Below are 57,671 nucleotides of genomic sequence, written 5' to 3'. Positions count from 1 at the left end.
TACGGCGTCTGATGTCGGTTATTTACATAGTAAAAAAGGCATAGATATTGTTGAAACGACGTCTATGAATGTCAGTTACTGGGCTTTTAATACCAATGTACCACCATTTGATAACGCCAATGTGCGCAAGGCGCTAAGCTACATTGTTGACCGAGAAGCTATTATCGACGCCGTTTATTTTGATTTAGCTGAACCCGCAAATAGTTTGGTTCCGCCAACGTCGTGGGCCTATGACAATACAAACTACGTCCGTCCTTTTTCACTTGAGAAAGCCAAAGAGTTGTTAGCTCAAGAAGGCTATGAAGATGGTTTTGAAATGGATATTTGGGCTATGCCTGTTCAACGTGTTTACAATCCAAATGCGGGGAAAATGGCAGAAATTCTCCAGCAAAATTTGGCTAAAATTAACATAACAGCAAACATCATCACCTACGACTGGGGGACCTTTCGTAAGCGATTAGCAAAAGGTGAGCATGATTCGGTATTAATTGGTTGGCTAGCTGACAACTCAGATCCGGACAACTTTTATCGTCCGCTGCTAAGTTGTGCATCGGCTTCTTCTGGCTCAAATCGGAGCGGCTGGTGTAATGATGAATTTGACCGCAATATTATAAGTGCGCTGTCGATAACAGACCACGACACACGAAAAGCCTATTACCAAGCCGCGGAAGCTGTGTTATTCGAACATTCGCCATTGGTTCCAATTGCCCATGCCGTGAGACATAAAGTGCACAGAGATTACATTAAACAAGTTAATATTAACCCTTATGGCGGCATTGATTTTTCAAAAGCCGTTAAGAAGGTGAAATAATGTTTAATTACGTTTATCGCAAAGTTTGGCTACTATTTTTTATTACATTCGCAGTTTTTACGTTTGTATTTTCCCTTAATTATATGTTTCCCGGCGATGTACTAAGTAATATGACCGGCATTGGAGAAATCCCCGCCGAAGAATACACCGAACTAGCTCGTATCTATAAACTCGACCAAAACGTTATTGTTCAATACTTCTATTTCTTAATTCGAATGTTTGACGGTAATTGGGGCCAGTCTTTCACCAATGGCACCAGTATATTTGATCAGGTATTTAACGCCCTACCCGCGACCATTGAACTCGCGACCTTTGCATTAATCTATAGCTTTATCGTTGCAATACCTTTAGGTATTTTAGCGTCGTCAGAGACAAAACCGTGGTTAGATAAATCCATCTTGGCTATGTCGATATTTGGGTTTTCCATGCCTATATTTTGGTTAGCTTTGTTAATGATTTTGGTTTTTTCAATTAATTTAGGCTGGTTTCCCATCTCAGGGCGTCTAAGTTTAGTTTATGACATTCCAACCGTAACCGGGTTTATGATCATCGACATATTGCTATCTGATGTGAGTTATAAACGCGAAGCCCTAGGTGACGCGGTTAACCACCTAGCAATCCCTACATTTGTTCTTGCTGCTTACCCAACAACCGTCTTGATACGAACAACACGCCAGTCAATGAAAAACGTGATGAACACCAGTTATGTGAAAGCCGCTAGAGCAAAAGGTTTGTCTCATATACAAGTGTTGCGACGACATGGTTTACGAAATGGTTTGTTGCCCGTTATTCAAATGATGGGGCTGCACTTTGGTACTTTGATCACGCTTGCTATGGTCACCGAAGTTATTTTTTCCTGGCCTGGTGTTGGTTTATGGCTCGTCGATGCAATTCATCAACGTGATTACCCAGCAATACAAGGTGGTATTTTAGCGATGTCAGGGATGGTCTTTGTCGCCACTATCTTATTTGATGTTATTTATATGATTTTTGACCCATTGGCGAGAAGACACGGTTATGGAAAAATTTAGATTTTTTACGAGTCCTAACAACTCGTCGCCAATCCACCAATTATGGCGCTTGTTTAAAAGTAATCACTTTTCTCTCGTTGCAGCTTGGTTATTTTTGTTTTTTATTCTAGTCGCAATATTTGCGCCTATGCTTGCCCCCTACTCACCATTTGCACAGCATCCTGAGTCATTGCTCACCCCACCAGCGTGGCACCCAGATGGGACCATAGCGTTTCCGTTTGGAACCGACGCACTAGGCCGAGATATCTTTACTCGGGTATTGTACGGATTAGGGTTTTCATTCGGATTGGCCATAGTTTCTGTTTTTATGGCGCTAACGTTAGGGGTACTCATTGGTGTATTCGCAGGTTTTAGTAAAGGTATTCGCTCTAGTTTTTTAAACCACATTTTGGACATCGCGCTAACAATGCCTTCGTTACTCATTGCCATAGTTATTGTCGCAATATTAGGTCCCGGGATCGCTAATACGTTTTGGGCCGTTGTACTCGCGATGCTACCGCAGTTTATTCATCACATTCGCACTGAAGTCGCAGAGCTCTTAAATAAAGATTTTATTATTGCCTATAAGCTTGATGGCGCCAAACCTTCACATTTATTTTATTACGCTTTGTTACCAAATTTGGTTGAAAACATCATCATATTTTCAACCATGGCGATTTCTTCGGCCATTCTCGACATAGCCGTTTTAGGCTTTATTGGAATTGGCGCACAATCGCCAGAACCAGAACTTGGCACTATGGTGTCGGATAGCTTAGACGTATTTTATTTGAATCCATGGACAGTCATGTTACCGGGTTTATTGCTATTCCTTTGTATTTTATCCACTAACATCGTTGGTGATGGTTTGAGGCATGCGTTAAAAGAACGCCGGCTTCAATAGGGAACCAAATGCGCTTACTTGATATTAGAAATCTTAACATTGAACTAAAGACCAACGACGAAACAATTAAAGCCGTTGAGTCTGCCAATTTCTCCATGAAAATGGGTGAAGTCAGTGGCCTAATTGGTGAATCTGGCTCGGGCAAAAGTTTAATTGCTAAAGCGCTTGTTGGCGTATTAAACAACCGTTGGAATGTCACCGCTGACCGCCTGCATTTTATGGGCGAAGATTTAAACCGAATGACTGAACAAAAGCGACGAAAGATCATTAGCTCCAACATTGCTATTGTCTATCAAGAACCCCGCAGATGTTTAGACCCAACTGCCGATATCTTTTCACAAATGGAAGAGTCACTGCCGGAATACGAGTTTAAAGGCTGGTTTAACGCTAATAAAGTTCATAGGTTAAAACGGTGCATCAACTTGCTTCATAAAGTAGGCATTAAAGATCATAATGCAGTATTTAATAGCTATCCGCACATGCTATCGGAAGGTGTCTGTCAAAAGATAATGATCGCGATGGCCATTGCCAAAGAACCTAAATTGCTCATTGCAGACGAGCCAACTACCGCGCTGGAAAGCTCAACTTCATTGCAAGTGATTAAGCTGTTAAAAAGCCTTAATCAACTGAAAGACATGGCGATGATTTTTATTACACACAACTTGAGTTCAATCACCAGTTGGGCCGATAGTATTAATGTTATGTACTGTGGCCAATTAATTGAAAGTGGCCCGACAAATAAAGTTTTGTCGTCTCCAAAACATCCCTATACAAAAGCCCTATTTGACAGTGAACCTGATTTTCAGGATCACGAATATAATATTCGCAAAAAATTATATACGCTCAAAGGAACAATTCCTACATTGCAGCATTTACCTATTGGCTGTCGCTTAGGTCCACGTTGCCCCAATGCCCAAAAAGCCTGCGTAACTATGCCAGAACAAGTTAAGTTAAAAGGTCAGTACTTTAGGTGTCACCACCCTTTGATTGGAGACAGCAAATGACGGCTCCGATATTTTCGATTTTGAACATTAGCAAGTGTTACAAAGACAAATCTCACTGGTTGAAAAAGGGTAAAGATAAAACCATTGGGCCGATTAGTTTTCATTTATTCCCTGGTGAAACATTGGCGATTATTGGTGAAGCGGGTTCTGGTAAAAGCACCATAGCTCGATTATTAGCAGGTGCAGAACAACCAGATACTGGGCAATTATTTCACCATGTAGACGTGGTTAAGTGGGATGACTCTAAGTTCTTTTGCCAAAATATTCGGATGATATTTCAGGACGCCCAAAAGTCCCTTAACCCTACGGTTCCTATAGGCAATCAACTTGAACAACCTTTGCTCTTTAATACAACATTAGATAAAGCACAGCGTCGTGAAAAAATATTACAAGCACTTAGAATGGTAGGCTTGTTACCAGAACACGCGGACTATTACCCACACATGTTTTCAGGGGGCCAAGCACAGCGGATTGGCATAGCACGCGCGTTAATTTTAGATCCTAAAGTCGTAATTATAGATGAAGCACTCGCACCGCTCGATCCGTCATTGAGGGCGCAGGTTATAAACTTATTATTAGATTTACAGCAAACTCACAAACTGACCTATGTATTAATATCTCACCAAATCTCTCTGATTAAGTACCTAAGCGATAGAATTATTGTAATGGATGATGGACAGATAATTGAGCAAGGTCACACTGAGGACGTTTTCACAGACCCTCAACATGCAAAAACAAGAAAGCTACTGACGTCGTTAGATATGTAGACGCGGGGCTTGTGCCTTGCAGGCTGTGTCTTTCTTTGCCCTGCGGGCGGCTATTTCGACTGCGTCGACCATACTTTTTGCAACAGCCAAAATCAACAGAAAAAACCGTCATCCCAACTACCAGAAAAACGTCATCCCAAAAGAGCCACAGCGATATTAGGGAGCTCCAACCAAGTGCAGAGGAATGTCATAGTTCGCCTTGCAGGCTGCGCCTTTCTTTGCCTTGCAGGCAGCTATTTCGACTGCGTCGACCATACTTTTTGCAACAGCCCCAAAAGTAGGCAAAAAGGCCGCTTTCGGCCAAATCCCTAATCCTTAGGTAAGATTTATATTATCGTCGAAGACGGAATGTACGTAAATCCCTATACACATTCCTTGCAACGGCGTCCCTGCCGTTCACTTCGAGATATAAATCTCAACTAAGGGGAATTTAGACGAAGGGGGATGTAGCCTGAACTTTAAGTGTTATAGCATGTTGTTTTGAATAAAACCGTCATTCCAAATCAATAGAAAAAACGTCATCCCAAAAGAGCCACAGCGATATTAGGGAGCTCCAACCAAGTGCAGAGGAATGTCATAATTTGCTTTCAATTGGCTCATAATTTCAGAAAAAAACGTCATCCCAAAAGAGCCACGGCGATATTTGGGATCTCCAACCAAGTTCAGAGGAATGCCATAATTTGCTTTCAATTGGCTCATAATTTCAGAAAGAAAAACGTCATTCCAAAAGAGCGGAGCGATATTTGGAACCTCCTACAGAGTGCTGAGGAAGTTCATAATCCATCTTCAATTGGCTGATAGTAATCAGAATAAAAACCGTCATTCCCAAAGCTTGTAATATAAGTCAGCCACAGCGATATTAGGGATCTCCAACCAAATGCAGAGGAAGTTATAAATATCAGCAACTCTGACCCCACTGGTCCTTCTTTTCCAACAGAAACTTACGCGTAGTAACGTTCGACGGCGGTGATCAGTTTTGGTAAGTCTTGTTTTGGTAAAAGATTTATGCCTGCAGCCGCAGCTCGGCCACCGCCGGTTTCGAATGTGGCGCAAATATCACCGGCCCCTGTTTTGTTATTCAGCGGTGCTCGCAGACTAATGAGATAATGAGCGTCATCTACTACCGTTACCACTATGTGGGCCGTATCAGGGCTTTCATTAGCTAAATGATTCCCGTAAGTTCCGCTAATTCTTCTGCTCCATGCAGCATCTTCTAATAATACGGCCTTAGCCAGTTCTGATTCGTGCAATACGTCTGCAGACAGCGCTTGATTAAAATCAGAATCGAATGCATTTTTTAACGTATGAAAGGCTGAACTTGGATCTTTAATGCAGTCGAACGGTGATGAGTATTGAACAAGTTGCTTGAATAAGTCGGCGGGATGAAACGCTAAATCGTCGGTAGTTGCACCATAACCATTATAATTGACCAAGGTGCCCAATTCTTTTAACTGTTCAACTTGCTCGGCCGAATAGCCTTGCTTTTTACAAAGCTCGGTGGCCACTTTTATTAAGTTGTCACCAAACGCTGCCGTGATAGCCCAATCATGAAACTGTCCTGCTAGCAAGTTGTCAACTATCAAAGCAGTGCATGTGTTTGCGTCAAGATCGATATGGGCGTTAAGGTTCACCACATTTGGTATTTCGCCAGACCTATGATGGTCACTATACATTACCGATGCACCGGTTTTTAAAACCGCATGTAACGCGTCTGCGTTTTTTTCCATCGAAATATCTAGGATAGTAACGCTAGAATGCTCATTAATAGCCGCAATCGGAATTTGTTTTACAAGAGCAATATCACGTTTAATTCCAGTGATAAGCTCTGCTTGTTTAGGCGCAGCTAAACGCAATTGAACAAGTGAAATAATCCCGTCGGCGTCACCATTAAATACATCGAAATTGGTCATATTATTTTTCTTATTTTATTCTTTAGCGACTAATCTATTAAGCCAAGTTCAACAAGCTTAGCTACAACTTCGTCCGCGCAGGCTTCGATAGATTTATTTGCCGTTTTCAAATGCACTTCTGGTGATTCAGGTATGTCATACGCAGAGTCGATACCAGTAAAGTTTTTAATTTCACCATTACGTGCTTTTTTGTATAAGCCCTTCGGGTCACGTTGTTCACAGATTTCAATTGGTGTATCGATAAACACTTCAACAAACTTATCCGCTGGCAACTGATCTCTAACCATCTTACGGTCAGATGCAAATGGCGAAATAAAAGCAGTGGAAACCAATAAGCCGGAATCAACAAACAATTTGCTAACTTCGCCTATTCGACGAATATTTTCAACACGGTCTTTGTCACTAAACGTTAAATCACCATTAAGGCCATGGCGGACGTTATCACCGTCTAGCACATAGGTATGGCAGCCTCGTTCGAATAATTTTTGATCAACCGCATTGGCCACTGTCGACTTACCGCTACCACTTAACCCCGTATACCAAAGTACAGCAGATTTGTGACCATTAGCTTCTGAACGTTGTACCGCCGAAATACTTTGTAAGTGCCATACAACATTAGAGGAAACAGCGGCGTCCGCTTTTAAATTTGTCATTGTTTTTGTCCTTAATAAATCCGTCTGTGGCACTTGCCTAATAAATTGTTTGATTAGTCGATGCTAAAGACTAAATGAGAGTTATCTTATTTAATGTGCTTAACTCTTTAACTGGCTCATAACCACGAATAAACAAGATTGTACCTAAACAAATTCCTTTTGCACTTAATTGACGCCTGATATTGCGGCTTTAGAAAGAAAATATTGTGCTTAATTATTCTAAAATAAAAAGTCTAAACAGATTAGATTTATAGACTAAATAAAACGAAGTTAATTACTTGGGGTAACTTCGTTAAACAGCGCGCCGATGGCGGTTCTAGATATCACCGTGGCGTGGCTATTTTTACGGACTTTGGAATGAGGTTATTTCTATATTACTCGTCATCTCAAAATCGCGAAGCGATATTTGAGATCTCCTTCAAAGTACTGAGGATGTTTTGTTGTACTGATTACTTTGAGCCAATTTAAGGCGAATTATGAACTTCCTCTGCACTCGGTTGGAGGTTCCAAATATCGCCTTGGCTAGACTAATTTTACAAGCTAGGGTATGACGTTTTCTGTTCTGAAATTTTGAGCCAATTGAAAGCGAACTATGAACTTCCTCTGCACTCGGTTGGAGATCCTGAATATCGCTTAGGCTCTTTTAGGATGACAGTTTTTCTGGTAGCTGGAATGACGTTTTCTGTTTTGTTCTGAAGGTGGTTTTTGTTTAAAACAACGCGTTATTACACCTAAAGTTCAGGCAACATTTTCCTTCGTTTAAATCCCCCTTAGTTGAGATTTATATCTCGAAGTGAACGGCAGGGACGCCGTTGCAAGGAATGTGCATAGGGATGTGCGTATATTCCGTCTTCGACGATAATATAAATCTTAAATAAGGATTAGGGATTTAGCCGAAAGCGGCCTTTTTGCCTACTTTTGGGGCTGTTGCAAAAAGTATGGTCGACGCAGTCGAAATAGCTGCCTGTAGGGTGAATTATGAGCTTCCTCTGCACTCGGTTGGAGATCCCTAATATCGCCGTGGCTCTTTTGGGATGACGTTTTTTATTCTGATTACTATTAGCCAATTTAAGGCGAACTATGAACTCCCTCTGCACTTGGTTGGAGATCCCTAATATCGCTAGGGCTCTTTTGGGATGACGTTTTTTCTATTGATTTGGAATGACGGTTTTATTCAAAACAACATGCTATAACACTTAAAGTTCAGGCTACATCCCCCTTCGTTTAAATCTCCCTTAGTTGAGATTTATATCTCGAAGTGAACGGCAGGGACGCCGTTGCAAGGAATGTGCATAGGGATGTGCGTACATTCCGTCTTCGACGATAATATAAATCTTAAATAAGGATTAGGGATTTAGCCGAAAGCGGCCTTTTTGCCTACTTTTGGGGCTGTTGCAAAAAGTATGGTCGACGCAGTCGAAACAGCCGCCCGCAGGGTGAATTATGAAATTCCTCTGCACTCGGTTGGAGATCCCTAATATCGCTTTGGCTAGACTAATTTTACAAGCTAGGGGATGACGGTTTTTATTCTGATTACTATTAGCCAATTGAAAGCGAACTATGAACTTCCTCTACACTTGGTTGGAGATCCCTAATATCGCCGTGGCTGATTAACTTTACAAGCTACGGGGATAACGTTTTTCTGTTTAGTTGGATGATGGTTTGTTCAGATTATTTGAGCAAACTGAAAGTGGAAGAAAAACTTCACCACACGAGTTGGTTTAATTTGATAGATGAAAATTTGTCATTTAACTTTAAATTAGAAATGGTACAGTATTGACACGTGAATAATTTTCTTTCGAAGAATTAATTCGACGCAATTATGTTAGGCGCTTTGTAGTGAAGGGGTAGCTTCAGCAGAGCCCAAATGATTGGGTGTTTAACTTTATGTTTCAACTTACCTCACGGAATTGAATACATTTTGTTAGTGACACTACATTCATTAACACATGATTTTAATTAAACATTGAACTAGGACATTTAAGGAACTTCAATGAAAAAAGTAATAAAAGCAATTATCCCAGTAGCAGGTTTAGGTACACGTATGTTGCCTGCGTCTAAAGCGATACCAAAAGAAATGCTCCCTGTAGCAGACAAACCCATTATTCAGTATGTTGTGCAGGAAATTATCGCTGCCGGTATTAAGGAAATAGTACTGGTAACCCACTCTTCAAAGAACAGTATCGAAAATCACTTCGATAAAAGTTTTGAACTTGAGTCTATTTTAGAGAAACGAGTAAAACGTCAGTTACTCGAAGAAGTACAAAAAATCTGTCCAAAAGACGTCACAATCATGCACGTACGCCAAGGTGAAGCAAAAGGTTTAGGTCACGCCATCGCCTGTGCTCGTCCACTCGTTGGCAACAACCCATTTGCAGTTGTTTTACCAGACGTAATGATCAATGACTATGATTCAAATTTGAAAAAAGACAACTTAGCAGAAATGATTAGGTTGTTTGAAGAAACCAAAGCCAGTCAGGTTATGGTTGATGAAGTACCAGAACAAGATGTGAGTAAATACGGCATTGCAGATATCGACGGCCAAGCAATAAAATCTGGCGAGTCAAAAACAATGAGTGCTATGGTCGAAAAACCCGATATAGAAGATGCCCCATCTAACTTAGCAGTTGTTGGCCGTTATGTATTATCAGCTGATATTTGGGATATTTTAGAAAAAACCCCTATCGGCGCCGGCGATGAAATTCAGTTGACCGATGCAATTGCAACGTTAATGGATTGGGAAACGGTTAATGCTTACCTGATGAAAGGCAGCTACCACGACTGCGGTGATAAGCTCGGTTACATGCAAGCCTTTGTTGAGTACAGCATGCGACATAATGTGCTTGGTGAAGACTTTAAGGCTTACTTAAAAACAATTAAATAATACTAAAATTTTCTAACCCCCATACATTGATATAAAAAGCCTTGCTTGATATTTGCAAGGCTTTCTTTTCTGAGAATAAAAACAACTCCACCACAATAATTTATTGAATATTTACTTCAAACAGAGAACGCCCAATAGCTATATACCAGACATTATTAAAGTAGAAACTGGTCCCAAGTGAGCTACTCACTTTATGAATTTCACTCTGGGCGTTACTCAAATAACGTTCATTCCCATAAATAAACATTATGTCACCATTTGAAGCTAGAGTTTCAATATAACTATTTGCACCATATGACGTTCTCTGCGTCAAAGTTCCATTTACGTCTCTTGCCCAAATATTTGTTTGACCTAAGTTGCCTAAATCAGTAAACGCAATCCACCCATTATTTACGCTATAATCACTGTTTAATTGCAAACTTCTTTGATTTAGATCTGACAAATAAGTCTCGTGTATTCCATCAAATAAAACACTCGCATAAAACACACCCGAGCAACATTTCTGCATTTTTTGATAAACAAAATTTTTCCCGTCAGTCAACACATATGTATTCCAATAATCAACATCCGCTACTAACGTTGAATTTAAATTGTCTTCGAACTTGACAATGGAATAATGATTATCATACGACCAATATCCAACAACCCCATTAGCTGCAACAGAATTACGCCAATTTCCAGCAGTGTTACTAACTAACGTATTCTGTTTTGACGTTAAATCTCTTAACCATAAATCACTCCCAACACTCCAAATTGCATATCCACCTGAAACATCGAGAGATTTTGCAGAGTTTGGGTGACCAAGGTCAAATAATTGATTGTTATTCCAATCAAAGATTTTAGAGGACAAAACAGTTTCTCCGATCTCCTGAGAAGTATAAATAGCGCCGGTTTGAGTCAAAAAGCTGTGTGAATGAGAAATCATTAAATTTGGTTCAACCTCAACTAAATAACTTTTTTCAGAATTTACATTAGTTATTTTAAGCGTATCCCCGCTATCTAAACTATTCAAAACCAATACTTTTTGTTCATTAAAATCAATTATCTCACCTTCAAAATCTTTAACACGAACAAGGTTAGTTGAGTAATCTACATAAATAGTTCGTTTTTTTGATGTTTTCTGCTTAGAACTATCTATTGCTTCAATATAAAGTAATAGTTGTTGCCCGTCATAACTATATAAATCGATTGGTTCGTCGAATAAGTTGACTCCCGAGGCCAGAACTTTATTTCCAACTCGTATTATTACTTCACAATCACCGATGTCGTCTTCACAAGAAATATTTGGTGAAACCGAACTATCAAAAACGCTATATTCTATAGGCTCAAAAACATTCAACGTAGGTGGATTGTCTAAATTGATACTATGTTCTTTCGAAACCGAACGTCCTCTAATATCAACAGCTTTAACTACTAATTTATATTCTCCTGCTAAAACACCCTTTAAGCTCATTTCGCCTCTAAACAAACCAGAGGAATGGATCAGATTGGTTGTTAAGCCACTCACAGTGGCAGAGACTTCAGAAATGTCTAATTCAGAAGATAACGAAGCTGTAATTAAAAGTCGCTCACCAATTGTTTGATTTTTATTAGGCGTTATTATTTCTAATTTGAGTGGCACAACTTCTATAGTTACTGTTTCTGAGACATAAATACCTTTTGAGTTTAAAACGGTGAGGGTGTAGTCAATTGTAGAGCTCGGAGATACTTTGATAGTAACGCCTGAGTTAATCGCACCTAGCCCATTATCGATACTTCCAGTACCATTAGAAAACTGAGCTGTTAAATATACACTTTGACCAGATATGATAGTAAATTCGGAAGCTGAAAACCTATTGATGGTGGGCTGAAGTACAACTACTGTTATACTTTGCGTTACTGCGACTCCATCGGAATTTGAAACGGTCAATGTGTAAGTCGTTGTTGAACTAGGTGTTACCTCTTTCGATTCCCCAGCAACAATGTTGCCAACTGCATTATTAATCCCTCCCTCGCCATTAATAAAACTTGCTGAAAGTCTAATTGTTTCACCAGCTACAATAGTCTTACTTGATGCCGTAAAACTTTGAATACTTGGTTCAAGTGGTGGGGAATCCGACACACTGCAGGCGTTTAAAAAGAATAAAAGTGTATAAAAGGTTAAAACTCTAAAAATTTGATTTAACTTCATATTGGTCAACATCCTTATTTGGTTAATTATAACTATAATCAACAAATACATTTTAGCCAAAGTTAAAAGCTTCTGCTATAAACTAGAATTCTACCCCGATATTCAACCAAACCAAATTATCTTTAGCTCCGGTTTCCGAGCCAGGACCGCCAATGTCGGTATTTGTGCGTGCCCAACTAATGTTACTGCGAATTGTATAGGCATCAAGTTTATACCCGTAACCAAATCCAAGACTGTACCCCCAGGCCGTATATTCTCTAGCTTGCCTTTGTGCACCTCCATAAAATGAAACAGAATGTTTATTATCAATAAGATAAAACATATCCAATATTTTGAAGTTGAATAACGCAGGGGTATCGCTATTCACAATATTAGGGGCAAAATTGATCGCTGAACCCACACGCCAATTATCGGCGACTGGACGATAAAGCCCAAGTTGTATGTAAGGCCGGACGTCAAATGTTGTATCGTCTATTCCCTTTACGTTTTTGTTAACCGCTTTAAGGCCTGTTTCAATCACAAAACCATAACCTTGGTCAAAAGTAAGAGAAGGTTTAGTTGCAACTTCTAGATTGTTATTTGAATACGTGTTTGAATCAATTTCATTCGCTGATACAACGCCAAATTGAGTCAGAAGTAAAAAATTAAAAATAAACTTAGTTTTGAACAAGCATAAAACATCAACGTACCCCCGAGCTACCTTTTTTATTACGATAGCGGTAATCGGCATTTTTGAAAAAGCGTGTTTTTTATAAAAAGAACTTAGTATCTCCATGTAGCACCTGTTCTCCAACTCGTGTCGTTATAGACGTCTCGTTTAATGCCTAACATCAATTCCAACTGATTAAACGATTGGGGACTTATAGTGACTTGAATATCGTGCAAGTCCACATAGTCATAATTTAACGCCGTTTGATTGGGTGATTTTTTATTGCGATGAAACAAGTATTCAAATCCTAATTCGTACTCGGGTGTTAATAAGTCAATAAGTAATGTTTGAGAAAGCCCAGAAGCGTCCTCAATACCATCTGTATAATTAGTTCCCCAGTGACCTAAACTTACATTATCAACTCTAAATCCTTGCTGATAGATATGATGTCGATGCCAACCACTTTGGTGCTCGGTAACTTCGTAAGTTAAGGATAAAGGCATTGTGCCATATTTAAGAAAAGGTAAATGAATACCGCCAGACACTGCAATATTCCCCAACATGAAATTAGTATGACTCGCGGTATCCTCCCCTGCGATTTCTCCGTAAACATTTATGCTTCCGAAACGTTGCTCTATCGCTAAGGATGCCCTTTGATTGCCAAACTCACACTCTATAACATTCCCTGATTCGCAAGTTACTAACGCTCCGCTATTGTCGCTACCAACAACATCTGAAAATGCCCCCCACACTTGTTCTAAACTTATCGGTTGGCCTCGTCCACCAAATTGAAACGTTCTGTTCAAAGCTATTGTAGTGCCTTTAAAGGGCTGAATACTTAGCTGAGTTGCCAGTACGTATGGCGTCCCTGAGGTAAGCTTCCCTCCTGAGTATATATTATCGTGACGTTCTAAAGACTTCACAAACACGTTGTATTGTAGGTCCCACCAATTTTTAAACGGTATTGGGTTTTTGAGTCCAACTGAAAGTGTGGTTTTTGCATTATTGCTATACAACATTGAACGGGTTTGAAACGGTGATAACCAATCTTGTTTATAGCCCACATCGAGCTGAATGTTGTCATTACCAAAAGATAAATACGTTTCGTAAAAGTTGATGTCTTCAAAACTATTATTTACTATCCCGCCATAAGTAAACGACATCCAATTTGATACTTGATAACTGCCCGTAAACATTGCATGACCATTGCTACTTTCCAACTCGGCGAGTTGGTTCGGAATCACCGTGTCAAATTCGGTGCTTTGCGCCTGTCGTAATTGCAGTTGTGCAAACCCTACCGGCCGCGTTGTTAACTTAGTCAACTCTCGTTCGACTCTAGCACTCAGCTCAGGATATTGATTTTTAGCATGTTTTAATACGTCCTTCACATGGGAAACGGCATATGGCCGTTGCATCGATTGCGTATTAGTGACAATAAAAAGAGCGTGGATATCTTTATTTAACTGGGTCATTTGCATCGGCACATATTGCGTGGCACCAATACTAGGGAAACTCAAACCGAAACAAAGAAAAAATGCGGAAACCAAATGGTATTTACTACAATTAATTCGGTTCTTACTTTTACTTGGGGAATTGTTGTTTATAAAGTTTAATGAGGCTGAATTAAAGAGCCTAGCAAAATGAGAGGACATTGTTTTTTTAGTCGACAACAAAATAGGTTCCAAATTAAAACTAATTTCAAAAAATATAAAAAAGTGCAAAAGTGCAAAAAGCGGAGCTACGCTTTTGCTATTTTTGACAACACATTCATTCAATTTAGCTAAAGCACAGTAAAGTAGAAAAATTCCCTCTGACTTTACTTTCAGTTTCTAAAACGGAAATACTATGGGCAATAACAACAGGACAACCGCACTGTAGGTTATAGACACAGGTATGCCAAATCGAACAAAATCTTTTAACGTGTAATCCCCCGCATTATAAACCATTAAATTGGTTTGATAACCATAGGGACTAATAAAACTGCCACTAGCGGCGAATGCCACTGCCATAACAAACGGTAAATAGCTCACTTGTAAACCAATGGCTACAGAATATGCGATTGGAAATATTAATGCTGCAGCGGCATTGTTTGTGATTAACTCAGTTAACAGTAACGTTGAAAAATAAACAATGACTAGCGCCAAATAAACATTATTTTGGTCAATACCTTCGGCAACTAACTCTGCAATTAGATCTGAAATCCCGACATTATTCAGTGTTGTTGCCAAAGTTAATGCACTTAATACAATCAACCAAATTTCCAAAGGAAAACGTCTTTTTACTTCGTTAATAGTTAATGCACCACAAGCAAACAAAGCGGCCATATAGAAAATAAAACATTTTAACAAGGCAATATCAAAAAGAACGGATGTAGCGATGGCGCCCGCAAATCCGATGACAACACACTTTTCTTTTACCCCGGACAACATAAATTCGAGTTTTTTACCATTAAGGACAAAGAAGTTTTTACTGATGTTTGAACGCGCCGCAAAATCGTTACCGGTTGCTAAAACCAAAAAATCACCTGACTGAATAACAACATCACCTAGTTTACCTGAGACCTGCTCACCTTCTCGTCTAATTGCGACGACAGCGGCGTCAAATCGCGCTCGGAAACCGGCGGTTTTTAACGTTTTGCCAATAACGGCAGAACCTGGCCTAATAACAACCTCAGTAAGATTATCATTGATTAGTCCAGACTCATGGGCAAAAGATGTTAAGCCATCAAACTGATTTAAAGTACCGACTTTAGTGACATCTCCTGTAAAAATTAGCTTGTCACCGGCGTAGATCATATTCTGAGGCGTAACAGGGGTTATCAACCGTCCTTTGCGCACTATTTCAATTAAAAAGAGTGAGTCCAAATTACGTAAACCATTCGCGCTAACCGTTTTGCCAATAAGCAAGGAATCCGGCTGGACTTCAACCTCAACAAAATATCTTGATGCTAATTCTTGTTTAACAACCTTTCCTTCCAGCACACCGGTGCGAAGGTAGATAACTAATAAACAAGCTAAAGACGCGGCTATGCCGACTAAAAAGAAATCAAAAAAGGCAAATCCTGTTTGTCCTTGTTCCAATAACATAGAGTTTACAATTAAGTTTGTTGAGGTGCCGATAAGGGTTAATGTTCCCCCCAAAATAGCGGCATAGGACACAGGTAAAAGCAGTCGATTAGGTGCTAAATATCGATTATTTTTAATCGGACTTAACAATGTTGCTACAACTGCAGTATTATTTAAAAAGGCGGATGACACTAACGTAGTGAATAACGTTCGAAAATACGTTTGAGGTGTAGATTTAACAAAAAGAATTGCAGACAGTCGACGTAAATAGCTGGTTCTCTCAAGTGCAAAACTGCACATTATCAACAACATTAACGTTAACAACCCTTGGTTGGTTGCATTGGCAAGTAATTGTTCGGTTGTGACTAGGTCAAATGCTAGGCAGCTTAATGCTGACGAAACAAAAACACGTTCGCTCGATTTTTGAAAGCGGATTAAGCCAACTATCGTCGCAAAAAATATTAACAACACTGTCCATTGTTCAATAGTCACTATATTTAATAACCTCTAACCATTAGCACTTTTTAATTTAGGCCGTGATAACTTAAAACAGCCGAGCAATTCCGAAACTAGCTTTTGTGTTTAATGAAGTAACATTGTCGTAAAACGTTCCAACTTTTATGCCAACCTTCAATGCGTTTTTACTTTTTACTTTTTACTTTTTACTTTTTGAAGCAAAAACAAAAATGGTACTCAAAAGAGTACCATTTCCTTCCTACTAGACGACAGTTTACTTAAACAAATCGCTAATATCTTTTGCTTCCCAATGAGGGAAATGTTTACGTACTAACGCATTTAATTCTACTTCAAAAGCAGACACATTAGTTACCGCTTTGCTTTCAGAAGCCTGACCTTTCGCAACAATCATCCCAGCACCAATAGTCACATTGGTTAATCTGTCGATAATAATAAATGCACCGGTTCCTTTCACATCTAAATAGTTGTCAAATGCGATTTGATGATTTAAAGATACTTGGCATCGAGCAATTTCGTTCAATTCTAATCGAACGGCTTCGCCGCGTTCCATTGTATTAACGTCAACGGTAAAGTCGATGTTAGAAATAGAACCAGTCGTTTGCTTAGTCGCAAATTTAAAGTCGTATTGTTTATTCGGAACTAACGCCTGTTCAGCCATCCAGATTAAATTAACTTCAACATCGCTGGTGATCTGTGACAAGTTATTAGAATGCACTATGGTATCACCGCGGCTGCAATCAATTTCGTCTTCTAACGTAATTGTCACTGCCATAGGCACAAAAGCCTCGTCGATATTGCCATCAAATGTGACTATTTCTTTTACTTTAGAAGACTTTCCTGATGGTAACACCGTGACTTCATCGCCAACTCTCACGACACCAGATGCTAAGGTTCCACAGAACCCTCTGAAATCAAGATTTGGACGATTGACGTATTGCACAGGCATACGGAAATCTTCAAAGTTAAATGACTCTACAATAGGGGTTGTTTCCAACATTTCCATTAATGTTTTACCGTGATACCAAGAAGATTTCTCAGAACGGTTAACCACGTTATCGCCGTTTAACGCTGATATCGGTGCAAACTGAATATTTTTAATATTTAGTTTATCGGCCAATTCCATATATTGTTTTTTAATGTCTTCATAAACTTCTTCAGAGAAATCCATTAAGTCCATTTTGTTAATTGCAACGATGACATTAGGCAAGCCTAGTAACGATACAATAAAGCTATGACGACGTGTTTGTGTTTGTACACCATAACGCGCATCAATCAAGATAATGGCAAGGTCAGCCGTTGAGGCACCGGTAGCCATATTACGGGTATATTGCTCATGCCCAGGGGTATCTGCAATAATAAACTTACGTTTATCTGTAGAAAAATAGCGATAAGCAACATCAATTGTAATGCCTTGCTCACGCTCTGACTGTAAGCCATCAACCAATAATGCTAAATCAATTTCACCGTCTGTCGTATTAAAACGTTTAGAGTCATTTTGAATTGCAGCGAGTTGGTCTTCAAAGATCATTTTAGAGTCGTGTAGCAATCGACCAATTAACGTACTCTTACCATCATCCACAGAACCACAGGTAATAAAACGCAATAATTCTTTGTTTTCGTGTTGGTGAAGATACTCTTCTATATTTTGTTCAATTAAATCTGACTGATGTGCCATTAGAAGTAGCCCTCCATCTTTTTCTTTTCCATCGATCCGGCTGAATCATGATCTATCATTCGACCTTGGCGCTCCGATGTTTTCGTTAACAACATCTCTTGAATAATCTCAGGTAACGTCGCTGCTTCTGATTCAACCGCACCTGTTAAAGGATAACAACCCAAAGTACGGAAGCGAACCATCTTCATTTCCGGAGTTTCTCCTTCTTCAAGTGGCAATCTTTCATCGTCGACCATAATGTCTACGCCATCACGATTTACTACCGGGCGTTCAGCCGCATAATATAGTGGCACAATATCGATGTTTTCTAAGTATATGTACTGCCATATATCTAACTCAGTCCAGTTTGATAATGGGAATACACGAATGCTCTCCCCTTTATCAACTTTTGAATTAAAGACATTCCACAACTCAGGACGTTGCTTTTTAGGATCCCATGCATGATTTTTATCACGGAATGAATAAATACGTTCTTTGGCTCGGGATTTTTCTTCATCACGACGCGCGCCGCCAAATGCAGCATCATATCCGCCAGCATTCAACGCTTGCTTTAATCCTTGGGTTTTCATGATGTCTGTATGTTTAGAGCTACCATGTACAAATGGATTAATATCCATTGCCAATCCTTCAGGATTTTTATGAACGATTAAATCGAAATCATATTTTTCCGCCATTTTATCGCGGAATTCAATCATCTCTTTAAACTTCCAATTTGTGTCAACGTGCAACAAAGGAAATGGTAATTTCGCTGGGAAAAACGCTTTACGAGCAAGATGCAACATAACTGCAGAATCTTTACCTACAGAATAAAGCATGACTGGATTGTCGAATTCAGCCGCAACTTCACGAATAATGTGAATCGACTCGGCTTCAAGCCGTTTAAGGTGGGTCAGGTTATAATTCATTAAATTACACTCAAAAAAATACCGCTAAAATTAACTAGCGGTATTTAAACCTATTTAATGAAAATTAGTAAGTTCGAATTTGTTAGAACATAGATACAAAACAAATAATAAAAGTACTTTTAATAGGCATTTTTATCTATAAAGCCCTTGAAAACGGTTCCGACTATTATTTTGATATCAAACCAGAGTGACCAATTGCGAATATATTCAAGGTCATATTCGATTCTTTTTTCCATTTTATCAAGTGTATCTGTTTCACCACGCCAGCCATTAATCTGCGCCCAACCAGTAATTCCTGGTTTAACTTTATGACGTAGCATATAACCTTCAATTAAAGAACGATATTCTTCATTATGTGCTACTGCGTGTGGCCTCGGCCCAACAATTGACATCCTACCTTGCAATACGTTCAAAAACTGTGGAAGTTCATCTAAACTTGTCTTCCGAATGAACTGACCTATTGGAGTAAATCGACTATCATTTTTTTTAGCCTGAGTTACTTTATCTCCATTCTCCATAACCATCATTGACCTAAACTTGTAAACCTTTATTGGTTTTCCATCCATCCCATAACGATGTTGCTTAAATACAATTGGACCTTTTGATGTAAATTTAACTGCAAGTGCAATTAAAACAAGAATTGGAGAAATTAAGGCAATAATCAAAATTGAAAAAACTATATCTTCAAGTCGCTTTATTATTGCATTACTGCCGTCGAGTGGTGAATCATAAATACTGATTGTTGGTATTCCACTAACTACATCACTACGTGAGTGCAAAATATTAAACATGAAAATATCAGGTACTAAAAATACAGACGCTGTCGAGTCTGCTAACTCTTTCATTAGCCATTTAATTCTTGTTTCGGCCCTCATTGGGAGTGCTATATAAACCCTATCAATACCGCCTTCTTTGCAATCTCGAATCATCTGTTCCAAACTTCCTAAAGTAGGTAGTTCAGTTTCTTTGTCATCATAATATCCCTTAAAATGCATACCTAATGAAGGGTTTTCAATCATCCGCTGAGCTAAATGTTTTCCTAAGTCACCTGCTCCGGCTACGACAACATTTCGAGTATTATGTCCCTTTATTCGCAAATATCTCAAAAATAATCGCAATACAATTCTATAGCCGTTTAAGGATGCTAACGAAGCAAAAAACCAAAGCGCCTTGACATTATCTTCAGGGGAATATTCAGGAAAAAAGAAAATTAAATTCAAATAGATCAAAGAAGCAGACACAAACCAATGTATTGTTGCTTTTTTTAACTCTTTCAATAAAGACAAACCACGCCACGAAATGTACAAATTATCTAATTCACCTGTGAAGTGAAATATCATGACAGCAACAACAGCTAATGTCGTATGCTCTACGGTCCAATCTCCAGACACGTAATATACTGCCAAAAATAACGAGCTACATATAACAATAATATCTAAAACTCTTTGAGCGATTGATATTAGTGTTTGATTGCCATGTAAAATACCACTTTGCATTATTTTCATTTTCAACAACTATTAGTTACTAGAACTGAATTTATCTTTCAAAATATAAAAAGCGAACTTAATATTAGTTGAAAAATACCGCCAAAACATTCTTCTAGGCTCTTGAATAACCCTATACAACCATTCTAGGCCATATTTCTGCATCCATAAAGGTGCACGACTAACTTTACCTGCAACCACGTCAAATGTACCACCAACTCCCATTACAAAGTTAACGCCTAATTTATCTTTCCATTTATTTATGAAATTTTCTTTTTTAGGGGAGGTAATTGCAACAAACAACAACTTAGCACCAGAACTTTTAATTGTATTTACGACGGACTCTTCATCATCCCAAAAGTAACCGTGGTGAACTCCCGCTACCTTCAAGTCCGGATATTCCTTCAAAACGTTAATTCTTGTTGTCTGAACAACACTATCTGTAGCCCCTAATAGAAAAATAGGGTATCCCTCTTTCTCAGATAGGGCTAATAACTGATAAAACAGATCGACACCAGCTACACGTTCAGGTATTGCATGTCCACAAAATCTTGCCCCTAACACAACCCCTTGACCGTCTATATTAATCAAATCGCATTCTTGGACAGAGTTAAAAAGCTCTTTATCTTTCTGCATGTTTACAAGTTTGGCAACATTGACTACGACATGTTGGAAAACCCCCCCCTTATTTAAGCTTTCCTCAATAACTGAAACAGTTTCCTCCATCGAAATTGAATGCATTTTAGATTTCAAAAATACGATTTCGTTCATTTACACGCCTCTTCTAAAAGATAAAACACCGAAACTAAAAAGAACAATTGCTTCTCCAAATTTTTCTTTCCTAATTGGTGCTCTTCAAATAGGTAATGAACATACTCTTTATCAAATACCGAACAAAAGCTACTTGAGTTCAACAATATTTCCTTAAATGACGCCTCTCCTTTGTCTTTAAACCACTTCTCTGTTGGCGATTTAAATCCCTTTTTCTTCCTATAAACGATTTCATTTGGTAAAACCGTCTCTGCAAACTTTTTGTGAATATACTTACCTTGATAACCTCTAATTTTAAACTTTAAAGGAAGTGATTCTATATAATCAACAAGATCGTTATCTAATAAAGGTACTCTAGCCTCTACTGAAAAATTCATAGATATCTTGTCTGTATAATTCAATAAATCGTCACTTAAATTTCTACGGCAATCATTAGACATCATATTTTCGACGTCTGAGTAACCTAACTTATCAAGTAAATCAACAAAATATTCAGTTACATTATCAACTTCAACACTCTCTATACTTAACAACTTACCTATTTCTTCTTTACTGAAAAGACTATAAAGTTCATTAAACCTAGAGGTTCTATCATGATTTGCTAACGAAGATATTAACTTTGCTACATTTCTATTGTTTAACGAACTTGCAAACGACGATAAAGGTTTTCCTAAAAAACTTGGTAAAATAGCGGCATACTTTTCACCAAGATATCGTCTATAACCACCTAAAGGCTCGTCAGCACCTTGCCCAGTCAGCACAACGTTAACGTACTTACTTGCCAATTTATTCAGAAAATACATCGGAATTAGTGACGTGGTTGCTAAAGGTTCTTCAACAATTTGAACACAGTGCCTTAAAGAATCTTGAAATTCAGTCTTCGAAACCAAAATTTCAAAATGTTCAGTGCCCAATATTCGTGCCGTCTCAGCTGCTTCTTTCAACTCGTTAGAGTCATCTTCTTCATGAAACCCTACAGTAAAAGTTTTTAGCTTTCCTTTGCTATACTTTTGAGCATAGAATGCAACTAATGCGGAATCAATTCCACCACTTAATAAAACCCCCACTTCAACATCCGACAGCATTTGTCTCTGAATTGCTTGCTCAAATAACAGCCCATACTCTGACACCGCACCAGAAAAGCTAATTCTACGTTTTGCAGGTCTTAAATAATTCATGGGTACAAGCGCACAAGTGTTCTTTTCAATAGACAGCTTCAAAATATGACCAGGTAAAAGTTTAGATACACCATCATAAATAGTACTTGGTGCCGGACTATATCTAAAGAACATTGTTGTTGCCAATTTATCTACATCAAGATTCTTTTCAAAATCTAATCCTCGAAGTTCAGATGAAAAAGAAAAACTCGAGTCGTTTTTTATATAATAAAGAGGCTTTACACCAAATCTATCTCTAACTAAAAATAAGGATCTATTTTTTAAATCAACAAAACAAAATGAAAAAATACCATTAAAATCAATTATACTATCAATACCTTTCAGAGCTAAATAGTTAACGATCGTCTCAGTGTCACTATGCCCGCTCCAACTAATACCATCTAGTTCTTTTCTTAACTCTAGGTGATTATAAATTTCGCCATTAAAAACTATTAAATATTGACCGCATTTAGAATACATAGGTTGAGAACCTGCATCAGATAGATCTTGTATCGACAATCTAGTATGACCCAAATGCAATTTTAATTCGTTACCAAAATCAACAGTCTCTAAACTCGAATTATTTGGTCCCCTATGCTTGATAGAGTCAAGCCTTCCTTCATTAAAGTCACCGCCAAGTTGGCCAATTATACCACACACTTAAACTCTCCTTTTAATCATCTTAGCAGGCACGCCACCAACTATCGTATAGGGTTCTACGTTTCTTGTTACAACGGCACCTGCTCCAACAATACTCCCTCGACCAATAATAACACCCGGCAAAATTATAGCGTTTCTACCTATCCAAACGTCAGATTCAATTATTGACTTCACAGTAGTTTTAGTCCCTTGAGTCGACATTGGTATATCAACTCTAGCTACTTCATGAGTACCAGATAAAACCGATACGTTAGGAGCAATCATGACATGATCACCAATCTCTACTGATTGTAAGAAGACATTTTCATTTATCTGACAGTGGCTACCAACGGAAATTTCACTACCACTTCCTATATAAACATTATCTTCGAAAAAATTATTTCCTGATGCCATTAAATTAAGAATACGTTCCATATACCAGCACCTAATTCTATTGCAAAAAGGTAGGTATCTTGAATTAGGTAATCTACTAATAAAAAGGTAATAAAAAGCCAACTTTAGTTTAAACATTGTAAGTAAGGGCCTGTAAGTAGGGGACTGATGCCCAACGAAGCATATCAGCATTTTTTCTACTTCCAAATATATCAATCGTAGAATATAGGCTTTCGTTTTTATAAAACAATTCAATTCCATTAAGTAATTGTTGAACCAAATCTTCATCCCCCATAAGCTTAGCGAGATAGAGCATTTCTGCATTATCGTAAAGATCGAATTTAATTAAACTTGGCTTATTTTTTATTGAAAAACGCTTAAACAATTTGTAATTATCATCATAAAAATTATCTTTTATATATTTGTATCCGATTTCTACATGTTTAGTAGGCATTATGAATGGAAAGTGTTTTGCAGATTTTATCAAGTTTTTAAGTATAAACGCACTATGAAAACAGTCTATAAATGAGTTGGAATCGAAAGGTCCATAAAGCCAACTTCCATCCTCTCTTTGGACGGATATAATAAAGTTGTACATTTTTTTTATTTTATTTTCGTAAATATTTTTATCTAATTCCAACACTTCAATAAAAAGTGAATACATATATAAAGTATATGACACTGAATTAGTTACGACTCTATCTTTAAAAGGACCATAAGAAGTAGCTAATCGTGTTTCATCACAAAACACATCAACGATTTCCATTTCATAAAATTCAAATACTTTCTGGATAGCAGATTTGTATACTGTATTTTGAGTAATTTCAAATAATTCATAAAACAACTCAACTACATAGGGAATATTTGTTGTAAAAGGAGTATCCCGACTATATGTTAACGTCGGTGAGATCACTATTTCAAAACCTGTTCCCCAACTCCAACCTTTAAAGTTAGTGTTATAGTTTTCCAATAGCCAATCTGCATGCTCAATCGCTTTAGCCAGATATTTATCGCTGGTTTTATCTTTGAATAAATTTATACAACTTAAACCCAATTGTGCTCTTACTATAGGGTAATCTTGTTTCTTATACCCTAAGCGTAAATGATTGTTGATAAAAAGGTCAAACAAAGTCAAAGAAGCAACTGGTAATAATCCAACTATTTTATTTTTGAAATAAAGGCGTTTACTTGCAAGCCCTAATTTCGTTTTCCACAAATCGTAAGGATCATGAGTAAAAAAATCTCCCCTATCAATCAGGTTACTAATACGATTAAAGGCTGTCATAAAGTTTCAACACCCTGCTACTAATTTCTTCATTCGTATAGTTATTTATAGCTTTTATGTAATTATTGTTCCCAATCCTTGTACGTAAACTAAAGTCATAGGCAACAGTCTCCAAAATTTTAGAGAATACAGTTGAAGAAGTACTTTCTGTCAAAAAACCATTTTCCCCCTCTAGCACCTGATCTGGAATTCCTGCATTTCTCCTGCTAATGATCACCGCACCATATAGCATAGCTTCCAAAATAGTTAGCGGTAAGCCTTCCCCGTAATAAGTTGGAAACAGGCAAATATCTTGCTGCTCTAAAAAATCAACTTTTGCTTTGCCACCAAGTACGCCTAAGAACTTTACTTCTTGCAATTCATTCTCTTTTGCAAATTCCTTAGCCTTCATCAAAGCTTCTCCGTCACCTGCAACTTGGAATTCAAATGGGAAATCAGGGTTAGCATTTTTGAATTTTTTAACTGAATCTAAAGCTATTAAAATACCTTTTTCTTCTACAATTCTTGACATAAAACCTATTGTAAGTTTTTTACCTTTTAACTGATTTTTAAATTTAGTCTCAACGTCAAAGTCATTTATAAATTGGTTGTCCGCTACAGTCGTTTCTATTACATAGTTAGACACATCAACCCCTAATCCAATGAGTTTCAATCTAAATGTTTTACCAAGTAAAATATAGAGTTTTGCATTATTAAACGCGAATAGAAATAATTTTTTAGAAAGCACATTTTTTAACAACCGATCTTCAAATTCATCTTCCCAACCGTGAAAGAAGATAACCAACTTCTTTCTAAATAGTTTAGCTACTAATGCGTAAAGTCCATCTCGCAAAATTGACCTGAAATTTAATGATGGATTAATATGTACAACTTCGTAGTTCCGAACAAAAAAAGTAAAAATAAAAAATTGTCTGATAGTCAAAATTAATTTGACCAGAGAATTGCCACTGTTACTACCTTGAACATTAAAATAATCAATATTTTGATGACTATCCAAGCTTAATGAATCAAAATACTTTGAAACTCCTCCAACTGCTTTGAGGTTTGGTGTTGTTATCAATACTCTCACTACATCTCCAACTAAATTTTTATTTCGCTGGCATTATAATTGACAATAACTTTTTAAACTACCTTAAAAAACTCCTATTTTCTTCAAAAAATAGGAGTTCCTCCATCAGAGCCACAAAATTAAGTTAGAAATAAATATTAGAATACTTACAGTTTTTTACGTTAAAAAGCTAAAGAAACTCCCCTTAAAGAAAAAGGAAAAACTCCAAATAGAGGTAAGACAAAGCCATAATCAATTTGCATAAACGACAAGCTATTAACTCCAATGAAAACTAAATTAATCTCGACTCTTAGTAAAAGTATTACACTCCAGTAACTTTTTCCTTTACAGAAAATATATTGAGTTTTTTTGTTTGATAGTAAATTAATATTAATGCGGTCATAAATGAAATAAAAAATGAAATCGATGTCGAAATACTTATTCCAACAATTCCATCTTCAATATATTTGTAGTTTAGGAATATATTTGTAATCGCTGCAATTGAACTACATAAAATCATAAACTTAGTTCTTTTTATATAAAATATTATGATAGCAACATACTTATATATACCGTTAAAAACGAAACCAGCCAATAAATATGGAATTACAGTAGTTGCTTCGGCATAGTCTTCGCCATATAAAAACCATAAAACGTAAGGTGATATTAAATAAACAATAAAACTGCTTACGGCCAAAAAGGTAAAAAAGACAAATAAATAGATTATAAAGTCCTTTTTGGACATTAATTTCGCAGTGAACCTTTGAAAATATATAGGGGTTATTACAGAAATAATAGCATCCTGTAAAATACCGATAACGAGTGCAAAAATATTACCTATGAAGTAAACAGCCGAATACTCTAGTCCTAAATAATAATTAATAAAAAAGATGTCTATAGAAAAAAGAACCCACATTGCTAAAGTATGGGGAACAAGTGGTAAACAATAATTTAGACTTAATTTGGCTATTCTTAGACCATTTCTAATTTTAAGAGAAAAAGTAACTTTCTTAGCAAAAAGAAAAACTAGAACTATCAGTACGTCAGCCAATAAAACACTAAGAACTCTACTTTGCCAACCTACTTGAGAATTCAATAGAATGTAGAGACAAAAAACAATTGCTAAACTTCTGACCAATATTGTAATTGAATAATTTTTCGCATCTAATTTTACTTGCATTAAAGTAATATATAGAAACAAAACTTGCCATATACACACACTAAAAGCTGTAATTGCAGTCCATAACAAAGGAAACTGAATTATCTCCCTTATATATGGATATGAAATGTTTAATACTGCTAAGACACTTAAAAGTGCAGCTAATATAATAATAATAGAGCTATAAATTATTAAATTTGTGCGTTTTTCACTCCCATCATAAAACCTTAAAAGATAAGAAGCTGTATTTACACCGATTAAAGGAACTAAAAGCGTAAACAATGATTGATATGTTGCAACCATTCCCATTTCAACCTCATTAAGATATTTCGGTAGCAAAACAGGGATTAAAAACATAATTGCGGAATTAAGGTACTTCGCTAATGTAACAGTTAACAATAGTTTAATCATTTAACAGAAAGCCTTGAGGACAACTTTGAAAAATAGGCATTATATTGCGGGGTACTTGTAAAATAAAATGCAAACAAAATCGCTATGTACGTAGATATTTTTACATTAAATATATTGCCCATTAAAAACTCTGACAATAAAACTATTAGTAAACTTATCCTTGCTGCATGCCGTAAGCTCACGACTTCAATTTGTTTAAAATGAAAATTAAGAATCGCCATAAATATTATCAACAGAATAAATGGAAATAGCCCACCAATTGCGATAAGTTGAAGATAGCCGTTTTCTATATGAAACCCTTCGGTACTATTAGTGATTTTTTCGATAAAACCTAAGAGCAATGAACTGGTACTTGAAGTCATTTCATTATAACTTGCCAACCAAAAAAATATTCTCTGTGAGTCTAACTCGTCCATAAAATTTTCTGCACTAAACATGTTAAACACACGTTCAGGCAGAAAAGGCAAGGATATTAATGTTACCACCAGAAAAAACGGTATAAACTTCAGTCCCTTCTTCAAACTTCTTGTATTCAGTAAAGTGATGGCTAATAAAAACATTACGATACTTGTCCGAGATTGTGAAGTTACTAAAACTATAAAACAAAAAATTAAACTAAAAACAAAGTAAAGCCTGGATATTTTACGCTCTGCATAGCAATGATTAACAAAAATAAACGATAGTACTGCAAATAATCCAAACTGATTCGGTCCTGAAAAAGTGGAATAAACTCTATTATACAATTCAACCATTGAAAACAAAGATTTATCCCCGTCATATCCACCTAAATGAATGTTATAAAATGACTTATGGATGTAATAAACTGGTTCAAATGAAACAAATGTTAAAAGAGCTAATAGGCTAGAGAAAAACAATACAAAAGATGTCAACGCTAATACAAGTTTGCTAGAGTCTACTTTTATTCTTTTTTGATAGTCAAAAACTGAAATTGATGCTATCAAAAAGAAAAAGAAAGTTAAGTTGTTTAATAAAGCTGTAAAATTCAACTTAGATACATTGAAACTATTTCTGATTAGAGAAGTCGTCAATGTACTTAAAAATATTAAGAAAACAATAGTAATTAATTTACTACTACGCCTATTCCACTTTATTTTCATCGATACAATGACATTAATAAGCAAGCAAAAGATAAACGCTACCATTACAAACCGAGAGAAAGGAATATTTAAAGGTAAGGCTTTTTCGCCAAAAATTTTCGCCGTTGGAGCTACCAAATAAAATGTTGAAAAAAATAGAAGAACAAACTGCTGGCCTTTAGAATAATAAGACCTACTAATATTATAAATTATGATAATTAAGGTACTAACTAGTAATAGCATCTAAAAGTACCAATTAATTAGTTTTGTTTGTTCCTGATAAATAATATCTTTACTCATCGTTTTGAGTAAACTAATCCTATCAAACAATTGACAATAATCATCAAGAATAAAGATGTTTTTTTCAGAAAATTTAAATATATTCGGAATAAACTGTCGTAGGAAAAACACAGGGAGTCCACGCTTAAGTAATTCAAACCCTAAAGTAGAAAAAAACGTAATGTATACATTATTGACCTGGTAGAGCTCTGAATTATTAAAATTAACACTTCTCCTATTCAACACATTGTACTCTGGCGAAGGATGAGTATTTACCACTAGCTCAGTATTATTTATGTAGAAATAATCGCTTAGCATATTATATATTTCTGACGTTTTATCTTTAAAATAAATTTCGACAGGTTGGTCTATTAACGTGATCCGTTCTAAAGAAGATGGAATAACCATTGGCGCAATATCATATGACTTATTAACTGACACACATCTAATTTTATCTTTTATAAATATATACTGTTTTAACTCTAACTCTGCTTCATTAGTATAAACGATATAAGTGTCAACAAAGGGTTTAATGTAAGTACGGGACATAGAACTCCCGATACTTGGAAAAAGTAAATCGACTAACTGATAAATATATGCAACAGCACCCAAACGCCTTCTAATTCTCACACCATCCTGAAACAAAGCTATTGTTAATGAGTATTTACATTTTTTTTTATGTAATAGCGTATTTAATTTTTTAGTTGATGTCGACGCAATAATTAATACATTATCACCATCTTTTAAATTCATTCGCTCAAATTGTTCAACTGAACAAACTTCAACATCATGAGATATTGAATTGCCCAAAAACTCAAAATGCTTTTCTTGAATATGGTTCTGTACTTTAATGTAAAGTATTCGTTCAAAGTTAGTTAAATAGCTATTGACTAACATTTATTAATGTCACTCAGCAATAAACTAGCAACTTTAAAATCAAATAATGTATCAATATCTACTGAAGTACCAGGCGACATTACGTAAGCATATGACTTAGATGAAGATAAAATAGATTCAGTTTCTTTCAAATAACTACTACCGATACAATAAATAGCGCCATTCAATCTATAGCTAGTCGGATAATCTTGTGAACGCCGGGCATTCCGAAGGTTAGTCGTGTCAATTAAATTACCTTTACCTAATGACAAATTCCAATCAGCAGGGTGTTCATTTGGACAAACAGAAACTACTATTTCGGCATCATTCGATCTGAACAAGTTAATAGCTTCATCTATGTGTATATTATTTCTAAGAGGCGATGTTGGCTGTAACAATGTAATTTCATCAACTGGGCCAACCAAGGACTCATACTTTTCCATTTCAAAGCGTAAAACATCGATTGTAGAAGCTACATCGTTAGACAAATAATCTGGTCGAAGTTCCAATACTTTCGCACCAGCCTTAATTGCAATGTTTCTAATTACTTCACAATCTGTACTCACTACCACATCATCTACACTGCTTTTTAGCGCAGCATCAATAGTGTGCTTAATCAATGGTTTTCCTGCTAAATCTAATAAATTTTTATTCGGTAATCTTTTACTACCTTTTCGTGCGGGTATGATAGCAAGGTTCATAACAACCCCAATTCAAAAACATCTGTTTGAGCTTTATCAAAATCGGCATGTCTTCCAACATCGAGCCAATATTCGTGAACTGGAAATTTAAGCACTGTGAATTTATCTTTCTTCTTAATTTCAAATAGATTTGGCATATCTAAACGTTCGTTTTTAGGCAATGATTTAATTATTTCATTGGACACTATATATATTCCAGCGTTAACAAAATAACGATAAGTTGGTTTTTCAACAATTCCAGTAATTTCATGCCCGAGACCTTCAACTACACCAAATGGAACCTGAATTTCATAGTCCCTTACACACATCGTTGCATCACTTTTATTTTTTAAGTGAAAACCTAACACTTTACTGAAGTCTACATTTGTTAAAATATCGCCGTTTATCATAATAAGTGGCAAATTAGGAATATTATCCGGCAGTAATGATAATGCCCCAGCCGTCCCTAAAGGGTTTTCTTCATAAACATATTCAATGTCGACATCAAAGTTTTCACCATTTCCAAAATACTCTTCAATTACTTCTGGTAAATAATGCGTCGAAATATAAAATTTATAAAAACCATGTTTTTTAAAGTTTTCTATTAAAATCTCTAACATTGGCCGTCCACCAACTTTTAGCATTGGCTTTGGGCAGTTATCCGTTAGCGGCCTCAAGCGAGTACCAAAACCACCTGCCATAATAAATACAGGATTTTCTTTTTTCTCAACAGATAAAGTTTCGTTTAAAGTTCTAAGTCCTACTAACACCCCATTTTGATCAACAAGAGGTACAGAAAGTATATTTTTTTCTTGCATTAAACGTTTAACAGTAGTGGCGTCGATCTCGCTCGTTAAACTGAAGGGATTGTTATTCATAACTAAAGTCACAGCTTCATCAAGCCCAACCCCCTTTAAAATACCACGCCTAATATCGCCATCAGTAATTGTTCCAATTAATTTATTGTTTGAAACGACCAATGCAATTCTTAGTGCTTCTTTATCGATGACTGCCAAGGCCCCTTTAATTGACATTTCTTCTGAAATTACTACATTTTTCCAATTTGCAGTCATAACTCACCCTGTAATATTTTTGCTCGTTGTCCGTAGACCAAAGAATTCGATTCAATTGATTTGGTAATATTAGCGCCAACACCGATGACAATATTACTTCCCAATTTAATGTTATTAATAAGATTAGAGCCAGTCCCGATATGAACGGAGTCTCCCATGATAACCTGTCCACTTAGAGTCACACCTGGCGTTATGTGGCAATTATTCCCAATAAAACACTCATGTTCAACCGTCGCAGAAGAATTAATTATAGTGTTTTCACCAATTTTCACATCTACACCGATCACTGCATTTGAAAGAATTTGGGCCCCCTCACTTATCTCTGAAAATTTTGACACAACTGCGCTAGGAGCTTGAATAGTAGCAAAAGAATAGCCTAGCTTTTTAAACTTAGCGTAAACGCCCTCTCTTAAATTACTATTTGGCATTGAGCCTATACCGTTAACCAATAAAGTATCTAAAGGGTCGAAATTTAATACATCTGTATCGTTTACAAAATGTTGAAATTCAACAAATATTTTTTTCCCAGCGGTAATTTCCGGAGCAACAACCCCAACAATATTTTCACCTTGATCAAGTAGTATTTCTGCCAAGGTTGCGGCATGTCCACCACCTCCAAGTAACAATAAGTTACTCATCTATCAAACTTCCCGCTTTATAATCCTTGCTAGCAAATGTATTTATTAATTTCCAATAATTATAAGGACTTACACCATCACCAGGTCTTTTAACACATAAGCTAGAACTAGTGATTAATTCTCCTTTAACTATGTCTGTTGCCGCAACTAAACTTTTTCGAACAACACTTCGGTTTTTTAACTCCGAAGGCCTCGGACCTTTAATACCGTCCCCCATTATTTTTTCTACAATTCTAATTGCACTAATCATAGAAGTAAGCTCTTCCGGATCTAAAGAGGCTTTATGATCTGGCCCCGGTAAGTTTTTATCACATGTAAAATGCTTTTCTATTAAAACAGCCCCCTTTGCTACAGCGGCAATTGGTACTGTAATTCCTTCACTATGATCTGAATAGCCTACAGGCAGTTTAAAACCATTTTTTATAGTCGTCATTGCATTTAAATTTATATCTTCATACGGCGCAGGATACTCTGAAGTACAATGTAAAATTGTCACTCTTTCTTTTAACAACTTTTTACCTAATTCTGAAAAATAGGCATTTTCTAGCATCTCATCAGTAGGGTTATCTGATTTATTTAAATACCCAAATGCAATTAATGAAAGTGCTTTCTCAATTTCACTCATAGTTGCCATTCCAGTCGAAACTATTAGTTCACAACCTGTTCGGGCATGATCCAAAACCAAAGGGGCATTTGTAATCTCTCCAGAGGGAATTTTGAGCCGTTTTAATCCCAACTCATCAACCAAGAAAGATAAACTTTCTGAATCAAAAGCTGTGGACAAAAATTCGATCCCCTTACTATTACAATACTCAATAAGCTTATGATGGAATTCAAAACTCAATTCTAGCCTTTTAAGCATTGAGTATTGAGATTCTGTTTTACCTGTATTAGAAATTTGATAGTCGGCTTGCTTTGCATCATCGGTAACTAAGTTTTTAGCCTTAAACGTTTGAAATTTTACAATATCTGCACCGGCTTCAAAAGCTTCATCGACTAATTTGAAAGCAAGTTCTTCACTACCATTATGATTAACGCCAGCTTCTGCAATAATTAATGTCATAATACTACTCTATATTAAAAAATTTTTTACAAGGGTTGAATTCAAGAGATTTTACCATCTCAATTACTGCCTTACTTGCATCGCCTTTGCCATAGGGATTGATAAACCTAGACGAATCACTCGGCATTGTAACAGCTTTGTTTATTGCTTCTTTCAGACTTTCAAATTTAATATCTGAATGGATTACGCTTTTAGCCGCCAAACGCCCATTTTGGCGCACACCTACATTCACAGTTGGTTTGCCAAACGAGGGAACTTCTATAATACCGCTCGAAGAATTACCAATTACGGCTGCACAATTTTTAACAGCACTTAAGTACCTTTTATGCCCTAATGAAGGTATAGCTAAAACCCTAGATACATTTGAATTGGCATACTCTTCAATCATTGGAATAATTTTTCTACCACCGTCATCTGCATTGGGGTAGGTTATAATCACTTGATAATTTTTAAAACAATCCAACGCATCTAAAATTGCTTCAAAACTAGAAATTGGTAATTCTTCTCCTAAAGTAACTGGATGATAAGTTAGAATAAAATAGGGGCGGTCGATTTTAAAAGATAAAGAAGCAGAAAGTTCTTCTATAGACATGAAGTCAGCTCTTTTTATAGAATCTAGTCCTATTGCCCCTACATTAAATACCCTAGTTGGATCTTCGCCCAATTGGACAACTCGTTTTCTGTGTTCATCTGTTGATGTAGCGTGTAGATAACTCAATTTAGTAATTGCATGCCTGATTGCATCATCGTAAGCACCTTCAGTAATCTCACCACCATGTAGATGCAAAATTGGTACTCTCAGTATCATCGCTGTTTGTGCTACAGCTAATGCCTCATACCGGTCACCCAGTACAATTAAAATATCTGGCTGCATTCTACTTAATGCGTCCGTATAGCCTAAAACGCCTAGACCAATACTTTTAGCAACTCCAATTGCCGTATCCGAAGAAAGTAGCATTTCAACTTTCTCATCAATAAAGAAACCATCGTCTTCAATTTGTTTAAAAGTTAAACCAAATTCCGGAGACAAATGAGTGCCGGAAACAAGTAGATTTAGCTTTAACTCAGGGTCATTCTCAATATCTTTTATTAACCAATAAAGGAGGCCATATTCAGCCCTAGTACCTGTAAATACAGCAACATTTTTCATAATATACTCACGCTAAACTGGAGAACTAGGAATATTTACTAATCGCTGTTCTAAATATTCACTGTTAGTTAAGGGTCCACGATCACAAGCACTATAACTAGGTAATCTGTGCATTAATGTCCAAATAGGTCTAGTCATCACATTAGACTTATTCGTTTCGCTTAAAAGATTCTCTCTTTCTTCAAATGTCGGACAAATAACAGCGTTTAACCAATAATTGGATTTCGCATAACTAGGTTCTTTGACAAACTTAAAATCTGACCCTTCAAAAAAGTGTTCATACTTAGTAGCTAACTCTCTTTTTAAAACGAGATATTCCTTTATTACTTCCATTTGGGCACACCCTAAGGCGGCATTCAAGTTTGGCATTCGGTAATTAAACCCAGCATCATCATGAAAAAATTCATATGGGTGCGGCACTTTAGCAGTTGTAGTTATATGTTTTGTTTTAACGCCTAGCTCAGGTGTTCTGCACAAAACCATACCGCCACCGCCAGTCGTTATTATCTTATTACCATTAAAACTGAGAGCAGCTAGTTCACCAATAGTACCAGTATGTTTTCCTTTATAAAAAGAACCTAAGCTTTCAGCTGCATCTTCAACTAATGTCAAATTCCATTTATTGCAAACGACCAATAGTTCATCTAGTTCAACTGGGTGACCAAATGTGTGCATCGGTACAACAGCTTTAAATCGTTGTTTTGTTAACTTGTTGTACGCACCGAGTTCATCTATTAGTGCGTATTCGTCTAAATATGCCTCAAGCGCAACCGGGCACAAGCCTAAACTTGCCATCGACACATCGATAAAAACAGGTTCAGCGCCCATATGATGGAGTGCGTTGCAGGTCGCAACAAAAGTCAATGCTTGAGTTAAAACAAGGTCACCAGCACGAACGTTGGCCATATGGAGTGCAGTATGTAATGCGGCAGTTCCATTAACTGTTGCTACTGCTTTTGCAGAACCAGTAAATTTTTCAATGTCTATTTCAAATTTATCAACAAATTTACCGACACTAGAAACAAATGTAGACTCAATAGTTTCATTAACATACTTTTTCTCATTGCCATTAAACGCAGGAGCGTGTAAAGGAACAAATTCATTTGTTTGATAAATATCTTTAACGAATTTAACTAAACTTTTATTCATACTACGCCCCAATAGTTTACATTTTTCCATCTAAATATTTGCCAGTTTCTAAATGGCCAAAATGTGGAAGCATTTTATAAAACAATCGAACAATGTTATCTTTTTCCCATTCACAATTATCTTTCATCAAGCTTATTTCTAACTCAAATTCATTTAATAATTTACTATTGTAGTCAGGCGCATTTTTAATTACGCCTAGATTTTCAAAGCGTTCTAAATCAAGCGTTTCAGCTTCAGTAAAAAATTCTTCGAAATCCTTTTCTCCGGTTGTGTCACTAGCTTGAAATAAACACGGCCACTTACCCTTGGCAGGTAACGTTTTTGCTAAAGTTCGGGCTTCTTCTTCTGTTTCACAAAGGTGAGGTTCATAACCTCTGTTTTTTAAGTACTTTACAGCAATCTCTGAAAAAGAAATTAAATGTAAGGCTTCACTCAATTTTGGGAAAAATATATCTCGATTATCGCCGAAGATACAAGACATCAAGCACAATTCCCCAGACTCCTGAGGGGTTACAAAATATCTTCTGACATCATTTGGAGCGACAATTGGTTGATTTTTTTGTAGTCGCTGGTTAAAGCCATGTAACAATGAACCATCTGAAAATGCAACATTCGCAAAGCGCGCTGTCGAAATATCTATATTTTCACTATGTTTCATAAGAAACATTTCCATGATTCGTTTCGAAGCACCCATCATATTTACTGGGTTAGCAGCCTTATCAGTTGAAACACAAAAATATTTTTTAACACCACACGCAATTGATTGTTTTACAGTTTTAGCTGTGTTTAATATATTCACATCAATCATACGCATTAAGGTGAAAGGGTCTTTCTCACTGCGAACATGCTTTAACGCTGACAAATTTAAAACATAATCAAATTGACCATCAGCCTTAATAAATGCGTCATATTCGACTGAGCCAATGTCCAATGCGAATGTTTGAAAGTCTCCGGAGATATAACCAAAAGAACTCCTAATATCTCGGACCAATTCGACCATATTATTTTCACTAATATCTACAACATGTAACTTTTTTGGATTCCGTTTGAAAATTTCTTTAGTTACAGCTTGTCCTATTGAACCAGCGCCTCCAATTACCAAAAATTTTGCTTCAGAAACAGTTTTTTGTAAATGTAATTCATTCTTTGCAATATCTTCAGCAAACATTTCATTTTTACGACCTATCAAATTTAAAATGTCAGACATAATTTAGTTCCAAATTCCTTTAGTATCGACCATAAGGCCACTTGATGGTTTATTAGTTTTAAACTGCATATGTTCAACTAACAATACATGTATATCTGCTAACACTTCCGCCCTTTCGAAGGTAACAAGATTGATGCCTGCTAAAAACGGTGATTGTTCTGGTATATTGGGTTCGACAGCAACGACTCTACCTTTATGAAATTGTAAAATTTCTTTAGTAATATCCAATGCGGGGCTCTCTCGAATGTCATCTATATCAGGTTTAAAAGCTAGTCCATAGCATGCAATCGTAATATCTGAAACCATTTTGTTCAGGTTATCTTGAAGGAAGTCAGCAATTGCCAATTTAACTTTCTCTATAACCCATTTAGGTTTTGCATCATTTATAAGACGTGCGGTCTTTATAATTTTAGCTTGTTCCGGCGTTCTACTTACGATAAACCACGGATCTACCGCTATACAATGTCCGCCGACACCAGGTCCAGGTTGGAGGATATTAATACGAGGATGCCTATTTGCCAACGAAATAAGCTCCCAGACATCAATTTCTAATTTATCACAAATAATCGAGAGTTCATTGGCAAATGCGATTTGAACATCACGACAAGAGTTCTCTGTTAACTTCGCCATTTCGGCCGTTCGAGCATTAGTTACTACACAGTCCCCCTCTACAAATGTCTTATACAGTTCTATCGCTTTTTCAGAGCAAAGTGGAGTCATGCCCCCAACAACTCGATCGTTTTCGACCATTTCTCGTACAACATGCCCTGGTAGAACTCGCTCAGGGCAATGCGCTATACGTATATCTGATGATTCACCTTTTTGTTGCGGGAATGTTAGATCGCTGCGAGCTAGGGCTAACCATTCTGACATTTGCTCTGTTGCTCCAACCGGTGATGTTGATTCCAAAATAACTAAATTACCTTTTCTTAGAACTGGCGCGATAGCCTTTGTAGCCAATTTTATATAAGACAAGTCAGGCTCAGGGTCAGTTTTATTGGGATCAATATTAGTTTTAAAAGGTGTAGGAACTGCGATCAAAAAGGCATCAGCTGGCTCTGGTGATAAAGTAGCTTTTAAATATCCTTCATTCACGGCTTTTTGGACAATTATATCAAGTTCAGGTTCGACAATATGAATTTTACCGCTATTAATAGTATCAACAGTAGTACTATTGACATCGATACCAATTACTTTCTTACACTTAGATGCAAACATTGCAGCTGTTGGCAACCCTATATATCCTAAGCCTAAAACAGATATAGTTTCAAATGACACGCGAATTTTCCTATAATTTTTCAAATTTTGATGTAATTTTATTTATGCAATTACAATACTCGTATAAACAATATTGTTACTATTATTTGTCCTACAATTTCCATCCAATACTTTTAAATCTGGCACTGAACTTTTAATCTGAAAACATTTGAGCTTAATACTCTATATAGATTGCTTATAATCCTGTAAATATAATCACTACAACTTATTCAATTAAGCTTACGTAAACGTAACACCTGTAAAATAACTCCAATTCTTATTTTGTGCTTAAAACTAGCTGAAAATATTAAAAACACTTCTATTATGAAAATATTCATTTCTTGGGACCAACTATAATGTCGCGTTAATGGAGGTAAAAAAGTATAGAAATTAATATTAAATTCAACAGCTAAGTCTAAAGCTGACTATAAAAGCGAGATTTGAATAAACCAACAAAAGACTGTTGTAATATAATTTGTTATTGCTTTAGTCTCGCCAATACAACTATATGCAAGATAAATACATATATCATCTAATCTTTTTTATTATAAAAGTGCGAAATTAACACCCATAAAATAGTCGCTATTCCTGCAAATAAAATACTTATTAAAACTATTACAGATCTTTTAGGAGCAACTTTATATTTGGTTTCTGCAATTTTCGCTGGAATTAAAGTACGAAGTAGATATTCTTCACTGATTTCAGTCAACATTATCTTTTGAGTGTGAGATTCAATCATATTATAAAAAACTTCTAGCATTTGTGTATTCGAAGTGGTTTTTATTTTATCTTCAATAAAGTCTACACTTGCGAGTGCTTGCTTTTTATCCTCGCTCCTAAAATATTCGTTAATTTCTTTGCTAAAAATATTCGTAACTTCAAAAGCAACTTTAGGAGAAAAATGCTTTACCGTAATTTCAAATATACCTTTCTCAGCATCAAAATTGACACCAAAAAAATCTTTTTTAAATTTCAAATAAGTGTCATAGCTAGACGGCTCTGATGTGCGTAATTTGCTTCCAAAGAATGACTTAAGTTGAAGCCATTCCCCTAATTCTTTACTGTAAATATCGCTATTGTACTCTAATGTATCCGACTTTCCATCCCAACCTTCAACAGCCATAAATTTGGCCTTTAAGTCGTATTTTAGTATTATTGACTCTAAGTAAGACCAACTATTCATCAATTCTACGGCATGCTGTATAGAATCACTACTCCCGGATGTCCCTAAGTTGACTCCAGCCATTGCAGCTAATCCGCCATATTTAGAGGCTAAAGATGATAACCCACCTTCACTTTCTTGTTGTGCCGGAATCATTCTAACTGTTGAGCTATATATATTAGGTAGGGATAGAGCGTAAATAGCTGAAACCACACCAAAAATGAAAGTCACTATTAGTATTTTTTTATATTCACCAATTATAACTCTAAGTACTTCCTTAAAATCTATTTCGCTATCTACCCCATTATATAAACCTTGTTGGTAATTTAATGTTTCAGAAAAGCGTTCGGTACTTTCGGACACTTTATTAAGCTTGTGCTCTAAAGCTACAACCTTATCCTCTATATCTTTGTTTTTATTCATAATCGTTTTGTAAACATTTGCCTTTTAAAAAACATTCCAATAAAAATAACTAGCGAGATTGCGCTACTTATTTTTATAGCGTACTAATTAATGCTAGTGTAGTCGCACTTTGTGCCAAAATTGTTGTCACAGCCTGCCATAAAGTTAATGTTGGTATCGGAGATACATCAGCTGGAACCATTATTGAGTCTCCAGGCTGTATTTCAAAGCTCGTGAACCATCCATTTATAGCTACAACACGACCATTTGCTTTGATTAAATAAGTATCACTATCTTCAGCGATTTGGTTTACGCCGCCAGCACCGTCAATATAATCATCAATACTATCACCTTTAATCCAAGGTAAAGTCGTAGGCTGGTAGACTTGGCCTAATACACTAACCTCAAACGATTTACGTGGAACAATTAATTGGTCGCCATCACGTAATTCTAAAGAACCATCATTTACCGTTATCTGTTCGGTGGTAACAACCATACGGCCAACAGCTTGCGCTCCTTCTAAGCTGTTTAGAAGTTGTTCAAATGAATCGGCACTGCCCGTTGAATACTCGCCGGCATTGTAACGACTCATAACCATTTGTTGTTTTAATTTTTGCTGTGCGTCTTCTAATATTTTTTGTTCTTTTAGTCTTAGGTACTCTCGAGTAAATACGCTTGCTTCGAGCTCTGCGTAATCTGTAAACCCACCGGCTCGCTCTACAAGTTCTGCAAGAGTCTCGCCTTTGCGAATGGTATATTTACCAGGGAACTTAAACTCCCCCATGAGTTCGACCGTTTCAGCTTCTACCCAATCAGGGATGCCTTTAATAAACAAAGAGTCTTTTGCTTGTAATGCAAAGGATTCTAATGCATCACCTTTTAATGGTATTGTTTGTAAGTCAAATTCCGAGGTGTCGATGCCATTTGTATTAAAGCGAGCAACATTAAAATCAATCAAATAGCTAGATTCGGTATACCCGCCAGCAGCAGAAACCAAATCTGCCGCTGTCATATGTTTTGATAATGGATACGTACCAGGAAAACGTACTTGCCCCTGCACTGATACTAAATCTTGCGATACTGTTTTCGAGGTTTGCGTTTTAATTTCTTCAATTAGATCCGCGAGTAATGCAGCTCGCGGTTCATTTAAACTAAACACGTAAAGTTTATCTTTAGGTGTCAGTAAGATAGTTAAATCAGACTGTTCCTTTAAATTAACCACTTCAAATTCAATTTTATTCTCGATAAAGTTTTGTCTCTTTAACAGGGCATAATTGAAATCAGTAAATTCTTTAAAATCATATGACGCTTTGATTAAGTCATTTACCGTCATGTTTGCACTTAGCGGGTATTCGCCCTGATATTCAACATTTCCGGCTATTTCAACATACTTTGCAGGTTCGTCACTGCGGGCTTGTTTTTTTAATCGATTAACCACAACATCTAAGTTTCGTTTACCATCCGCAGCAAAAATATAAATTTTATCTCGGCTTTCTAACTTAGGGTTTTTGTCTGAATTAGGCGAGTTAAATGCATCCCTTACCGAAAACTGAATTGTAGAAATTGTTCTTATGGTCGGATCTTCCCTAACAATTAGAGCATAATCCAAATCTGGGTTAGTTTTTAAGTCGGTAATGTCTTCAATAACATCTAAAACCCGTTGACCTTTTTTCCAACTAAATACGCCGGGACGGTATAAGTGACCTTGAAGCGTTACAACGTTGTCGAGTTCGTTTAAAACACTGCCAATACGAAGTACATCGCCATTTCTTATTTTGATTGATTCTGCCTTTTGGGCTTCTAGATTTACATCAACTACCGTACGACCACCGTTTTGATCTAAACGCTCTAACTTTGAAGCAGCTAAATAGGCGGTAGCTAATTCATTTCCAGCTAGTGCTAAAACATCAAAAACACTTTCATCGCCTATAACTTCATATAAAGCTGGACGTTTAACTTCACCTGTCACTCCAACAATTGGTCCTGTAGGAGGAACAAATACGACATCGCCAGGCAATAAAGTAAGATCTTTGGACGTATCGCCTTTAAGTAATAAATCATATAAATCTATCGTTTCTACTAATTTTCCGGCACGTTTTAATTGCACGTTTCTTAGGGAACCGACTTGGCTAATACCACCTGATGTATAAAGTGCGTGAGTAATCGTAGATAAAGCACTTAACGAATAGGCCCCTGGTTTAAATACTTCGCCTAATACAAACACACGAATACTGCGCATTTGCCCCATATTAACAATACCTTCAACACCTATGACTTTAGTTTTAAGCTCATGTTGAAAAAGAGTTTTAAATTCACTGAACGTCAAACCAGCAACATTAATTGGACCCAATTCGGGTAGGAAAAACACGCCACTGCGGTCAATTGTTATACTGGCAGACTGTTGTTCCTTGCCAAACAATTGAACCTGAATTTCGTCCCCCGCACCGAGAATATATTCGCCAGGCACTGGCATATTGGCCATAGCTTCAAAGCCGCTAGCTTGACCACTAAAAATATCGTAACCAAATAGCTTTAAAGCTTGCTCTTTGTTAGCTTTGCCAATTTGGCTCGTGCTTTCAATGTCTTTTATTTGTTGTGTTTGTTGCAATTCATCTTTAGAGAAGGCATTTTCAACTCGGGCCGGTTGAGAAACCTGTCTCTCTTGCTGATAATTATTTGCGGTATTAGTGGAAGGAATGACGTCATTGATATCGACGCCATACTGTTTTGCAAGAGCAACTTGCTGCTCCCTAGGGAGTTGTTTTAACTGTTCAATTTGCGCCGCGGAAGGGGTAATTGCTAAAGCGCCCGTACTTATAAAAAATACAAATAATGCGCCTAAAGCCACAAACCTAGAATACTTCATTTTGTAACATCCCTAAACAATTAAAATCTACCCGGCAAAAAGAGCGCGTAATATATCAAATTAATTTTGAAATAGCACAGTTATAGCCTGTCATATTTATTTTTTTGAATTAAGCGGTTAAAAACCAGTCAGATTAAAATCCAAACGATTCATTTTAAAACTAAACTAAGGGCCTTGAAATTTAACTTAGATGGTAATTACCAAAATTAATTTTTATAGCCATTTGGATTTTCACTTTGCCAACGCCAAGTGTCTATTACCATTTGCTCTAATGTTTTTTCGGTTTGCCAACCTAATTCCTGTAAAGCTTTATCAGGATTGGCCCAACATTCAGCTATATCACCCGCGCGTCTAGGTGCCACTTGATAAGGAACTGCTTGGCCTGCTATTTTCTCAAATGATTTAACCATATCTAGCACAGAGTAGCCTTGGCCCGTGCCTAAATTATGAATTTGCACTCCCGTTTTATCGTTAATATAACTAAGGGCTTTTAAGTGACCTTTAGCTAAGTCAACAACGTGGATATAATCTCTAACGCCGGTTCCGTCGGGCGTATTGTAGTCATCACCAAACACGCTTAAATATTCACGTTTACCTACCGCTACTTGAGATATAAATGGCATTAGATTATTTGGAATCCCATTAGGGTCTTCGCCGATCAATCCAGACTCATGGGCACCAATTGGATTAAAATAACGTAGCAATGATACTGACCAGTTTTCATCCGACTTTGCTAAGTCCTGCAAAATAATTTCCATCATTAATTTGCTCTGACCATAAGGGTTAGTGGCAGATGTTGGGAAGTCTTCTGTAATTGGAACAGAGGCGGGGTCACCGTAAACAGTTGCTGATGAGCTAAAAACAAAGTTATAAATTGAAGCTTTTTGCAACTCTTCTAATAAAGTTAACGTACCGTGAACGTTATTTTGATAATACGTCAACGGTATCTGCGTTGATTCCCCAACCGCTTTAAGCGCAGCAAAATGTATTGTTGATTCAATATCTGGATGTTCACTGAAAATGCGACGCAGTAGCGCCCTGTCAGTTATGTCACCCTGATAAAAGGCCACTTCCTTACCCGTGATTTTTTTCACTCGGTTAAGACTTTCTTCCGATGAATTGCAAAAATTGTCGATTACGACCACTTCGTAATTATTGTTTAGAAGTTCCACAACAGTGTGGCTGCCGATATACCCGGCCCCACCGGTAACAAATACTTTTTGTGTCATAATTTATTCTTTATCTAAATTGTTAAACGTTAATTTAAGCAAGGTAATATCTTAGGCTGTTTACTTCAACCTTCTAACAACACCTTAAGATCTTTATCTAACGATGAAAAAGGAGTTTCAGTGGCCCCTGACTTTTCACCTTACGGGTTAACTACTGGCTAACTACTGGTTAACTACTGGTTAATCACTGCCAAAAAGATCGCGGGTATATACTTTATCAGCGACATCTTTAATTTCATCAACCATACGATTTGCAACGATAACATCCGCTTCTTGTTTAAATTTAACTAAGTCATTAACCACACGGGAGCGGAAAAACTCAGACTCTTCTAGCACAGGTTCGTATACGATAACTTCGATGCCCTTGGCTTTTATACGTTTCATAATGCCTTGAATGGCAGAGGCTCTGAAATTATCAGAACCTGACTTCATTATTAGTCTATGCATGCCAACCACTTTAGGGTTTTTAGCGATAATGGAATCGGCAATATGATCTTTTCGTGTGGTATTTGCGTCAACAATGGCACGAACCAAGTTTTGTGGTACATCACTAAAATTAGCCAGCAGCTGCTTGGTATCTTTAGGTAGACAATAACCGCCGTAACCAAAAGAAGGATTATTATAATGGTTGCCAATACGAGGATCTAAACTTACGCCTTGAATAATTTGTTTCGTATCGAGGCCATGACGCTCTGCATAAGTGTCAAGCTCATTAAAATAGGCAACTCGCATCGCTAAATACGTATTTGAAAATAATTTTATGGCTTCTGCTTCTGTAGAATCAGTAAACAACACATCGATATCTTGTTTTATTGCGCCTTGTTTTAATAAGCCCGCAAATACTTCAGCTCGTTTAGATTGTTCACCAACAATTATACGAGATGGATGCAAATTATCGTACAGTGCTTTGCCTTCACGTAAAAATTCAGGTGAAAACATCAAATTATCGATACCTAATTCTTGTTTTAAATTTGCTGTAAAACCTACAGGTACCGTTGACTTAATTATCATTACTGCATTTGGGTTTATTGCAAGGACATCCTTGATGACAGCTTCAACAGAACGAGTATTAAAGTAATTAGTTTCTACGTCATAATCCGTCGGGGTTGCAATAACAACAAATTCGGCATTTTCGTACGCTAACTGTTTATCTGTTGTCGCCTTAAAATTAAGTGACTTGTTGGTTAAAAAATCGGTTATTTCAGTGTCTACAATAGGTGCAACACCACGATTGAGCATTTCAACTTTTTCTTCAATAATATCAACCGCGATCACTTCATTATGTTGCGCTAACAACATTGCATTTGAAAGACCTACATATCCTGTTCCGGCAATGGCAATTTTCATCTAGAGTATTCCGTTAGTAATTTATTTTATTCGATTTACAATCGTATCTATAATTCGTTTTTATTGTTTTTCTTTTTTAGTGTTTACGAATTTCTGACTCGTTACTGGTAATATTAAGCTAAACTTTATAAAAAGCTCGGTACCAATCTACAAACTGTTGAACACCATGTTTTATATCTACTTTAGGTTGATAATTTACAGCCTTAAATAAGTCATCGGTATCGGCCCAGGTTTTATAAACATCACCTGGTTGCATCGGCATCATATTTCTGTTGGCTTTAATTCCAATCGACTTTTCTAACGCATCTACAAAATCCAATAATGCCACTGGTTGACCATTGCCAATATTAAATATTTGATACGGTGCCGAACTATTTTTAGGACTACCAAGCTCTGCATTCCATTTACTATTTGCCTCAGGAACACAATCTGCGACGCGAACCACACCTTCGACAATATCGTCTATATAAGTAAAATCCCTCGCTAACTCACCGTTATTGTAAATATCAATTTGATCACCATCAAAAATCTTTTTGGTAAATTTAAACAGAGCCATATCTGGACGGCCCCACGGGCCATAAACGGTGAAAAATCTAAGTCCAGATGTTGGTATACCATACAGGTGAGAATAAGAATGACTCATCAACTCATTAGATTTTTTGGTTGCTGCATACAGGGAAATAGGATGATCGACAGCGTCGTCACAGTTAAATGGCATTTTCGTATTTAGGCCATAGACCGAACTTGAGGAAGCATAAACAAGGTGTTTTACATTATTATTACGGCACCCTTCCAAAATAGTCAGATGCCCGATTAAATTAGAATCGGCATAGGCAAAAGGATTATCTAAGGAATAACGAACACCGGCTTGGGCTGCTAGGTGGATCACGCGGTCAAACTTTTCAGTTTCAAATAAATTAGCTATCCCCGTTCTGTCAGCCAAATCGACTTTAACAAATCGAAATTTAGTAACTGGTTCGAGTTCGGTTAAGCGTGAATATTTTAAATTAACATCATAATAATCATTGATGTTGTCAATCCCAACAACATCATGGCCTTGACTTGTTAATACTTTACTAACATAAAACCCTATAAAACCCGCAGCACCGGTAACCAGATATTTCATCGACATTCCTGTTTATAGTCAAATTTCCGTAAAACTCATTCTTCTATTTTTCTAAATCCCCCGCAAGTAGCATATGGACTACCAAGTGCTGTTGCTTGGGAGTTAGAACAACATTTTGCTACTTTAACACTATTTCCATTGAACCTGCCATATTTTACTAGGCACAAAAAACCGCAAATCCTTAGTAAATAAAAATTACAACACCATATATATCAAGCAACTCAATTTTGAATGACTATTGAATATTATTACCAACTAAACTCTAAAAGGCTAAATAAGGTTTTAACTTTAACTTTTCATCATTTTGTTTTTACTAAAATTTTAAATAAAAAACATAGATTTTTGACATTGTGATATGCCGTTAGTCGCCATAATAAATTTAGCAGTGTGATTAAATCAAACTAAAAAGCTATGAGTAACATTAACATTAAAATTGAATTACCATAGAAGACACTACTAAGGCGGCGATTGAGTGGTTAATAATATACAGAATAGATTATGTTGTTCTAACGCAAAAAGTAATCAATTGAGGTTTAACTAAAAAGAGTATCGAGCTTTGTCGGCCCGATACTCTTGTTGAAGGGGTAAATAAAATTAGATACGGCCTAAAGCCGCTAGGCCTACTGTCAGTTGATAAAATATTGACGTGGCTTTTTCCCATAGGGTTAACTGGTCTGTATAGCCCGCATCGAGGGGCACGACAATAGTATCGCCTGCGCGGATTTTTAATGTTCGGCCAAACCAAGAGTCGTCGGGGACATCGACGAGGCCATTTGCTCGGATGATGTAAATCCGGTCTTCGTCTGCTTGTTGACGTAACCCACCACTAGAATTGAGGTAATCTTCCAATTGCCAATTTTCGTCGTGTAAATGCGTAGTTGCGACTTGAACTTCACCGATGATATTTACTTCATCACGATACGTAGGCACATGCAGCTGGTCACCATTTTCTAACTTTAGCGGCGATGCTTCTGCAGCGATAATCTTTTCTAAATCGATAACAAGACGACCAACGCCTTCTACTGTTGTTAGCTTATCAACGAGTAATTGTACTTCGCTGATATTTACATTGCTATAAGAAGAAGATATCGATTTAAACGCCAATTCTTTACTTAAATTACGAGCCATGTTTTTGGCTTGTTGCTGCTCAAGAATTTTTAGTGACTGGCGAGTAAAAAATGCCGCCTCTGGCGCGGCAAACTGCGTTAGGCCACCTGCTCTTGCTACAACTTCAGATAAGGTTTCACCTTCTTTTATGGTGTATGTACCAGGGAACATCACTTCCCCTGTTAGTGTAACTTTTAACTCTTCTTGCCAATTAGCTTGCTGGAAAAAGTTAACAACATCTCGCGGCTCTAGTTTAATCGAACGCCAATCATCGTTGACTAAATTAAACGACAAATGGTTCGTGTCTTTGCCACGTTCTGTTGTTTGTACGATTCGTGAAATTTCGCCTTTTTCAAAATTTGCAGACTCTGTTAATCCACCAGCTGCAGCGACCATTTGCTCAAGCCCCGCACCTTTTGATAACGGGTATACACCTGGGAAGCGGACTTGTCCGGTGATCTCGACCACAGGCACTAATTCTCCGCCCTGTTGGCTATCTGTTATCAATTGAATAATTGGTCTAATGAGTTGTCTGCGGCTATACCTTTTGGTTTCAACAAGGGCTTTTTGTTTTGAAAACAGATCACCATGTTGAAGTTCAAACAAATAGTTGCCGTCGGTTTCAATTCTAAAGTGCGTATTTTTGGAATTATTAAGTTTGTCGTCCAGCTTTACATCGTTGAGTTTGCCAACTTCTCTATCGACTAGGTCAAAGGTATTGTGTTCAAACTGACTAAAAAATACCACTAAGTCGTTTGCACTAAGTTTGACATCATCACCGCTAAAAACGCCACTTGGGGAAAATTGCTGAACTTGATATTGATTAAATGCGCCATGAGTTACGACAAGCGCATAAGTGAGATCGGTCGTTGGCAAAATATCGTCATGGCTATTGATTAGTTGACTCAGTTTCATGCCTTGTTGCCAAGTATACATCCCAGGTCTAGCGACTGCCCCTGCTACATTAACAACATCACTAAACTGCTGAGATACAGGCATTACCGTAACCACATCACCGTTTTTTAGTGACAAATTATTTGAATCTGACTCAGTTAAATCTAGAGCGCTAACTTGACGTTGGTAATTGTTGTCAAACGAAGCCAATACCACATTTTTAGGGTAAGCATTCATTGTTAAACCACCGGCATATTGTACTAAGTCTTTTACCGAATCGTCTGATGTAACTTCGTAAATGGCAGGACGACGAACTTCCCCAGTTACTGAAACTTGGCGTTTCACACTATCGACAAAGATCACATCCCCCTGTTGTAGACGGTTGTCTTGGGATACGTCCCCTTGTGTGAAGACCTTATATAGGTCGAGACGAGCAATGTTTTTTCCGCCACGTTTTAAATAGATATTTCGAAGTGAACCAACCAGAGTCGGCCCGCCACTGATAAACAACGCATTAGTAACTGTCGAAAGGCTAGATAAGTGATAAGCCCCTGGCTTCTTTACGTCGCCAACTACATAAACTTGAATACCGCGAAGATCAACAATTGCGACTGAAGACTTAAACCCAATAGTTTTTTCATCAACAACATTTGCAATATGAGCTTTGAGTTCGAGAAAAGTTAGACCTGAAACATTCATAGGTTCAAGCTCTGGTATATAGATTTGCCCTTCATTATTAATCGTCACTGTATAGCTCACGCTATTTTTACCATAAAGCGTGACATCTAATGTATCGCCAGGCCCTAATATATAGTCTGCTGGGACGGGAATTGTGCCACCAGGGATAAATGCTGCTTGTAATTGGTCAAACATATCATAGCCAAATGGCTTTAACGTTTTGTCCTTAACACTCACCTTTTCAACAGAGTTTTGAGTTGCTACGTTATTAACATATTGCATTTCAGGTCTTATTGCCGGCTCGGTTACCGAAGAAGAGTTTGAAACTGCGCCACTTATTTGCGAGATATCTATACCAAACTGTTTTGCTAACGCTTCTTGTTGTTGTTTTGGCAAACGCTTAAATTGTTCAATTTGTGCTTGAGAAGGTGTAGTTGAAATTTGTCCGTACGTTTCAGTTGAGGTAAAAGACGCAAAAACAATGATCAGGTAGAAAGTCAAATATCCTATAAACTTACCCATTGAAAACAATTCCTAATTATAAAAAGTGTAAATATTTAAAAACACCGAATTTGACTTCAGTTAAATGCAGGGGCGCATTTTACCTAAAATAAGAGCGATGTAAATCAACTCCTTTGTGTTCAATTGTAATTCTTTGTAATCAAAACGAAACAAACCAACAACTGCTCCATTTTCGAACAAATAGCACCATTATTGGGAGTTTTAGAAACAAAAAAAGCCCAGTTTAGTTAACTGAGCTTTATATTTAAAAATCATTCTAGCCGTTTATGCGCTTTAAAATATCGGCTTATTTGTCGGTGTTCACAGTAATAAATCTGATATTACAGCGTACTGTTTATATATAAGCCTACGCAGAAACTAACGTTAATTAAACTAGGCGATCAATTGTTATATCTGTTAATCGCCTAATAAAATTAATCATTGAGATTATTTATTGTGGTCTTCTTTCATACCTTCATGAGTACCAACAACAGATAACTCTTCTTCAAGACGACCTTCTTGGTCTTGAGGGTGGCTATCTTCTGCTCCATGCATCCAATCGACAAGTTTGTCGCTCATTAACCATAAGCAGATACCGGCAGCAAATGCCATTACCGCAACGCCACCAAATGTAGACATTGGACCGGCGTCGCCAACAAGCTTACCGATTTCAGCAGCAACTTTATTGCCTAAGCCTGAGAATAGGAACCAAACACCCATCAACAATGACGTGTATTTCAGCGGTGCTAATTTAGAAACCATTGAAAGACCGATTGGAGATAAACATAATTCACCCATAGTATGGAATACATAAGCCATTACTAACCAAATAACATGTGCTTTGATATTTTGGTCATCGCCAATTTGAATCGCAGCACCGACCATAGAAACAAAACCTAAGCCCAAAAAGAACATACCTAATGCAAATTTTCTTGGTGAGTTAGGCTCCGCATCTCCCATTCGTAACCACATTGCCGCGAATAATGGCGCCATGATAATGATGAATAAAGGGTTAACAGACTGTAACCAAGATGCTGGCATTTCCCAACCAAAGAAAACTAAGTCAGTTTTATACTTAGCAAATAAGTTCATTGACCCTGCAGCTTGTTCAAAACCAGCCCAGAATACGATAGTGAACAAAGACATAATCAAGATAACTTTAACGCGATCACGTTCAACTGGTGTTAACGGTTTGTTTGACGCTTCTGTATCACCTTTGTTTTGCTTCGCAGAAGGTTCAACACCGATGTCACCTAAGTACTTTTTAGATAATGCAAGTTGAAGGATCACACCCAATAACATACCAAAACCGGCAACAAGGAAACCATATTGGTAGTCTACTTTTTCACCGATAGTACCAACTACCATGTATCCCAAGATTGAACCTAAGTTGATACCCATATAGAAAATAGTAAATGCCGCATCACGACGTTTGTCACCTTCTTCGTATAAGTCACCAACCATAGTAGAAATATTAGGTTTGAAGAAACCATTACCGATGATCATCAAGCCAAGACCGAGCCAGAAAAACATCGTTTCCATGCCAGCGATCAAGTCATGAGGCGTACCTAGAGCAAATTGCCCGAACATCATCAGTAAACCACCAATAATGATAGATTTACGCTGACCCCAGACGTTATCAGCCATCCAGCCACCAAGTACCGGTGTTACATAAACTAACATTGCATACGTGCCTAAAATGCTCAATGCATTTGATTGCAACGCCTTGTCATAGTCTTCTTGTGCAGAAACAGAATTTGGATCGATACCAAAATAGGCCATGTCCCAGCCCATTGCGACAGCAGTTGCCATCGTAGTTAGGTAAAGAACAAAAATACCACGCATACCGTAGTAGCTCATTCGTTCCCACATTTCCGTACCAAATAACAGGAATAGACCTTTAGGATGGCCTAACATTTCACCTGTAGCGACAGATTTATTCATAACGTGCCCTTTATTTTTTTATATTATTATTTTAATAATTCGGTTACGCATTAACAAAACTACATAGCGCATGTAGCGTAATACCGAATTTAAACCTCTGCGTTTATACAATCATCATAGAAAACATGCAATAGGCATAGGATTAATCAACATATGTGCGGGTTCGGTTTTTGTAATTTTATGTGCACCATTGTAAATCATTAGTCAGCATCGGCGATATTGGGAACCTCTAACAAAGTGCAGAGGAATGTCTTAGTTTGCTTTTAATTGGCTCAAAATTTCAGAACAGAAAACGTCATCCCAATCAAACAGAACAAACCATCATCCGAACCAAACAGAAAAGACCGTCATCCTAAAAGAGCCTAAGCGATATTTGGGATCTCCAACCGAGTGCAGAGGAATGTCATAGTTTGCCCTGCGGGCAGCTCTTTCGACTGCGTCGACCATACTGGCGCGGGGCTTGTGCCTTGCAGGCGACTTTTCGCCTAAAGGCGAGTTACTTTTCTCAACAGCTAGAAAAGTAACCAAAAGAGCCGCTTTCGGCCAAATCCCTAATCCTTATTTAAGATTTATATTATCGTCGAAGACAGAATGTAATTTCGTCCATGAAAACATTCCTTGCAACGGCGTCCCTGCCGTTCACTTCGAGATATAAATCTCAACTAAGGGGGATTTATACGAAGGAAAAAGTCACCTGATATTTAGGTGCAAGGAGTAGTTGTTTTAGAGAAAAACGTCATCCGAACCAAACAGAAAAGACCGTCATCCCTAGCTTGTAACATGAGTCGAGCCTAAGCGATATTCAGGATCTCCAACCGAGTGCAGAGGAAGTTCATAGTTCGCCTTGCAGGCTGCGCCTTTCTTTGCCTTGCAGGCAGCTATTTCGACTGCGTCGACCATACTGGCGCGGGGCTTGTGCCTTGCAGGCGGCTTTTCGCCTAAAGGCGAGTTACTTTTCTCAACAGCTAGAAAAGTAACCAAAAGAGCCGCTTTCGGCTAAATCCCTAATCCTTATTTAAGATTTATATTATCGTCGAAGACGGAATGTAATTTCGTCCATGAAAACATTCCTTGCAACGGCGTCCCTGCCGTTCACTTCGAGATATAAATCTCAACTAAGGGGGATTTAGACGAAGGAAAAAGTCACCTGAACTTTAGGTGCAAGGAGTTGTTGTTTCAGAGAAAAACGTCATCCGAACCAAACAAAAAAGAGCGTCATCCTAAAAGAGCCACGGCGATATTCAGGATCTCCAACCGAGTGCAGAGGAAGTTCATAGTTCGCCTTGCAGGCTGCGCCTTTCTTTGCCCTGCGGGCAGCTATTTCGACTGCGTCGACCATACTTTTTGCAACAGCCCCAAAAGTAGGCAAAAAGACCGCTTTCGGCTAAATCCCTAATCCTTATTTAAGATTTATATTATCGTCGAAGACGGAATGTAATTTCGTCCATGGTTCGTCTGACGTACATCCATGTACTGACGAATTCCCTTCTTCCTTGAAATGAAAACATTCCTTGCAACGGCGTCCCTGCCGTTCACTTCGAGATATAAATCTCAACTAAGGGGGATTTAGACGAAGTTATATGTAGCCTGAACTTTAGGTGTAACAACACCTTGTTTTAAAGAGAAACCACCTTCAGAACAAAACAGAAAACGTCATCCCTAGCTTGTAAAATTAGTCGAGCCACGGCGATATTCAGGATCTCCAACCAAGTGCAGAGGAAGTTCATAGTTCGTTTTTAATTGGCTCAAAATTTCAGAACAGAAAACGTCATCCCAAAAGAGCCTAAGCGATATTAGGGATCTCCAACCGAGTGCAGAGTAAGTTCATAGTTCGCCTTGCAGGCAGTTCTTTCGACTGCGTCGACCTTACTGGCGCGGGGCTTTTGCCTAAAGGCGAGTTACTTTTCTCAACAGCTAGAAAAGTAACCAAAAGAGCCGCTTTCGGCTAAATCCCTAATCCTTATTTAAGATTTATATTATCGTCGGAGTCGGGATGAAAGTATGTCCATATACAACCATCCCTTGCAACGGCGTCCCTGCCGTTCACTTCGAGATATAAATCTCAACTAAGGGGGATTTATACGAAGGAAAAAGTCGCCTGAACTTTAGGTGCAAGGAGTTGTTGTTTCAGAGAAAAACGTCATTCCAACTACCAGAAAAACTGTCATCCTAAAAGAGCCTAAGCGATATTCAGGATCTCCAACCGAGTGCTGAGGAAGTTCATAGTTCGCCTTGCAGGCTGCGCCTTTCTTTGCCCTGCGGGCAGCTATTTCGACTGCGTCGACCATACTGGCGCGGGGCTTGTGCTTTGCAGGCGACTTTTCGCCTAAAGGCGAGTTACTTTTCTCAACAGCTAGAAAAGTAACCAAAAGAGCCGCTTTCGGCCAAATCCCTAATCCTTATTTAAGATTTATATTATCGTCGAAGACGGAATGTAATTTCGTCCATGAAAACATTCCTTGCAACGGCGTCCCTGCCGTTCACTTCGAGATATAAATCTCAACTAAGGGGGATTTATACGAAGGAAAAAGTCACCTGATATTTAGGTGCAAGGAGTTGTTGTTTCAGAGAAAAACGTCATTCTAACTACCAGAAAAGACCGTCATCCCTAGCTTGTAACATGAGTCGAGCCACGGCGATTTTGGAATGACGATCCTTTCTAATAAAACGTCATTCCCAAAACCTGCGGGGTCACCCATTCGTTCCTGAACCAGGTGCTTTAGTTGTTTAGTGTTGCAGTAAGTGGGATTCTTGCTGTTTTAACTTGTTTAGACCTGAATAGTCAAAGTCTTCATTTTTATTATTTAAATCTTCTACTTTGTAGCTTTCAACAGAAAGGCCGGTGGCGTAAACATTGCCATTGATTAAATAGGCTTTGTCTTTGTAACTCGCGGCGATAATACCGTCACGGTGGTCTGGTAATTGAAATAGGTTGAAGCCATTGCTGTAATCTGTTGTTGGATTTTGGCAGTTTGCTATATTTTGTAAAATGGTCGGGACCACGTCAATATGGCCCGTTAAACTCGTGACTTTTTTGGGCTTGTCATTAGCGTTTGACTTAGCTGGTTTCACTAACATAGGTACAGCTAATTGCACTTTTGTAAAGTTGTTGCCATGCCCCCAGTATCCGAGCTTATTGTCGTTAAACTCCTCGCCGTGATCAGACGTTACTATGGTAAATGTATCATCCGCTTGCCCAGTTTCTTCAACCGCTTGCCAAATGTCGCCGAACATTGAGTCGATAAAATGCACCGAGTTTTTATATCGATTAAACAATGGGACTGGGTCCATATCCTTATTGAATAAAAATTTCTCTGGGTTTTTCTCAATCGGAACAAATTTTTCAAGCTCTTTCGGATATTGGTAGTTATGGTGAGATGAACTTAGGAACACAAATTTAAACCACGGCTTTTTGCTTTCATTTGCCCCTGAGCGTAAATCCCTCAACAACTTAGTCACGGCTCCTTGGTCATTTTGCAATAAATTACCATCCAGCGGATTAACGTAATTTTTATTTTCAATATCACCAAAAAACATTGGCTTAAGGGAAAAACGATCCAAGTTTGACGAGGTATAAACGCCGATATCATAACCTAGACTCTCGAGGGTTTTGGTTAATAATGTTTGGTGTTTAAATGGTTCCGCTGTCATAAAATCACGATAGGTTGGATGCAATCCATACATCATAGAAAACAGACCATTTACCGTAACATTGCCACCACTAAAGTGGTTGGTGTATTCAATAGCAGACTCACCAAACTTAGCAATATTCGGCGTGACATCCATATTCATAACATCCTGGCGCCAACTTTCTGCAACAAACAATAATATGTTGGGCAACGATTGTTCTACATTTGGTTTACACTCTAATGCCTGCAAAGGGTAATTTAGCAAACTATCATTTCCATTTGCTTTACCACCACTGGTCAGAATATTGCCAACTTGACCCGTTCCCGTTTCAGCTACTTCCGGAAAGGTGTCCGGGAAGTTTTTTTTCAGCTTAGTCATTAAACTATTGGACGTCAGAGGCGCGTAATACGGAAAATACGGTGTGTACTTTGTAATATTAACCTGTCGGTACTCATAGCCGACAACATGAACCACTTGCCCAAGAAGAAACACGACAAAGACGGCAAAGTTAATTCGATAAAGCTTTAAGGCTGGAAACTTATGGCATTTACGGTAAATGACAATATTTACTAATGCCACTAATGACGCGACAAAAAGAGCCAACAGCACTAAGCCAAAAGATATCCCTATGCCTTTAAAATCGTGAAGCAACATATTGATGAACATCATGTCTACGTGAAAGCGGTAAACCCCAAATAGAAAGAAATCGCCAATCAATACAATATCAAACAGGATCTTTGGGATTAGGATGCAAACGGCCAGTCGTTTGATCCAAAACAGCGGTAGTATTAACGATGTGACTACTAAAAATAATAGATAGTAATAAAGCGGAATAATCAGTGAATACGCAGTACCCAATATACTTTGCTCGCCATTTACATTGATTAAAAATGTTAATAACAGTAACCACGAAAACAAAAAGCTGTACGCCAGAAAACGAAACATTTGTTCTGAATTTTGTTTTACTGAAAATGCATTTTTTAACGTTGTGAGATACGTCATATTCATTACTAATACCTTTGGAACACTTAAAAGGACCATTTAACTTGATGGTAAATGCGATAAATTAAGCCCAAACTCAATAGGAGCCTTTTGCACTTTTATCAATTACTGGAAACGCCATGGATTTGTATCATATACATTTCCGACTAACGTTTTACCAACTAATGGTAACGCCCATGCCTAAGCCGTCATAAAATGCATAAGGATGAAATTGATACCAGCTCCCAATATCATTTTTATTTACACTATTGACCGACTCCCATGCCATATACCAACCGAGTAGCACTTGAGATAAATAGTGGGCGTCATCATGTATTCGAGACCAGCCTGACAAGGTTGATGCAAAATAAGCAACATTTCTTTGCCACGGCGCTAATCCCTCGGTTTGCGCTAAAGTGATAAATGGCACTGCGCCCACAAATGAATGACCACTGACCCCATTACTGTCGTTAAACGGTCGCCATTTAGCATCTTGGTATTCATCAGACGGTCTTGAGCCCCCTGTTAATAATTGCACCGCATACATTGCTGGACCACCGACTAAATAGGCTCGCATTGTGCGTTCGCCCCACGCTCCGGTTTTACTCGACGCATCTGCGATCTGCATCGATGCGGCAACAAGGGTAAGCGGAACCAAGATGTTTTTTTCGCCAAATAATTTTGCCACTTTGGCAACATCTTTTGATGTGCCAGATACCACATTATCGCGATGCCACTGTTGAAATTCCGTATCAATATTTGTATGCGCAATAACAGCACCAACACCGTAAAACTTAGCCGCTCGCCATAGGCGTTCTGAGGTATAAAACGACTGATAGTCTGATTTTATCGTTTGCCACGCGGCGTCGGGTGTAAATTTAAAGTCCTTGGCCTGAGCCTGACCTGTTAAACATAATAAAAATAAACAGGCACTAAAATACGCTCGCATATGAGAAAAGCTCCAATAATAAAAAGGTGGTGTTATCTAATGACTATCGATTAATAAAATCAATAATATGTACAAGCCAAACTAGACTTGCAATGGTGAGTGCTAGTGTAACTGCAGCACTCCCTAAGTCTTTTGCTCTGCCCGACAATTCGTGCCGTTCAAAACCAATACGGTCAACAGTTGCTTCTATAGCTGAATTTAATAACTCAACGATAAGCACAAATAACATCGCGATGAGCAACATCGCAAAACCAAACAAGGTGTCTGAAATGAAAAAAGCGACAGGTGTTAAGAATAAAACAAGGATCAGTTCTTGGCGAAACGCTGCTTCATGTTTAAAGGCTGCTTTAAAGCCCAAAATTGAGCAATGAGTCGCTTTTAAAATACGAGATAAGCCTGAGCCATTTGGTTTATTTGGGATTGTATCTGCTGAACCATTATTTTCTTCCGGTGACGAACCGGCATTATCTTGCGACATGTTTTACCTAACTTTAAGTTATTATTATTTTCATTTTGGTGACTAAGTTGACCACTTATATCGGCATCCCGCATTGTAAATTTTTTCTACTGTAATTGAAATGGTTCAATCGTGGCCGGTCAACTGGTTGCTTAAAATATCATATTTTAACAAGCCGGGGATATGACTTTGCAGTCGTGTTTCGGTTTTATCTAACGATTCAAAGCGCTGACAAAAGGCATTTGCTTTTACGGCAATCCGATCAGCATTAATTTTAAGCGATTTATCAACGTCTTCACTTAACATTTTAACCCGCTCGCCAATATCAATATTGGTGCCTTCTATTCCATCGTCGTTTTCTCGCAAAGCCTCTCCCATTGCACCTAACATAATTTGCAGTGAGTCAGTAACAATTTGATTTACTTGGTTTCCCAATTCATCTTCGAAAAAATCGTCTAACTTATTAAGGGCCTGAGGCGCGATATAAAAGTTGTCACCGCTGCGGGCAAACTTTTCTAATATGCCGTTTTTCAGTTTACTAAAGTGTTCTTCAATACCTCTTGCTGAGTCGCTGCCAGCTAAGCTTTTAACAACTTTATCGAACGCGTCGAAGCCAAGCTCCATACTTTCCATCGCGATCATAACTATTTCAGGAAGCTCTTTTCTTAACCCTAAGCTAAATTCTCGAACCATGTATTTTT

42 protein-coding genes (2 of these 42 cut by a window edge) are annotated in these 57,671 nt (G+C 37.5%); 6 read left to right on the top strand and 36 right to left on the bottom strand.

Annotation, left to right across the window (positions count from 1 at the left end; all coding sequences use genetic code 11):
- The 5 genes in view from Q4575_RS11400 to Q4575_RS11380 are tightly spaced (at most 8 nt apart) and all read left to right on the top strand, a layout consistent with a single transcriptional unit that may run on beyond the window.
- On the top strand, positions 1–811 hold the final stretch of the coding sequence (locus Q4575_RS11400) for an ABC transporter substrate-binding protein (protein ID WP_303523024.1). 839 nt of this gene lie to the left of the window's left edge; the window shows 811 of its 1,650 coding nt (coding positions 840–1,650); its start codon lies beyond the left edge, outside the window; its stop codon occupies positions 809–811.
- Complete coding sequence (locus Q4575_RS11395; protein ID WP_215963176.1) at positions 808–1,842, top strand: ABC transporter permease subunit; 1,035 nt, start codon at positions 808–810, stop codon at positions 1,840–1,842. The genes Q4575_RS11400 and Q4575_RS11395 overlap by 4 nt, the downstream gene beginning before the upstream one ends.
- Positions 1,829–2,722, top strand: coding sequence for an ABC transporter permease subunit (locus Q4575_RS11390; protein ID WP_215963140.1), 894 nt, complete (start codon positions 1,829–1,831; stop codon positions 2,720–2,722). Before Q4575_RS11395 ends, Q4575_RS11390 begins: the two co-directional genes overlap by 14 nt.
- An 8-nt stretch (positions 2,723–2,730) precedes the next feature.
- Entirely contained in the window at positions 2,731–3,726 is a 996-nt protein-coding gene (locus tag Q4575_RS11385) for an oligopeptide/dipeptide ABC transporter ATP-binding protein (RefSeq protein WP_215963141.1), read from the top strand.
- Complete coding sequence (locus Q4575_RS11380) at positions 3,723–4,493, top strand: ATP-binding cassette domain-containing protein (protein WP_215963142.1); 771 nt, start codon at positions 3,723–3,725, stop codon at positions 4,491–4,493. Before Q4575_RS11385 ends, Q4575_RS11380 begins: the two co-directional genes overlap by 4 nt.
- A 941-nt stretch (positions 4,494–5,434) precedes the next feature.
- Here the strand turns inward: Q4575_RS11380 and Q4575_RS11375 are convergent.
- Together Q4575_RS11375 and cysC are read right to left on the bottom strand one after the other, a co-directional pair.
- Positions 5,435–6,403, bottom strand: coding sequence for a DHH family phosphoesterase (locus Q4575_RS11375; RefSeq protein WP_303523023.1), 969 nt, complete (start codon positions 6,401–6,403; stop codon positions 5,435–5,437).
- Positions 6,404–6,432: 29 nt separating this feature from the next.
- Complete coding sequence (gene cysC / locus Q4575_RS11370) at positions 6,433–7,056, bottom strand: adenylyl-sulfate kinase (protein ID WP_303523022.1); 624 nt, start codon at positions 7,054–7,056, stop codon at positions 6,433–6,435.
- A 1,993-nt stretch (positions 7,057–9,049) separates the two neighbouring features.
- On the opposite strand from cysC, the gene galU reads away from it, so the two are divergent.
- Entirely contained in the window at positions 9,050–9,940 is an 891-nt protein-coding gene (galU, locus tag Q4575_RS11365) for a UTP--glucose-1-phosphate uridylyltransferase GalU (RefSeq protein WP_215963145.1), read from the top strand.
- Positions 9,941–10,040: 100 nt separating this feature from the next.
- On the opposite strand, the gene Q4575_RS11360 is transcribed toward galU, so the two are convergent.
- The 34 genes from Q4575_RS11360 to Q4575_RS11195 form a co-directional block, all read right to left on the bottom strand.
- The gene (locus tag Q4575_RS11360) at positions 10,041–12,110 is read right to left on the bottom strand and encodes a hypothetical protein (RefSeq protein WP_303523021.1); all 2,070 of its coding nucleotides are present in this window, start codon (positions 12,108–12,110) and stop codon (positions 10,041–10,043) included.
- 82 nt (positions 12,111–12,192) lie between these two features.
- Positions 12,193–12,885 carry a hypothetical protein gene (locus Q4575_RS11355; RefSeq protein WP_215963147.1) on the bottom strand — a complete coding sequence of 231 codons (693 nt, stop codon included), beginning with the start codon at positions 12,883–12,885 and terminating at the stop codon, positions 12,193–12,195.
- On the bottom strand, positions 12,873–14,231 hold the full coding sequence (locus Q4575_RS11350; RefSeq protein ID WP_303523020.1) for a capsule assembly Wzi family protein: 1,359 nt from the start codon (positions 14,229–14,231) through the stop codon (positions 12,873–12,875). Before Q4575_RS11350 ends, Q4575_RS11355 begins: the two co-directional genes overlap by 13 nt.
- 357 nt (positions 14,232–14,588) lie before the next feature.
- Positions 14,589–16,316, bottom strand: coding sequence for an SLC13 family permease (locus tag Q4575_RS11345; protein ID WP_303523019.1), 1,728 nt, complete (start codon positions 16,314–16,316; stop codon positions 14,589–14,591).
- Positions 16,317–16,554: 238 nt separating this feature from the next.
- On the bottom strand, positions 16,555–17,976 hold the full coding sequence (gene cysN / locus Q4575_RS11340) for a sulfate adenylyltransferase subunit CysN (RefSeq protein WP_215963150.1): 1,422 nt from the start codon (positions 17,974–17,976) through the stop codon (positions 16,555–16,557).
- On the bottom strand, positions 17,976–18,881 hold the full coding sequence (gene cysD / locus Q4575_RS11335) for a sulfate adenylyltransferase subunit CysD (RefSeq protein ID WP_303523018.1): 906 nt from the start codon (positions 18,879–18,881) through the stop codon (positions 17,976–17,978). Before cysD ends, cysN begins: the two co-directional genes overlap by 1 nt.
- A gap of 119 nt (positions 18,882–19,000) precedes the next feature.
- Complete coding sequence (locus Q4575_RS11330; RefSeq protein WP_252736667.1) at positions 19,001–20,386, bottom strand: undecaprenyl-phosphate glucose phosphotransferase; 1,386 nt, start codon at positions 20,384–20,386, stop codon at positions 19,001–19,003.
- A 12-nt stretch (positions 20,387–20,398) separates the two neighbouring features.
- Positions 20,399–21,136, bottom strand: a complete 738-nt coding sequence (locus tag Q4575_RS11325) for a WecB/TagA/CpsF family glycosyltransferase (RefSeq protein WP_215963152.1) — start codon at positions 21,134–21,136, stop codon at positions 20,399–20,401.
- Entirely contained in the window at positions 21,133–22,953 is a 1,821-nt protein-coding gene (asnB, locus tag Q4575_RS11320) for an asparagine synthase (glutamine-hydrolyzing) (protein ID WP_215963153.1), read from the bottom strand. The genes Q4575_RS11325 and asnB overlap by 4 nt, the downstream gene beginning before the upstream one ends.
- Positions 22,954–23,367: a DapH/DapD/GlmU-related protein gene (locus Q4575_RS11315; protein ID WP_215963154.1), complete on the bottom strand. Its 414-nt coding sequence runs from the start codon at positions 23,365–23,367 to the stop codon at positions 22,954–22,956. It lies immediately after the preceding gene.
- Between the two features lie 88 nt (positions 23,368–23,455).
- The gene (locus tag Q4575_RS11310; RefSeq protein WP_215963155.1) at positions 23,456–24,610 is read right to left on the bottom strand and encodes a hypothetical protein; all 1,155 of its coding nucleotides are present in this window, start codon (positions 24,608–24,610) and stop codon (positions 23,456–23,458) included.
- Entirely contained in the window at positions 24,597–25,679 is a 1,083-nt protein-coding gene (locus Q4575_RS11305; protein ID WP_215963156.1) for a glycosyltransferase family 4 protein, read from the bottom strand. Before Q4575_RS11305 ends, Q4575_RS11310 begins: the two co-directional genes overlap by 14 nt.
- A gap of 301 nt (positions 25,680–25,980) precedes the next feature.
- Entirely contained in the window at positions 25,981–27,228 is a 1,248-nt protein-coding gene (locus Q4575_RS11300) for a hypothetical protein (protein WP_215963157.1), read from the bottom strand.
- Positions 27,225–28,568: an O-antigen ligase gene (locus tag Q4575_RS11295; protein ID WP_215963158.1), complete on the bottom strand. Its 1,344-nt coding sequence runs from the start codon at positions 28,566–28,568 to the stop codon at positions 27,225–27,227. The genes Q4575_RS11300 and Q4575_RS11295 overlap by 4 nt, the downstream gene beginning before the upstream one ends.
- Positions 28,569–29,501, bottom strand: coding sequence for a hypothetical protein (locus tag Q4575_RS11290; protein ID WP_215963159.1), 933 nt, complete (start codon positions 29,499–29,501; stop codon positions 28,569–28,571).
- Positions 29,495–30,181 (bottom strand): NTP transferase domain-containing protein, encoded by a 687-nt coding sequence (locus Q4575_RS11285; protein ID WP_215963160.1) that lies wholly within the window; start codon positions 30,179–30,181, stop codon positions 29,495–29,497. Before Q4575_RS11285 ends, Q4575_RS11290 begins: the two co-directional genes overlap by 7 nt.
- On the bottom strand, positions 30,178–31,233 hold the full coding sequence (locus tag Q4575_RS11280) for a nucleotidyltransferase family protein (RefSeq protein WP_215963161.1): 1,056 nt from the start codon (positions 31,231–31,233) through the stop codon (positions 30,178–30,180). The genes Q4575_RS11285 and Q4575_RS11280 overlap by 4 nt, the downstream gene beginning before the upstream one ends.
- Positions 31,230–31,871 carry a NeuD/PglB/VioB family sugar acetyltransferase gene (locus tag Q4575_RS11275; protein WP_215963162.1) on the bottom strand — a complete coding sequence of 214 codons (642 nt, stop codon included), beginning with the start codon at positions 31,869–31,871 and terminating at the stop codon, positions 31,230–31,232. Before Q4575_RS11275 ends, Q4575_RS11280 begins: the two co-directional genes overlap by 4 nt.
- Entirely contained in the window at positions 31,864–32,934 is a 1,071-nt protein-coding gene (neuB, locus tag Q4575_RS11270; protein WP_215963163.1) for an N-acetylneuraminate synthase, read from the bottom strand. The genes Q4575_RS11275 and neuB overlap by 8 nt, the downstream gene beginning before the upstream one ends.
- Before the next feature lie 4 nt (positions 32,935–32,938).
- Positions 32,939–34,084 (bottom strand): UDP-N-acetylglucosamine 2-epimerase, encoded by a 1,146-nt coding sequence (gene neuC, locus Q4575_RS11265; RefSeq protein ID WP_215963164.1) that lies wholly within the window; start codon positions 34,082–34,084, stop codon positions 32,939–32,941.
- A gap of 12 nt (positions 34,085–34,096) precedes the next feature.
- Positions 34,097–35,233, bottom strand: coding sequence for a LegC family aminotransferase (locus tag Q4575_RS11260; RefSeq protein WP_215963165.1), 1,137 nt, complete (start codon positions 35,231–35,233; stop codon positions 34,097–34,099).
- Between the two features lie 16 nt (positions 35,234–35,249).
- Positions 35,250–36,440, bottom strand: coding sequence for a UDP-N-acetylglucosamine 4,6-dehydratase (locus Q4575_RS11255; RefSeq protein WP_215963166.1), 1,191 nt, complete (start codon positions 36,438–36,440; stop codon positions 35,250–35,252).
- Positions 36,441–36,443: 3 nt separating this feature from the next.
- Positions 36,444–37,718, bottom strand: coding sequence for a UDP-N-acetyl-D-mannosamine dehydrogenase (wecC, locus tag Q4575_RS11250; RefSeq protein WP_215963167.1), 1,275 nt, complete (start codon positions 37,716–37,718; stop codon positions 36,444–36,446).
- Between the two features lie 511 nt (positions 37,719–38,229).
- Positions 38,230–39,282 (bottom strand): Wzz/FepE/Etk N-terminal domain-containing protein, encoded by a 1,053-nt coding sequence (locus tag Q4575_RS11245; protein ID WP_215963168.1) that lies wholly within the window; start codon positions 39,280–39,282, stop codon positions 38,230–38,232.
- Between the two features lie 73 nt (positions 39,283–39,355).
- Complete coding sequence (locus Q4575_RS11240) at positions 39,356–42,127, bottom strand: SLBB domain-containing protein (RefSeq protein WP_303523017.1); 2,772 nt, start codon at positions 42,125–42,127, stop codon at positions 39,356–39,358.
- A gap of 206 nt (positions 42,128–42,333) precedes the next feature.
- Complete coding sequence (gene galE, locus Q4575_RS11235) at positions 42,334–43,356, bottom strand: UDP-glucose 4-epimerase GalE (protein ID WP_303523016.1); 1,023 nt, start codon at positions 43,354–43,356, stop codon at positions 42,334–42,336.
- A gap of 180 nt (positions 43,357–43,536) precedes the next feature.
- Positions 43,537–44,703: a nucleotide sugar dehydrogenase gene (locus tag Q4575_RS11230; protein WP_215963171.1), complete on the bottom strand. Its 1,167-nt coding sequence runs from the start codon at positions 44,701–44,703 to the stop codon at positions 43,537–43,539.
- 118 nt (positions 44,704–44,821) lie between these two features.
- Positions 44,822–45,829, bottom strand: coding sequence for an NAD-dependent epimerase (locus tag Q4575_RS11225; RefSeq protein ID WP_303523015.1), 1,008 nt, complete (start codon positions 45,827–45,829; stop codon positions 44,822–44,824).
- 594 nt (positions 45,830–46,423) lie between these two features.
- Positions 46,424–49,030 (bottom strand): SLBB domain-containing protein, encoded by a 2,607-nt coding sequence (locus Q4575_RS11220; protein WP_303523014.1) that lies wholly within the window; start codon positions 49,028–49,030, stop codon positions 46,424–46,426.
- 426 nt (positions 49,031–49,456) lie between these two features.
- Positions 49,457–50,953 (bottom strand): peptide MFS transporter, encoded by a 1,497-nt coding sequence (locus Q4575_RS11215; protein ID WP_215963174.1) that lies wholly within the window; start codon positions 50,951–50,953, stop codon positions 49,457–49,459.
- A 2,727-nt stretch (positions 50,954–53,680) separates the two neighbouring features.
- Entirely contained in the window at positions 53,681–55,591 is a 1,911-nt protein-coding gene (locus tag Q4575_RS11210; RefSeq protein ID WP_303523013.1) for a sulfatase-like hydrolase/transferase, read from the bottom strand.
- 148 nt (positions 55,592–55,739) lie between these two features.
- Complete coding sequence (locus tag Q4575_RS11205) at positions 55,740–56,513, bottom strand: phosphatase PAP2 family protein (protein ID WP_303523012.1); 774 nt, start codon at positions 56,511–56,513, stop codon at positions 55,740–55,742.
- Between the two features lie 43 nt (positions 56,514–56,556).
- On the bottom strand, positions 56,557–56,991 hold the full coding sequence (locus tag Q4575_RS11200) for a diacylglycerol kinase (protein ID WP_303523011.1): 435 nt from the start codon (positions 56,989–56,991) through the stop codon (positions 56,557–56,559).
- A 105-nt stretch (positions 56,992–57,096) separates the two neighbouring features.
- A protein-coding gene (locus Q4575_RS11195) for a DUF2884 family protein (protein ID WP_215964144.1) crosses the window boundary here: on the bottom strand, positions 57,097–57,671 show its 3' portion. It continues 223 nt past the right edge of the window; only the last 575 of its 798 coding nucleotides appear in the window; its start codon lies beyond the right edge, outside the window — the gene reads right to left on this strand; it ends in the stop codon at positions 57,097–57,099.

Source organism: Psychrosphaera sp. 1_MG-2023 (assembly GCF_030548245.1).
Taxonomy (GTDB): domain Bacteria; phylum Pseudomonadota; class Gammaproteobacteria; order Enterobacterales; family Alteromonadaceae; genus Psychrosphaera; species Psychrosphaera algicola.
The sequence above is the reverse complement of the archived record's forward strand: the minus strand, read 5'-3'. Positions and strand labels throughout refer to the sequence as shown.

Coding starts and splice junctions, on each gene's coding strand:
- cysC (WP_303523022.1), bottom strand. CDS start 7,056: ATGACAAATTTAAAAGCGGACGCCGCTGTTTCCTCTAATGTTGTATGG.
- Q4575_RS11310 (WP_215963155.1), bottom strand. CDS start 24,610: ATGACAGCCTTTAATCGTATTAGTAACCTGATTGATAGGGGAGATTTT.
- Q4575_RS11290 (WP_215963159.1), bottom strand. CDS start 29,501: ATGTTAGTCAATAGCTATTTAACTAACTTTGAACGAATACTTTACATT.
- Q4575_RS11280 (WP_215963161.1), bottom strand. CDS start 31,233: ATGACTGCAAATTGGAAAAATGTAGTAATTTCAGAAGAAATGTCAATT.
- neuC (WP_215963164.1), bottom strand. CDS start 34,084: ATGAAAAATGTTGCTGTATTTACAGGTACTAGGGCTGAATATGGCCTC.
- Q4575_RS11220 (WP_303523014.1), bottom strand. CDS start 49,030: ATGGGTAAGTTTATAGGATATTTGACTTTCTACCTGATCATTGTTTTT.
- neuB (WP_215963163.1), bottom strand. CDS start 32,934: ATGACATTAATTATTGCAGAAGCTGGCGTTAATCATAATGGTAGTGAA.
- Q4575_RS11360 (WP_303523021.1), bottom strand. CDS start 12,110: ATGAAGTTAAATCAAATTTTTAGAGTTTTAACCTTTTATACACTTTTA.
- Q4575_RS11225 (WP_303523015.1), bottom strand. CDS start 45,829: ATGAAATATCTGGTTACCGGTGCTGCGGGTTTTATAGGGTTTTATGTT.
- Q4575_RS11205 (WP_303523012.1), bottom strand. CDS start 56,513: ATGCGAGCGTATTTTAGTGCCTGTTTATTTTTATTATGTTTAACAGGT.
- Q4575_RS11325 (WP_215963152.1), bottom strand. CDS start 21,136: ATGAACGAAATCGTATTTTTGAAATCTAAAATGCATTCAATTTCGATG.
- Q4575_RS11210 (WP_303523013.1), bottom strand. CDS start 55,591: ATGAATATGACGTATCTCACAACGTTAAAAAATGCATTTTCAGTAAAA.
- cysD (WP_303523018.1), bottom strand. CDS start 18,881: ATGAATTATAACCTGACCCACCTTAAACGGCTTGAAGCCGAGTCGATT.
- Q4575_RS11380 (WP_215963142.1), top strand. CDS start 3,723: ATGACGGCTCCGATATTTTCGATTTTGAACATTAGCAAGTGTTACAAA.
- Q4575_RS11300 (WP_215963157.1), bottom strand. CDS start 27,228: ATGATTAAACTATTGTTAACTGTTACATTAGCGAAGTACCTTAATTCC.
- cysN (WP_215963150.1), bottom strand. CDS start 17,976: ATGGCACATCAGTCAGATTTAATTGAACAAAATATAGAAGAGTATCTT.
- Q4575_RS11275 (WP_215963162.1), bottom strand. CDS start 31,871: ATGAGTAACTTATTGTTACTTGGAGGTGGTGGACATGCCGCAACCTTG.
- galU (WP_215963145.1), top strand. CDS start 9,050: ATGAAAAAAGTAATAAAAGCAATTATCCCAGTAGCAGGTTTAGGTACA.
- galE (WP_303523016.1), bottom strand. CDS start 43,356: ATGACACAAAAAGTATTTGTTACCGGTGGGGCCGGGTATATCGGCAGC.
- Q4575_RS11215 (WP_215963174.1), bottom strand. CDS start 50,953: ATGAATAAATCTGTCGCTACAGGTGAAATGTTAGGCCATCCTAAAGGT.
- Q4575_RS11200 (WP_303523011.1), bottom strand. CDS start 56,991: ATGTCGCAAGATAATGCCGGTTCGTCACCGGAAGAAAATAATGGTTCA.
- Q4575_RS11245 (WP_215963168.1), bottom strand. CDS start 39,282: ATGAATAAAAACAAAGATATAGAGGATAAGGTTGTAGCTTTAGAGCAC.
- Q4575_RS11355 (WP_215963147.1), bottom strand. CDS start 12,885: ATGGAGATACTAAGTTCTTTTTATAAAAAACACGCTTTTTCAAAAATG.
- Q4575_RS11285 (WP_215963160.1), bottom strand. CDS start 30,181: ATGAACCTTGCTATCATACCCGCACGAAAAGGTAGTAAAAGATTACCG.
- Q4575_RS11315 (WP_215963154.1), bottom strand. CDS start 23,367: ATGGAACGTATTCTTAATTTAATGGCATCAGGAAATAATTTTTTCGAA.
- Q4575_RS11260 (WP_215963165.1), bottom strand. CDS start 35,233: ATGAATAAAAGTTTAGTTAAATTCGTTAAAGATATTTATCAAACAAAT.
- Q4575_RS11240 (WP_303523017.1), bottom strand. CDS start 42,127: ATGAAGTATTCTAGGTTTGTGGCTTTAGGCGCATTATTTGTATTTTTT.
- Q4575_RS11375 (WP_303523023.1), bottom strand. CDS start 6,403: ATGACCAATTTCGATGTATTTAATGGTGACGCCGACGGGATTATTTCA.
- Q4575_RS11350 (WP_303523020.1), bottom strand. CDS start 14,231: ATGACCCAGTTAAATAAAGATATCCACGCTCTTTTTATTGTCACTAAT.
- Q4575_RS11230 (WP_215963171.1), bottom strand. CDS start 44,703: ATGAAAATTGCCATTGCCGGAACAGGATATGTAGGTCTTTCAAATGCA.
- Q4575_RS11385 (WP_215963141.1), top strand. CDS start 2,731: ATGCGCTTACTTGATATTAGAAATCTTAACATTGAACTAAAGACCAAC.
- Q4575_RS11295 (WP_215963158.1), bottom strand. CDS start 28,568: ATGCTATTACTAGTTAGTACCTTAATTATCATAATTTATAATATTAGT.
- Q4575_RS11330 (WP_252736667.1), bottom strand. CDS start 20,386: ATGAAAATAATGCAAAGTGGTATTTTACATGGCAATCAAACACTAATA.
- Q4575_RS11255 (WP_215963166.1), bottom strand. CDS start 36,440: ATGTCTGACATTTTAAATTTGATAGGTCGTAAAAATGAAATGTTTGCT.
- Q4575_RS11390 (WP_215963140.1), top strand. CDS start 1,829: ATGGAAAAATTTAGATTTTTTACGAGTCCTAACAACTCGTCGCCAATC.